This is a genomic window from Nocardia sp. NPDC056100 (assembly GCF_042266325.1).
In the GTDB taxonomy this organism is placed as follows: domain Bacteria; phylum Actinomycetota; class Actinomycetes; order Mycobacteriales; family Mycobacteriaceae; genus Nocardia.
On record NZ_JBHJVY010000008.1, the window covers coordinates 315,275 to 372,685 of the forward strand.

50 protein-coding genes (2 of these 50 only partly in view) are annotated in these 57,411 nt (G+C 67.2%); 22 read left to right on the forward strand and 28 right to left on the reverse strand.

Annotated elements, in window-relative coordinates:
- The 5 genes in view from ACFC0O_RS45310 to ACFC0O_RS45330 are tightly spaced (at most 15 nt apart) and all read left to right on the forward strand, a layout consistent with a single transcriptional unit that may run on beyond the window.
- On the forward strand, positions 1-898 hold the 3' portion of the coding sequence (locus tag ACFC0O_RS45310) for a nitrite/sulfite reductase (protein WP_375968479.1). The gene continues 893 nt to the left of window position 1, outside the view; 898 of the gene's 1,791 nt are visible here — the last part of the coding sequence; the start codon falls outside the window, past its left edge; its stop codon occupies positions 896-898.
- Between the two features lie 15 nt (positions 899-913).
- On the forward strand, positions 914-1,624 hold the full coding sequence (locus tag ACFC0O_RS45315; protein ID WP_364638566.1) for a phosphoadenylyl-sulfate reductase: 711 nt from the start codon (positions 914-916) through the stop codon (positions 1,622-1,624).
- Positions 1,603-2,529, forward strand: a complete 927-nt coding sequence (cysD, locus tag ACFC0O_RS45320; RefSeq protein ID WP_375968480.1) for a sulfate adenylyltransferase subunit CysD — start codon at positions 1,603-1,605, stop codon at positions 2,527-2,529. The genes ACFC0O_RS45315 and cysD overlap by 22 nt, the downstream gene beginning before the upstream one ends.
- Positions 2,529-3,827, forward strand: coding sequence for a sulfate adenylyltransferase subunit 1 (locus tag ACFC0O_RS45325; protein WP_375968481.1), 1,299 nt, complete (start codon positions 2,529-2,531; stop codon positions 3,825-3,827). The genes cysD and ACFC0O_RS45325 overlap by 1 nt, the downstream gene beginning before the upstream one ends.
- 1 nt (position 3,828) lies before the next feature.
- Entirely contained in the window at positions 3,829-4,815 is a 987-nt protein-coding gene (locus tag ACFC0O_RS45330; RefSeq protein ID WP_375968482.1) for a sirohydrochlorin chelatase, read from the forward strand.
- Positions 4,816-5,021: 206 nt separating this feature from the next.
- Here ACFC0O_RS45330 and ACFC0O_RS45335 read toward each other — a convergent pair whose 3' ends face one another.
- Positions 5,022-5,240, reverse strand: coding sequence for a hypothetical protein (locus ACFC0O_RS45335; RefSeq protein ID WP_364638575.1), 219 nt, complete (start codon positions 5,238-5,240; stop codon positions 5,022-5,024).
- 181 nt (positions 5,241-5,421) lie between these two features.
- On the opposite strand from ACFC0O_RS45335, the gene ACFC0O_RS45340 reads away from it, so the two are divergent.
- The 3 genes from ACFC0O_RS45340 (at position 5,422) to ACFC0O_RS45350 (ending at position 7,626) form a co-directional block, all read left to right on the forward strand.
- Positions 5,422-5,979, forward strand: coding sequence for a hypothetical protein (locus tag ACFC0O_RS45340; protein WP_375968483.1), 558 nt, complete (start codon positions 5,422-5,424; stop codon positions 5,977-5,979).
- A gap of 62 nt (positions 5,980-6,041) precedes the next feature.
- Positions 6,042-6,689 (forward strand): HAD family hydrolase, encoded by a 648-nt coding sequence (locus tag ACFC0O_RS45345; RefSeq protein ID WP_375968484.1) that lies wholly within the window; start codon positions 6,042-6,044, stop codon positions 6,687-6,689.
- A 175-nt stretch (positions 6,690-6,864) separates the two neighbouring features.
- On the forward strand, positions 6,865-7,626 hold the full coding sequence (locus ACFC0O_RS45350; RefSeq protein WP_375968485.1) for an SDR family NAD(P)-dependent oxidoreductase: 762 nt from the start codon (positions 6,865-6,867) through the stop codon (positions 7,624-7,626).
- 534 nt (positions 7,627-8,160) lie between these two features.
- On the opposite strand, the gene ACFC0O_RS45355 is transcribed toward ACFC0O_RS45350, so the two are convergent.
- From ACFC0O_RS45355 to ACFC0O_RS45395, 9 genes are all read right to left on the reverse strand, one after another.
- Entirely contained in the window at positions 8,161-10,545 is a 2,385-nt protein-coding gene (locus ACFC0O_RS45355) for an Hsp70 family protein (RefSeq protein ID WP_375968486.1), read from the reverse strand.
- 561 nt (positions 10,546-11,106) lie between these two features.
- Entirely contained in the window at positions 11,107-12,696 is a 1,590-nt protein-coding gene (locus ACFC0O_RS45360) for an FAD-dependent oxidoreductase (RefSeq protein WP_375968487.1), read from the reverse strand.
- 15 nt (positions 12,697-12,711) lie between these two features.
- Entirely contained in the window at positions 12,712-13,716 is a 1,005-nt protein-coding gene (locus ACFC0O_RS45365; RefSeq protein WP_364638592.1) for a diiron oxygenase, read from the reverse strand.
- A gap of 145 nt (positions 13,717-13,861) precedes the next feature.
- Positions 13,862-14,899, reverse strand: a complete 1,038-nt coding sequence (locus ACFC0O_RS45370; protein WP_375968488.1) for an Hsp70 family protein — start codon at positions 14,897-14,899, stop codon at positions 13,862-13,864.
- Positions 14,900-15,216: 317 nt separating this feature from the next.
- On the reverse strand, positions 15,217-17,052 hold the full coding sequence (locus ACFC0O_RS45375) for an N-acetylmuramoyl-L-alanine amidase (protein ID WP_375968489.1): 1,836 nt from the start codon (positions 17,050-17,052) through the stop codon (positions 15,217-15,219).
- 180 nt (positions 17,053-17,232) lie between these two features.
- The gene (locus ACFC0O_RS45380; protein ID WP_375968490.1) at positions 17,233-17,682 is read right to left on the reverse strand and encodes a Rieske (2Fe-2S) protein; all 450 of its coding nucleotides are present in this window, start codon (positions 17,680-17,682) and stop codon (positions 17,233-17,235) included.
- A gap of 93 nt (positions 17,683-17,775) precedes the next feature.
- Complete coding sequence (locus ACFC0O_RS45385) at positions 17,776-18,336, reverse strand: DUF6529 family protein (protein WP_375968491.1); 561 nt, start codon at positions 18,334-18,336, stop codon at positions 17,776-17,778.
- 166 nt (positions 18,337-18,502) lie between these two features.
- Positions 18,503-19,159, reverse strand: a complete 657-nt coding sequence (locus tag ACFC0O_RS45390) for a hypothetical protein (protein WP_375968492.1) — start codon at positions 19,157-19,159, stop codon at positions 18,503-18,505.
- Positions 19,160-19,174: 15 nt separating this feature from the next.
- A complete protein-coding gene (locus ACFC0O_RS45395) occupies positions 19,175-19,753 on the reverse strand; it encodes a sigma-70 family RNA polymerase sigma factor (RefSeq protein ID WP_375968493.1) in 579 nt (192 codons plus the stop codon).
- Positions 19,754-19,986: 233 nt separating this feature from the next.
- On the opposite strand from ACFC0O_RS45395, the gene ACFC0O_RS45400 reads away from it, so the two are divergent.
- Genes ACFC0O_RS45400 through ACFC0O_RS45410 form a run of 3 tightly spaced genes read left to right on the forward strand, consistent with a single transcriptional unit; the run spans position 19,987 to position 21,964 of the window.
- Positions 19,987-20,364, forward strand: a complete 378-nt coding sequence (locus tag ACFC0O_RS45400) for a hypothetical protein (RefSeq protein WP_375968494.1) — start codon at positions 19,987-19,989, stop codon at positions 20,362-20,364.
- 56 nt (positions 20,365-20,420) lie between these two features.
- On the forward strand, positions 20,421-21,170 hold the full coding sequence (locus tag ACFC0O_RS45405; RefSeq protein ID WP_375968495.1) for an SDR family oxidoreductase: 750 nt from the start codon (positions 20,421-20,423) through the stop codon (positions 21,168-21,170).
- 41 nt (positions 21,171-21,211) lie between these two features.
- Complete coding sequence (locus ACFC0O_RS45410) at positions 21,212-21,964, forward strand: alpha/beta fold hydrolase (protein WP_375968496.1); 753 nt, start codon at positions 21,212-21,214, stop codon at positions 21,962-21,964.
- Positions 21,965-21,973: 9 nt separating this feature from the next.
- Here the strand turns inward: ACFC0O_RS45410 and ACFC0O_RS45415 are convergent, their stop codons facing one another.
- Both ACFC0O_RS45415 and ACFC0O_RS45420 read right to left on the reverse strand, forming a co-directional pair.
- Entirely contained in the window at positions 21,974-23,353 is a 1,380-nt protein-coding gene (locus ACFC0O_RS45415; RefSeq protein WP_375968497.1) for a bifunctional lysylphosphatidylglycerol flippase/synthetase MprF, read from the reverse strand.
- A 110-nt stretch (positions 23,354-23,463) separates the two neighbouring features.
- Positions 23,464-24,462, reverse strand: coding sequence for a DUF5996 family protein (locus tag ACFC0O_RS45420; protein ID WP_375968498.1), 999 nt, complete (start codon positions 24,460-24,462; stop codon positions 23,464-23,466).
- Between the two features lie 187 nt (positions 24,463-24,649).
- Here ACFC0O_RS45420 and ACFC0O_RS45425 point away from each other — a divergent pair, with 187 nt between their 5' ends.
- Positions 24,650-25,030: a hypothetical protein gene (locus ACFC0O_RS45425; RefSeq protein WP_375968499.1), complete on the forward strand. Its 381-nt coding sequence runs from the start codon at positions 24,650-24,652 to the stop codon at positions 25,028-25,030.
- Between the two features lie 109 nt (positions 25,031-25,139).
- On the opposite strand, the gene ACFC0O_RS45430 is transcribed toward ACFC0O_RS45425, so the two are convergent.
- From ACFC0O_RS45430 to ACFC0O_RS45440, 3 genes are all read right to left on the reverse strand, one after another.
- Positions 25,140-26,084 (reverse strand): ARPP-1 family domain-containing protein, encoded by a 945-nt coding sequence (locus ACFC0O_RS45430; protein WP_375968500.1) that lies wholly within the window; start codon positions 26,082-26,084, stop codon positions 25,140-25,142.
- Positions 26,081-27,502, reverse strand: coding sequence for a hypothetical protein (locus tag ACFC0O_RS45435; protein WP_375968501.1), 1,422 nt, complete (start codon positions 27,500-27,502; stop codon positions 26,081-26,083). Before ACFC0O_RS45435 ends, ACFC0O_RS45430 begins: the two co-directional genes overlap by 4 nt.
- Positions 27,503-27,661: 159 nt before the next feature.
- Entirely contained in the window at positions 27,662-29,503 is a 1,842-nt protein-coding gene (locus tag ACFC0O_RS45440) for an alkyl/aryl-sulfatase (protein WP_375968621.1), read from the reverse strand.
- Positions 29,504-29,967: 464 nt separating this feature from the next.
- On the opposite strand from ACFC0O_RS45440, the gene ACFC0O_RS45445 reads away from it, so the two are divergent.
- Positions 29,968-30,588 (forward strand): TetR/AcrR family transcriptional regulator, encoded by a 621-nt coding sequence (locus ACFC0O_RS45445; protein ID WP_375968502.1) that lies wholly within the window; start codon positions 29,968-29,970, stop codon positions 30,586-30,588.
- Between the two features lie 236 nt (positions 30,589-30,824).
- Here ACFC0O_RS45445 and ACFC0O_RS45450 read toward each other — a convergent pair whose 3' ends face one another.
- Positions 30,825-31,952: an acyl-CoA dehydrogenase family protein gene (locus tag ACFC0O_RS45450; protein ID WP_375968503.1), complete on the reverse strand. Its 1,128-nt coding sequence runs from the start codon at positions 31,950-31,952 to the stop codon at positions 30,825-30,827.
- 9 nt (positions 31,953-31,961) lie between these two features.
- Complete coding sequence (locus tag ACFC0O_RS45455) at positions 31,962-33,125, reverse strand: acyl-CoA dehydrogenase family protein (protein WP_375968504.1); 1,164 nt, start codon at positions 33,123-33,125, stop codon at positions 31,962-31,964.
- Between the two features lie 101 nt (positions 33,126-33,226).
- On the opposite strand from ACFC0O_RS45455, the gene ACFC0O_RS45460 reads away from it, so the two are divergent.
- The 3 genes from ACFC0O_RS45460 to ACFC0O_RS45470 all read left to right on the forward strand — a co-directional run bounded on the left by ACFC0O_RS45460 (position 33,227) and on the right by ACFC0O_RS45470 (position 36,429).
- On the forward strand, positions 33,227-34,180 hold the full coding sequence (locus ACFC0O_RS45460; RefSeq protein WP_375968505.1) for a patatin family protein: 954 nt from the start codon (positions 33,227-33,229) through the stop codon (positions 34,178-34,180).
- A complete protein-coding gene (locus ACFC0O_RS45465; RefSeq protein WP_375968506.1) occupies positions 34,177-34,761 on the forward strand; it encodes a QsdR family transcriptional regulator in 585 nt (194 codons plus the stop codon). Before ACFC0O_RS45460 ends, ACFC0O_RS45465 begins: the two co-directional genes overlap by 4 nt.
- A 267-nt stretch (positions 34,762-35,028) precedes the next feature.
- Complete coding sequence (locus tag ACFC0O_RS45470) at positions 35,029-36,429, forward strand: DUF222 domain-containing protein (RefSeq protein WP_375968507.1); 1,401 nt, start codon at positions 35,029-35,031, stop codon at positions 36,427-36,429.
- Between the two features lie 186 nt (positions 36,430-36,615).
- Here the strand turns inward: ACFC0O_RS45470 and ACFC0O_RS45475 are convergent, their stop codons facing one another.
- The gene (locus ACFC0O_RS45475) at positions 36,616-38,778 is read right to left on the reverse strand and encodes a heavy metal translocating P-type ATPase (RefSeq protein ID WP_375968508.1); all 2,163 of its coding nucleotides are present in this window, start codon (positions 38,776-38,778) and stop codon (positions 36,616-36,618) included.
- Positions 38,779-38,851: 73 nt separating this feature from the next.
- The gene (locus tag ACFC0O_RS45480; RefSeq protein ID WP_375968509.1) at positions 38,852-40,180 is read right to left on the reverse strand and encodes a serine hydrolase domain-containing protein; all 1,329 of its coding nucleotides are present in this window, start codon (positions 40,178-40,180) and stop codon (positions 38,852-38,854) included.
- Positions 40,181-40,447: 267 nt separating this feature from the next.
- Here ACFC0O_RS45480 and ACFC0O_RS45485 point away from each other — a divergent pair, with 267 nt between their 5' ends.
- Entirely contained in the window at positions 40,448-41,101 is a 654-nt protein-coding gene (locus tag ACFC0O_RS45485; protein ID WP_364638657.1) for a zinc ribbon domain-containing protein, read from the forward strand.
- Positions 41,102-41,209: 108 nt separating this feature from the next.
- On the opposite strand, the gene ACFC0O_RS45490 is transcribed toward ACFC0O_RS45485, so the two are convergent.
- The 3 genes from ACFC0O_RS45490 to ACFC0O_RS45500 form a co-directional block, all read right to left on the reverse strand.
- A complete protein-coding gene (locus tag ACFC0O_RS45490) occupies positions 41,210-41,455 on the reverse strand; it encodes a hypothetical protein (RefSeq protein WP_364638660.1) in 246 nt (81 codons plus the stop codon).
- A 106-nt stretch (positions 41,456-41,561) separates the two neighbouring features.
- Positions 41,562-42,986 carry a DUF1254 domain-containing protein gene (locus tag ACFC0O_RS45495; RefSeq protein ID WP_375968510.1) on the reverse strand — a complete coding sequence of 475 codons (1,425 nt, stop codon included), beginning with the start codon at positions 42,984-42,986 and terminating at the stop codon, positions 41,562-41,564.
- A gap of 79 nt (positions 42,987-43,065) precedes the next feature.
- The gene (locus ACFC0O_RS45500; protein WP_375968511.1) at positions 43,066-44,586 is read right to left on the reverse strand and encodes an MFS transporter; all 1,521 of its coding nucleotides are present in this window, start codon (positions 44,584-44,586) and stop codon (positions 43,066-43,068) included.
- Positions 44,587-44,658: 72 nt separating this feature from the next.
- Between ACFC0O_RS45500 and ACFC0O_RS45505 the strand changes: the two genes are divergently transcribed.
- The gene (locus tag ACFC0O_RS45505) at positions 44,659-45,264 is read left to right on the forward strand and encodes a TetR/AcrR family transcriptional regulator (protein WP_375968512.1); all 606 of its coding nucleotides are present in this window, start codon (positions 44,659-44,661) and stop codon (positions 45,262-45,264) included.
- A gap of 1 nt (position 45,265) precedes the next feature.
- On the opposite strand, the gene ACFC0O_RS45510 is transcribed toward ACFC0O_RS45505, so the two are convergent.
- The 4 genes from ACFC0O_RS45510 to ACFC0O_RS45525 form a co-directional block, all read right to left on the reverse strand.
- Complete coding sequence (locus tag ACFC0O_RS45510; RefSeq protein ID WP_375968513.1) at positions 45,266-46,528, reverse strand: hypothetical protein; 1,263 nt, start codon at positions 46,526-46,528, stop codon at positions 45,266-45,268.
- A complete protein-coding gene (locus tag ACFC0O_RS45515) occupies positions 46,525-47,979 on the reverse strand; it encodes a tetratricopeptide repeat protein (protein WP_375968622.1) in 1,455 nt (484 codons plus the stop codon). The genes ACFC0O_RS45510 and ACFC0O_RS45515 overlap by 4 nt, the downstream gene beginning before the upstream one ends.
- Before the next feature lie 67 nt (positions 47,980-48,046).
- The gene (locus ACFC0O_RS45520; RefSeq protein WP_375968514.1) at positions 48,047-49,327 is read right to left on the reverse strand and encodes a hypothetical protein; all 1,281 of its coding nucleotides are present in this window, start codon (positions 49,325-49,327) and stop codon (positions 48,047-48,049) included.
- The gene (locus ACFC0O_RS45525) at positions 49,324-50,952 is read right to left on the reverse strand and encodes a hypothetical protein (protein ID WP_375968623.1); all 1,629 of its coding nucleotides are present in this window, start codon (positions 50,950-50,952) and stop codon (positions 49,324-49,326) included. The genes ACFC0O_RS45520 and ACFC0O_RS45525 overlap by 4 nt, the downstream gene beginning before the upstream one ends.
- A 148-nt stretch (positions 50,953-51,100) precedes the next feature.
- Between ACFC0O_RS45525 and ACFC0O_RS45530 the strand changes: the two genes are divergently transcribed.
- Together ACFC0O_RS45530 and ACFC0O_RS45535 are read left to right on the forward strand one after the other, a co-directional pair.
- Entirely contained in the window at positions 51,101-51,658 is a 558-nt protein-coding gene (locus ACFC0O_RS45530; RefSeq protein WP_375968515.1) for a lipoprotein LpqH, read from the forward strand.
- A gap of 104 nt (positions 51,659-51,762) precedes the next feature.
- The gene (locus tag ACFC0O_RS45535; RefSeq protein ID WP_375968516.1) at positions 51,763-52,551 is read left to right on the forward strand and encodes a hypothetical protein; all 789 of its coding nucleotides are present in this window, start codon (positions 51,763-51,765) and stop codon (positions 52,549-52,551) included.
- A 79-nt stretch (positions 52,552-52,630) separates the two neighbouring features.
- Here ACFC0O_RS45535 and ACFC0O_RS45540 read toward each other — a convergent pair whose 3' ends face one another.
- Positions 52,631-54,100, reverse strand: coding sequence for a DUF6882 domain-containing protein (locus ACFC0O_RS45540; protein ID WP_375968517.1), 1,470 nt, complete (start codon positions 54,098-54,100; stop codon positions 52,631-52,633).
- Between the two features lie 24 nt (positions 54,101-54,124).
- On the reverse strand, positions 54,125-55,303 hold the full coding sequence (locus ACFC0O_RS45545) for an ROK family protein (RefSeq protein WP_375968518.1): 1,179 nt from the start codon (positions 55,301-55,303) through the stop codon (positions 54,125-54,127).
- Between the two features lie 134 nt (positions 55,304-55,437).
- Here ACFC0O_RS45545 and ACFC0O_RS45550 point away from each other — a divergent pair, with 134 nt between their 5' ends.
- On the forward strand, positions 55,438-56,901 hold the full coding sequence (locus ACFC0O_RS45550; RefSeq protein ID WP_375968519.1) for an APC family permease: 1,464 nt from the start codon (positions 55,438-55,440) through the stop codon (positions 56,899-56,901).
- A gap of 9 nt (positions 56,902-56,910) precedes the next feature.
- Positions 56,911-57,411 carry the 5' portion of an ROK family protein gene (locus tag ACFC0O_RS45555; protein ID WP_375968520.1) on the forward strand. It continues 528 nt past the right edge of the window, so only the first 501 of its 1,029 coding nucleotides appear in the window; the start codon lies at positions 56,911-56,913; its stop codon lies off the right edge, out of view.

Here is a 57,411-nt window from a genome sequence, read left to right on the forward strand (position 1 = left end):
GGGCGCGTGGGTGCCGCTGGACGAGGTGCCGGATGTGTGGGAAGCGGTCGTCTCGCTGTACCGCGATTACGGCTACCGCCGCCTGCGCACCAAGGCGCGGATCAAGTTCCTGGTCAAGGACTGGGGCGTGGAGAAGTTCCGCGAGGTGCTCGAGACCGAGTATCTGAAGCGCAAGCTGATCGACGGTCCCGCGCCGAAGCAGCCGGAGCGCCCGATCGATCACATCGGTGTGCAGAAGCTGCGTAATGGCTTGAACGCCATCGGTTTCTCCCCCATCGCCGGTCGCGTCTCGGGCACCATCCTGCAGCAGGTCGCCGAAGCGGTGGAATCCATCGGTTCGGACCGGATTCGGTTCACCCCGTACCAGAAGCTGATCGTCCTGGACGTCCCCGACGACAAGGTCGAATGGCTCATCGACGAGCTGAAGCCGCTCGGCCTGCACGGGCGTCCGTCGCATTGGCGGCGAAACCTGCTGGCGTGCAGCGGTATCGAGTTCTGCAAGCTGTCCTTCACCGAGACCCGCAAGCGGTCCCAGGTGCTGGCTCCCGAGCTCGAGACCCGTCTCGCCGATATCAACGCCGACCTCGATGTGCCCATCACGGTGAACATCAACGGCTGCCCCAACTCCTGCGGTCGTTCGCAGATCGCCGATATCGGGTTCAAGGGCATGCTCGTCGACGACGGTGACGGGAATCAGATCGAAGGCTTCCAGGTTCACCTCGGAGGCAGCCTCGGACTCGACAGCGGCTTCGGCCGGAAACTGCGCCAGCACAAGGTGACCAGCACCGAGCTCGGCGATTACATCGAGCGCGTCGTACGCAACTTCGTCAAGAACCGTGATGAGGGTGAGCGTTTCGCGGTGTGGGCTGTCCGCGCCGAAGAGGCAGACCTGCGGTAGTTGGAGGAAACAGCAATGACCACAACGAAACTCGCCGAAGCAGACCTGCGCGCGCTCGCGGAGCAGGGCAATCAGGACCTGGGCCCGAACGCCACCGCGCAGGATCTGCTGCAGTGGACCGAGAAGACCTTCGGCTCCAATTACATTGTCGCGTCCAATATGCAGGACGCGGTGCTGGTGCAGCTGGCCTCGCAGGTGCGACCCGGCGTGGACGTGCTGTTCCTCGATACCGGCTACCACTTCGCCGAGACCATCGGCACGCGGGACGCGGTGGAACTGGTGTACGGCGTGAACATCGTCAATGTGCAGCCGGAAAACACTGTCGCCGAACAGGATCAGCTGCTCGGCAAGGATCTGTTCGCCCGTGACGCCGCCGAATGCTGCCGCCTGCGCAAGGTGGTGCCGCTGACCAAGTCGCTGACCCCGTACAACGCCTGGGTCACCGGCATCCGCCGGGTGGAGGCCCCCACCCGCGCCAACGCGCCCTTGATCTCCTATGACGAGGGCTTCGGCCTGGTGAAGATCAATCCGATCGCCGCCTGGTCCGACGAAGAGATGGCCGCCTACATCGAAGCCAATGGCATCCTCGTCAATCCCCTTGTGGAAGAGGGATATCCGTCCATCGGTTGCGCTCCGTGCACACGGAAGCCGGAACCGGGATCCGATCCGCGAAGCGGCCGCTGGGCCGGCCTCGCCAAGACCGAATGCGGGTTGCACGCCTCATGACTTCAACAGAGACGGAATTCGACACTCTTGCCGCGCTGGAGTCCGAGTCCATCCACATCTTCCGCGAGGTCGCGGGCGAGTTCGAACGGCCGGTGATCCTGTTCTCCGGCGGTAAGGACTCCACCGTCCTGCTGCACCTGGCGCTCAAGGCCTTCTGGCCCGCCAAGCTGCCGTTCGCGCTGCTGCACGTGGACACCGGGCACAATCTGCCCGAGGTCCTCGAATTCCGCGATCACGTGGTCGAGAAGTACGGGCTGCGTTTGCATGTCGCGTCCGTCGAGGAATACCTCGCGGACGGGCGGCTCACCGAGCGGCCGGACGGCATCCGCAATCCGCTGCAGACCGTGCCGCTGCTGGACGCCATCAACGAGAACCGTTTCGACGCGGTCTTCGGCGGCGGCCGCCGCGATGAGGAGCGTTCGCGCGCCAAGGAGCGCATCTTCTCGCTGCGCGACGCGTTCGGGCGCTGGGATCCCAAGCGACAGCGGCCCGAACTGTGGAACCTGTACAACGGCAGGCACGCTCCGGGCGAGCACGTCCGCGTGTTCCCGATCTCCAACTGGACCGAGCTGGATATCTGGCGCTATATCGCCCGCGAGAACGTGGAGCTGGCGAACATCTACTACGCGCATGAGCGCCCGGTGTACCAGCGCGACGGCATGTGGATGACGCCCGGCGTCTGGGGCGGCCCGGCCGAAGGTGAAGAGCTGTCGGTGAAGTCGGTGCGCTACCGCACCGTCGGCGACGGATCCACCACCGGCGCAATCATTTCCGATGCGGCCGACAATGCGGCGATTCTCGCCGAGGTCGCCGCCTCCCGGCTCACCGAACGCGGCGCGACCCGCGGCGACGATCGCGTCTCCGAGGCCGCCATGGAAGATCGCAAGCGAGAGGGTTACTTCTGATGTCCGACCTACTCAGACTGGCCACCGCCGGCAGTGTCGACGACGGCAAGTCCACCCTGGTCGGACGGTTGCTGTACGACACGAAATCGGTGCTGGCGGACCAGATCGACGCGGTGACCCGCGCCTCGGTCGACAAGGGGCTGGCGACGCCGGACCTGTCGCTGCTGGTGGACGGCCTGCGCGCCGAGCGCGAGCAGGGCATCACCATCGATGTGGCGTATCGCTACTTCGCCACGCCCGCACGGTCTTTCGTGCTCGCCGACACCCCCGGACATGTGCAGTACACCCGGAACACGGTGTCCGGGGCGTCGACCGCGCAGCTGGTGATTCTGCTGGTGGACGCTCGCAAGGGTGTTATCGAGCAGACTCGGCGGCATGCCGCGGTGATGGCGCTGCTGGGTGTGCCGAAGCTGGTGCTGGCCGTGAACAAGATCGACCTGGTCGATGATCCGGCCGGTGTCTTCGCGCGCATCGTCGCCGAATTCTCGGAGCTGACAGCCAAATTGGGCTGGGCGGCCGAGGATGTGGTGGAGATTCCGGTGTCCGCGCTGCACGGTGACAATGTCGCCTCGCGGTCGGACAAGACGCCGTACTACACCGGGCCCTCGCTCATCGAGCATCTGGAATCGGTGCCGGTGGACGCCGACAGCACCCGCCACGAGGTGGGTCTGCGGTTCCCAGTGCAGTACGTGATCCGGCCCCGCACAGCCGAATACCCGGATTACCGCGGTTATGCGGGTCAGGTCGCGGCGGGCACCGTGCGCAAGGGCGATGAGGTCGTGGTGTTGCCGTCCGGCACCCGCACCACCGTGGAACGCATCGACACCCCCAATGGTGAGCTCGCCTCCGCACAGCCGGGTCGCAGCGTAACCCTGGTGCTGGCCAATGATGTCGACGTCTCACGCGGTGACACCATCGTGGCCGCCAATGACGCCCCCGAGCCGATCGAGGCGTTCGACGCGACGGTCTGCTGGCTCGGCGACAAGCCGCTGCGCCCCGGCGCCCGACTGCTGCTCAAGCACGGCACCCGCACCACGCAGGCCATCGTCGGCGCGCTCATCGAGCGTTTCGACGAACAGCACCTGTCCGCGGATCCGGCCCCGGAAACGCTGGCGCTCAACGATATCGGCCGCATCTCGATCCGGGTCGCCGACCCGATCGCGGCCGACGACTACAGCGTCAACCGCTACACCGGCAGCTTCCTGCTCATCGACCCGGCGGGCGGCAACACCCTCGCCGCGGGCCTGGTCGGCGACGCCCTGACCAAGGTCGAGGTCGGCACGGAAGCCGGAGCCTGACATGAGTTCGCCCGGCAGCGGCGCGTTCTCGACCGCGCCGCTCCCGGTCCCCCTCCGCCACACCACGATTCAGCGGGGAGCAGGCCGGATCACCTCGGCCAATGCCGCCCCGCACCCCGCGACAGCGGAAACCCGCGGCGGGGCAACGCCTTCGGCGAGTACGCGGACGCTCGGCCCCGTCAGGACCACCGAAGTTCGCCCGGCCCTGATTGCGGTTGCGCACGGCAGCCGTGACCCGCGCTCGGCGGCGACCATGTACGCCGTGGTGGAACAGCTCGCTGCCGCACGCCCTGATCTCGATGTCCGCCTGGCATTTCTGGACCTGAACGCCCCTTCGGTAGATCAGGTCGTGGACGCCGTCGCAGCCGCGGGCCATTCGCACGCCGTAGTGGTCCCCCTGCTGCTGGGCAACGCCTTTCACGCTCGCGTGGACCTGCCGGGCATGCTGGCGGCCGCGCGAACGAGGCATCCCCGCCTACGCCTGACCCAGGCCGATGTCCTGGGCCCGGACCCGCGCTTGATCACCGCCCTGCGTGATCGGGTGCTCGACCAGCTCGACTCGGAGTTCCACTCGGGCACAGTGAGTCCCGTCGCACACACCAATGTGCGAAGCACGCGCACGGCATTCGATCCCGTGCCGCGCTTGGGCATTGCCGTCGCGGCCGTGGGCTCATCCTCGGCGGCGGCGAACGCGCGCACCGCCGAAGTGGCACGTCACCTCGCCGCCCTCACCGGCTGGGATACCGAAATCTGCTTCGCCACAACCGAACCCAGCATCACCGAAGCACAATCCCGCCTGCGCGCACGCGGCGCGGACCAGATCCTGGTGGCCCCGTGGTTCCTGGCCCCCGGCCTCCTCACGGACCGACTCTCCGCCGCCGCTCAGCTGCCACACGCCGAAGTCATCGGCGCCCATCCGCTCCTGATCGATATCGTCTGCGATCGCTACGCAGCGGCGGCGACAACCGCACTCACCCTCTCCGCCTGATCGGATCGTGTCGCAGAGCGGCCATCATGATCTCAGCGATAACACTCAGCCGGGCCGTCGAATCCGTGCGGATTCGCGGGGTTGCCGGATCGGCTGGCGCACAGGCGATTCAAGCGGGGCACGTAGAACCTCCGGGCGGGTAGGCGAATCCGCTCGATGTGGGCTCGGTGCGGGCCGTTCCCACGGTCGAGGGTGCCGCGGTTCTGCTACATGCAGGCGAGGAAGTGGCCTGCGGAGCCGGAGGACTTGGAGCACATGGCGTAGTCGTCGCTGGCGATCGGGGCGGGGTTGGTGGTGCCGGGGGTGACCGAGACGTCAGCCGAGGGGGCGTCGACGAGGGGGATTTCGGCGGAGGCGGTCGCGGCGGAGAGAGCGGCGGCGGCGATGCCCAGGGTGAGGACACTGGCGCGGAGGACGGGACGCATGAGCGGGCTCCTTGTGAAAAGAATTCATTTCATAACAGCAGCTCGCATGCTACCCAGACACATCCACCCGCAACAGGTATAGCGCAGATTCGGCGCGGACGTTGCCGAATGGTCATTCGGACGAGTTCGGATTTGCGCGGCGAATAGTTTAGGCTTTCCTAAGTTAGTGGAAGGTTTGGGCATGCTCGGAGAGATCGGCGCTGGGCGCGCTACCGCGCGGGGATGGGATTCCTGGCAAGCGTTCTGTGGGTACGCGGTGTTGGCCACCGGAGTGCTGGCGGGGGCGGTGTGGATCGCGGGGCATGCGCGGATCAGCCCCGAGGTGCATTTCTGGGGGTTGTCCGTTCATCTCGCTTCGTTGGTGGTGGGGTTCGGGGCGGTGTTGTTCGCGGATTCGTATGCGCTGCGCTGGGCGATCGGGCGGGTCACGCTGAGTGAGATGTTGCGGGGGATGAATCGGCTGCATGTGCCGATTTGGGCGGGGTTGGCCGGACTGGTCGGCAGCGGGTGCGTACTGGAGCCGAATCTCGCGTCGTCCATGACTCGGACCAAGCTGGTGATGGTGCTTTTGTTGACGCTCAACGGGATTCAGGCCGCCGCGCTGGCTCGAAGACTGCGGGCGCGCGGGGACGCACCGCTCACCGGGCGGCTGCTCGCGTGGGGTGTGGCGACCGGGGTGGTGTCGCAGGTGTGCTGGTGGACCGCGACCGGCATCGGGGTCGTCAACGCGCAGCGCTGAGCCCTCGGAGCCGCATCGGGTTCTCCGGCGTGGGGTGTTCGCGCGCCCGATAGGCTGGGCCGATGATCAAGGCAGTGGTGTTCGATGTGGGCGAGACGCTGATCGACGAGACCCGGATCTGGAGCCGATGGGCGGACCGGCTCGGGATTCCGCGATTCGCGCTACTCGGGGTGATCGGTGGCATGGCGGCGACGGGGCGACCGCTCACCGACGCGTTCGAACTGCTGCTGCCCGGGGTGGATCTCGATCGCGAGCAGGTCAGCTGGGCCACCGATGAGCCGGAGAGCCTGCGCAATAACTTCGACGCCGATGACCTGTACCCGGATGTGCGGCGGGCGCTCGGCGAGCTGAAGGCGCGCGGGCTGATCGTCATCATCGCGGGAAATCAACCGCCGCAGGCGAAGTCGGCGCTGGAGAAGATGAACCTGCCGGTCGACGGCATCTACACCTCGGCCGAATGGGATCTGGAGAAGCCCGATCCCAAGTTCTTCCACAAGTGCGCCGAGGTGGCGGGCGTGGAGCTCGGCGAGGTCTGCTACGTGGGCGATCGGGTCGACAACGATGTGCTGCCCGCGAACGGGGTGGGCATGATTCCGGTGCTGATCAAGCGCGGGCCGTGGGGTTATCTGCATTCGGAACTGCCGCAGACCTCGTACGGGGTCGTGGTCAACAGTCTCGACGAGTTGGCCGAATTGCTCGCTCCCGCCTGAGTTCTCGCGTTTCTCGCACCTGCCCGCCGGGTCTCGGTGATCCGATCGGGGCGGGGCTCCGTGCATTTACATGACGCATCAACTCAAGGGCCGATTCCCGCCAGCCAAGGTATGCCGTTTCTCGTTTACTAGACGTGTCAACAAAAACGGTTCTACCGCAAAAGGAATGGTCATCATGGGTGCACGCTTCGAGTCCAAGGTTGTTCTGATCACCGGCGCCACCTCCGGAATCGGCGAGGCCGTAGCCCGCCGCATCGCCTCCGAAGGCGGCGCGGTGGTGCTCGGCGCACGCGGCAAAGAGGTCGGCGATCGCATCGCCGAGGAGATCCGCGCCACCGGGGGCCGCGCCCTGTTCATCCCCACCGATGTCACCGTCGAAGCCGATGTGGCCCGCCTGACCGAGGCCGCCGTCAGCGAATTCGGCCGCCTGGACGGGGCTTTCAACAACGCGGGCGCGATCAATGCCTTCGGCGATATCCAGGACATCGACGAGGCGGGCTGGCGCGCCGATCTGGAACTCAACCTCACCTCGGTGTATTACGGTCTGCGCCACCAGGTTCCGGCGATCGCGGCGTCCGGTGGCGGCGCGATCCTCAATAACGCCTCGAATCTGGGCAAGGTCGGCATGGCCCAGGTCGCGCCCTATGTCGTCGCCAAGCACGGCGTCGTCGGCCTGACCCGCGCCGTGGCCCTAGAAGGCGCGCCCAAGCAGGTCCGGGTGAACGCACTGGCCTCCGGTGCGGTGGACACCCCCGCGTTCCGCAACTCCATGGGCGCGACCCCCGAGGGCGAGGCGGCCATCGCCGCCCTGCATCCGCTCAATCGCATCGCCCAGCCCGAGGAGATCGCCTCGTTCTGCGCGTACCTGCTCAGCGATGAGACGACGTTCATCACCGGTGCGGTGCTGTCCGTCGACGGCGGTTTCACCGCCCGCTGACACGACCGCGCCCACCACCGCGCCCTGGGCACTGACAGCGCGGCGGTGGGCCGGTCGTACTCGACGCCGCGGTGGAGCGTTCGAGGGGTTCACCCCACCCGCGTCGCCGTCTTCTATTGCGGGACTTGGTCTTCGCGGCCGCCGGAGGACAACACGGCGACCGCGATATCAAGCCCATGGAGGTGGCGGCCAACGCTCTCCGCCACCCCCGGAGCCGCGTCGAGCAGCGGCATGCGGTCGGACGGCCGGTGGCCAGCACGTCCACCCGCCGCATCATCGCCGCCGCTCGAACGGCCAGGCATCTCGATGGCACTCCAAGCCCGCGCGAATCTCTGTGCCGCACAAGCCCGATGCGCACACTCCCCGGCAAAACACTCCCGCACGGAACCGCGCCGCGACGAATCCCGCTCCGCCACCGGACGAATCGCCCCCGAACGCGAAAGCTGTGACTCAGCCGACGACCGCCACACGTGCCGCCAAGCCGCCACATCTTCCGCAGCACGGGGCAGGTCGGTTCGGTAGACGAGCAGTGGGTTAGCGATGGCCGCCACCCCCGCCGCCTCCGCCGCCACCGTGGCCGCCTCCGCCGCCTGGAGAACCGCCGCCTGCGCGACTGCCGCCGCCCGAGGGTGAACCGCCTTGTGCGCCACCGGCACCGGATCTGGAACCGGCTCCTGCGCCTGCGCTACTCGCGCCGCCACCAGCGGCTCCGGCACCAGCGCCGCCACCGGCACCAGCACCACCACCAGCTCCGGCACCCGCACCGCCGCCAGCGCCCGCACCACCACCGGCTCCAGCGCCAGCACCGCCGCCAGCTCCGGCACCACCGGCACCAGCTCCGCCACCGGCACCAGCACCGCCGCCAGCTCCGGCACCACCGGCACCAGCTCCGCCACCGGCACCAGCACCGCCACCGCCGCCTGCTCCGGCGCCGCCACCGGCTCCCGCTCCGCCTGCGCCGCCACCTGCGCCACCGGCTCCGGCCCCGCCACCGGTTCCAGCGCCTGCTCCGGCTCCCGAGCCGCCGGTTCCGGCACCGGCCCCGGCGCCACCCGTACCCGCACCGGCACCACCGCCCGAGGTGTCACCGCCGCCGGAAGTTGTTCCGCCACCGGGTGTTCCGCCGGTGCCCGCGGTGCCGCCGGGGCTTGTCGTTCCGCCGCCCGTGGTGCCGCCGGGGGTTGATCCGCTACCGGCGGGGTCGCCGGTGGTGCTGCCGCCCGGGGTGGTTTCTCCGCCCGGACCCGTGGTCGATCCGCCGGGGGTGGTCTCGCCGCCGGGGCCCGTGGTGGAGCCGCCCGGGGTGGTTTGGCCGCCATTGCCGCCGCCCGCGTTCTCGCCGGGAGAGGTTCCGCCGCCGGGGGTTTCGCTACCCGGGGTGGTTCCGCCCGGAGTCGTGCCGCCGGGGGTCGTGCTGCCCGGAGTTGTGCCGCCGGGCGCGGTTCCGCCCGGTGCGGTACCGGGGGTGCTCGCGGGGTCTCCGGTCGTCGAGCCGGGGGTCGCGGGTGCACCCGGGGTGCCGGGAGAGCCGGGAGTTGTTGCGCCGGGCGCTGTTCCGGGCGCGGCGCCGGGCGCTCCGGGCAGCGTGCGGGGCATGCTGATCGAGGGGATCTGCCCCAGCCCGAAGGGCGAGGTCAGCGATTGCGCCGCCAGGAATGGCAGCGGGTTGGTGAACTGCGCCGGATTGGCGTAGGTGAGAGAGTTTGCGGCGCTGCGGCTTTCGCAGTGCGATCCGGGACGGGTGTCGACCGGGCGGCCGCCGGACCAGGCGGGCGTGACCGTCGCCGCGGCCGGGGCGTAATTGCTGATCGCCGCGGCGGTGGTCACCATGTGCACCCGGTTGGGTGCGCCGGGGGCGGCGGTGGCGTCTTCCAGGAGCAGGACATCGGCCGCGCCGCGGGTGCCGGAATCGGTGGGTCCGGGCAGGGCTTGCAGGCCAGTGGTCCCGGCGACGGTGCCGCCCAGGACGGTGGCGGCGGACATGGCCAGCGCGGAAGCCACTGCGGCGCCGGAGAATACGGCAGCGCGCGGGGCGTAGCGGCCGATGGCCGAGCCGGTGTCGGCGGAGCGGAATGCGGCCAGGGCCGCGCCGACCGCGACGGTATGCGCCGGATCGGGAGACATGATGACGGGGCGGCCCAGATCGCCGAGCACCCGAGCCACTTCGATGGGCCGGGCCGCGCCGCCGATCAGCAGTACACGGTCGATATCGTCCATGGTGAGCCCGGTGCCGTGCACACAGGAGCGCACCACCCGTAGTGAGTTGCGAATGTGCCAGCTGCGCAATCTATTCGTATCGGCGGCGGGCACCACGGCCGAGACCGGCTGATGTTCGCCGGGCGCGATGCTGCGGGCGTAGCGGGCGAGCAGCGCGCCGAGCGGCCGTCCGCCGAATTCGGTGGAGCGTTCGGCGACACCGAGAATGCCGCGTTCCTCGCGGTCGGCCTCGGTGCGCACCACGGCCACGTCGAGACAGTTGCCGCCCAGGTCGTAGACGAGAGTTATTCCGGCACTGGAGATTCCGTATTCGGAGTCGAGCCATTCCACCGCCGCGACCGGTTCCGGCATGAGCGCCACATCCGCCGCACCGGACCAGTCCAGCGCGCGCCGCAGCCGGGTCACATGCTTCTCGGTGTAGCTGGCCGGATAGGTGGTCACCGCGGGCGCTTCGGGTGCATTGGTTTCGATCAGCCCGTTCACCACCGCTGCCACCAGATCGGCCGGCGACCAGATGCGCCCGTTGATGACGACCGGATCCGGATCGGTGGTCAGATCGGCGAAATCGGTGACCACCGGGGCGAATCGAGGAATGCCGCCGATGCGTGGCCCGCCCGCGCTGTCGAAGGTGACGGCTGTCCGGCGAACCCGTACGGCGGGCCGGTTACGTTCACCGGCGGCGGTCGCCCATACGGAGTTCACTGTGCCGATGCTCATGCCAAAGCCAACAGTCATTGCTATCCCGTCAACGCACCGTGACCACGGCCTCACAGGCGTACCAACCATGTGGACGCGGTCGTTTTCCAAACAGCGCGTTCAGGTTAGCTGGCACATGCCGGATGTGAATATCGAATCAGGAGAAAAGATTTCGCGTCCAGTAGCGAAGTTGGCGAATCTACTGGTCAGACAGATGTAGCTTCAAGATCGAATCGAACTGGACACCAAGAGAGTTGAAAAAGGGTCGTCGTGTGGCAACGACACAGCGAACGCTGAATTCATACCGACCGGTAGGCGATTAGTGTCCGGAAAAGAAAACCGCAGCGTCAGTTTGCGCGCGTGAATTGCCGATCACTGGTCGGTTGCTGTGCCCGAGTTCCCCACTCGCGCAGGCGCACCGGCCGCGATTCGACGTCGTTTCGTCTCTACTACCCGAGATGTCGTCCTGGGCAAACGCAGCATTACAACTCACACAACACAATCCGTACACAAAACAGACCGCCTCACACGACAGGGTCGTATGAGGCGGTCCGAAGTACAGCGAAACTAGCGACTGCGCACCAGCAGCGGCAGTCGCCGCCGCACCGGACGGTTCACCGCGCCACCGCGAATCGCATGCGGTTGACGTGAACCGACCAGTCGGTCGAATTCTCCTGCGCCCCGGCCGGGTTGAGCCAGCCGCCCCGCATTGAAGTCATCCACCAGCTGCCGCACCGTCTCCTGCGCGCACGACTTATTGGTACCGATGAACCCGGTCGGCCCGCGCTTGATCCAGCCGGTCACATAGGACCCCGGCACCACGTTCCCACCGGCGCTCTCCAGCACCCGCCCGTCGAGGTTCGGGATCACGCCCGCCCGCTCGTCGAACGGCAGCCCCGCGAGCGGAACGCCCCGGTAACCCACCGAGGTGAGCACCAGACCGGTCGCCAAAACCTCGGTGTCCGTGGTGGCCTCGGCCCGCAGCACGCCGTCGTCACCGGCCACCAGTTCATTGCGCACCACCGCGACGCCGGTCACCCGGTCCACGCCCTCGAACGCGGTCGGCGCGGACAGATACCGGAAGGTGATCCGCTTGCGCCCGCCCACCGGCCGATCGACCAAGCCGCGCAACAACTTCAGCTTCTGCTCGACCTTCTGCGAGGCGTCGGCGGGCGTCTCGGGAATCTCGCCCTCGACCACGATGTCCACATCCGCGCCGAGCAGTCCCACGAATTCCGGCACGGTGAAAGCGGATTCGGCCGGACCGCGCCGCCCGAGCACGACCACTTCCTCGATCTTGCTGCGCCGCAACGCCGTCAGCGCCCGCGGCGCGATATCGGTGCCCGCCAGCAGTTCCGGATCGGTGGTCAGAATGCGCGCGACGTCCAGCGCCACATTGCCGTTGCCGACGATCACCGCACGCTTTTGCGACAGATCGAAGAAGCGGCCCGCGTGATCGGGATGCCCGTTGTACCAGGCCACGAACTCGGTCGCGGAGACGCTGCCCGGCAGCCCCTCCCCCGGAATCCCGAGCTTGCGATCACTGGATGCGCCCACCGCGTAGATCACCGCGTGGTGGTGCGCCAGCAGCTCCTCATGCGAAACATGTTCTCCGACATTCACATTCAGGTACGAGCCGAACCCTTCCTGTGCGGAGATGACGTCGAACAGCTCACCGACCTGCCGGGTCTTGGTGTGATCGGGCGCGACGCCGAAGCGGGCCAGACCGTACGGCGTGGCCAGCCGGTCGAACACCGTCACCGAGACACCGGGCTGGGTCAGCAGTTCATCGGCCGCGTACATGGCCGAGGGACCGGAGCCGACGATCGCCACCCGCAACGGCTCGCGTCCCGGCTTGACCTCCGCGGCCTCGATCGGCCGGGCCAGCAGCGGCCGCGGCCGCTCCTGGCGATAGAAGTCTGCATTGATCTCGATGAAGGGCAGCTGCTCATCGGTCAGCTTCTTCGTCGAGACAATGGCGTCCACCGGGCAGGCGGTCGCGCACGCGCCGCAGTCCACGCACGCCTGCGGGTCCACGTACAGCATCTCCGCCGTCCGGAAATCCGGTTCGTCAGGCGTGGGATGGATGCAGTTGACCGGGCAGGCGTAGACGCAGGAGGCGTCGCTGCAACAGGATTGGGTGACTACGTACGGCACTGTACGTCCCTTGTCTCAGGCGGCCTTGCCGGAGCGGATGGGCTCCGAGCGGTAACGGGAGGCCGCGCCGGCGATTCCGAACATCTTCCAGACCCGCTTGGAAATCGGGTTCATCAGACCGATCTCCTTGGCGAGCGCGCGCACATCGATGAAGTAATCGCTGAACGCCTGCTTGGAATCCTCGGAGCCGTAGAACAGCTCCTTGCGCACCTTGTCGGGCACGTTGAACTCGTCGAAGAACGCCTTGGGCGGGGTCACGATGGAACGGCCCAGGATGAACATGACGATCGGCATGGCGATCGAGAGCACCAGCTTGCTGGCCGGATTCGCTTCCGGCACATGGCGCTTGAGGAATTCGTGCGCGAACGAGATGTGCCGCGCTTCCTCGGCGACGTGAATCGCCATGACGCCGCGCATGATCGGGTGCACATCCTCGCCGGAGCGCAGGATCTGCTTCTGGATGTGGTCGATCGGCTCCTCGCCGGCGAGCACGGCCATGAAGAACAGGTTGGGGAACAGCACCGCCACCGGGACGGCCACCTGGCGGAACTGCCGCACCAGCGGGCCCATACCGGGTACGTCCAGGCCGATGCGGTTGACCATCTCCTGGAACATCTGGGTGTGGTTCAGCTCTTCGGACATCTCATGGGTGCAGTACCGGAATTCCGGGTCACCGTTGGCGAGGCCGAAGGTGTGGTTCACCATGCCGCTGATCAGAATCGACTCGAACTGCAGGCCGACCTTGGCGACATTGGCCTGGCGATACTTGCCGACGGCGATCTGCTGCTCCTCGCTGAGGGCGAGGTACCAGGGGTGGCGGCCGATCGGGTCTGCCGAGGCGGGCAGAATCCAGCGCTCGGGCTTGGTGTTCGCGTCGAAGTCCGGGTTTTCCCAGTCGATGTCCTCGAACGGATCGAAGCTGCGGTTGACCGAGCCTTCGGAAAGCAGCAGCAGCTTCTGCGCGTATTCGATAGCTTCGGCAACCACGGGGTCGTCGACGTGGGTCGTGGTCGGAGACATCGTCGTCACCCTCCAGTCGGTGATTTATGTGTATCCCATGGTTACACCAAACTGGAGCAGCGTCAACACGTGCTAGCAAGATGCTTGCACGTGTTGACCCGAAACGTCCCATGATCAAGGGCAAACTGCCCGGTAACCGGCGGATCTAGAGTGCGGCCACCCTGGTGACACGCCGGAAGAGATCAGCTAGCACATGATGCCGATGACCCCCGGAATCCTGCGCGAGTACCGACTCCTTGGCCGCGATGGCCGCGCCGTCGGCGATGGTGCGCTCCGGATCGGGAGCGACCGTCACCGGGCGGGCCAGCTGTTCGGCCAGTACATCGGCGACCTCGGGCGGCCGGGCCGCACCGCCGACCACCAGCACCCGATCCACGTCGGCCATGGTGACATCGGCGATACGCAGGCAGCGGTACACCAGTTTCATCGAGGCCAGCACGTGTTCGGCGCGCAGTTCACCGGTATCGCTGTCCGAACTCACCCGGGAGATGACGGGCGCGTCCGGACTGCGCCGCAAGCGCCCCGCGACCATGCCGCCGAATGCCCGGCCGCCGAAATCGGCCGAATGCAAAGGCAATCCGACGATCGGATTGCTCGGCGCGCCCGCGCCCACCCGCACCAGCGTCACATCCAGACCGGAGCCGCCCAGGTCGTACACCAGGGCCAGGCCGGGCATGAGCGGACCGCGCTGCGCCGCCAGCCAGGCCGCCGCGGCCACCGGTTCGGGCAGCAGGCGCACATTCGTGAGCCCGATCCCGTCGAGCGCGGAACGCAGGTCGGCCACCAGATTCGCGGAGTACCCGGCCGGATGGGTCACGGTGATTCCGGTATCCCCGCTCCCCTGCTGCCCGGCCGGAGCCTTCCCCAGCACCTCCTCGAGCACGCTGTCGGCCACGGTGGCGACGAGATCCGCGGCGGAGAGCGCTCGGTGACCGACCCGCGCGACCGAGGCCCCGCGCTGGGTCAGATCGGCGAATTCGGTGATGACCCGGCCGTGCCGCGGAATACGGCCCACCCGTGCCAGCCCGGAACTGTCGAAGGTGAGGGTGGTGCGCCAGGTGGTCGGCGGCGGTGCGCCGCGGCGGGCCGCGAACGGCGTGCTCCCCCGCCGAACCGAGCGATCGGCGGCCGTGACGCACACCGTATTGACCGTGCCGATACTCAAGCCCACACCGAACGCCATCTCATCCACCTCGATCGACGAGTCGTTCTCAGCCGTCCTGACCCGACCCGGGATTCATGCAACTCCTGCGCCGGATGCTTGCCAACCACCGGACACGCGGTTGTCCGCAACTGCACCTATCCGTGAGCGCAACCGCGCCAGCCAGCGCCGGGGTGCGAAACACGCCCGGGGGCAATGACGGTCGCGAGAAGTTTGCTCGACCTGGACATTTCACAACACACGCGACAGCCGATACCGGTCGGACCGCAAGTGCGCCGGGACGACGAAAAACGCCCCCGCACCGAATGATTCGATGCGGGGGCGCTCGCGCTGTGCGGTTACTTGGCCGGAGCCGACAGAATCGTCGAGCTCAGCGCCGACACCATGCTGTACGCCAGGTTGATCAGGTCCGAGGCGACGCCGTTCTGACCCATCAGCATCTTGGCCAGCGGTCCCACCAGCTTGATGACCGACTGCACCAGTCCGCTCATCGACTCGGTGTCGAACAGTTCACCGGTCTTGGAGCTGCGATCGGTCGACGGCGACTGCGTACCCGGCGTGCCGGGGTTCGGCAGCGTACCGGGGCTGGTCCGAATGCCGGGGCTGGTTTGCGTTCCCGCACTCGGGGGTTGCGGTGCGGCGGCCGGTGGCGCCTTGGGCGCGATCGGAGCCGCGACCGGCTGCACGCCGGTCATCACATTGGCCCTGGGCAGTTCGCTCGCACCCGGAATCGTGGCGGGCAGCACCCGGCTGTCGGCCGCGGGCTGCTGATTGGGCACCACCGAATTCGGCTGTGCCACACCGGGAGCGGGAGCGGCCGGTTTCGACTGACCCGGCTGCGCCACCTGCGGCTTGAGCAGATCGCTCAGTTGCGGGAACAGCAGTTCCGGCGAGAATCCCTGCGGCGCGGGCGTACCCGGCTGCGTTTTGGGATCCACCGCGCCACCCTGGGACTGCGGTTGCGGTGCGGCGCCCGGAGCCTGCGGTGCGGGCTGGACCCCACCCGGTGCGGGCTTGGCGTCCGGCGCGGGCGCGGCCTGCGGAGCGGGCGCGGTACCCGGTGCCACCTCGGCGGGCGCGGCACCCTGCGGAGCGACCTGCGGTGCGGCCGGAACACCCTGCGGTGCAACCGGTTCGGGACCACCGGCGGCCGGACCGCTCGGTTCGGGCAGCCCACCGGGCATGGCACCCGGCGATTGCGCGCCACCCTGCGGCGAATTGGCTCCCGGTCCGCCCTGCGGAACCGCTTGCGGCTCAGCCTGAGTCCCGCCGGGTTCGGTCTGCGGTTCGGTACCCGGCGCTGCCGGAAGCTGATGCTGTGCGGGCTGCGCGGGCGGTACGTTCGCGGGCCCGACCACCTGATCGGCGCTCGGCGGCGGGACCGGCATGCCGAGCAGATACGACACCACACCGGTGGTGATGGTGACCGCGTGCCGCAGCTGGCCCTCCTGCGACTCCAGCAGCGCGGCATCCTCGGCATTGGCGCCATTGCCCATTTCGAGGAAGACGTCGGGCACCTGGGTCAGGGCCGGTCCGGCGATATCGGAGCGCGGTTGCAGACCCTCGACCGCGCCGTTGTAGGCCGCGGCCGGGAATCCGGCCTGAATGTAGGCGTCGCGCATGGCTTTACTGGCGGCCAGTCCGGCGACGGACTGCACCTCGTTGGCCTTGGCGTCCGGAATCGGCAGCTGCGGCACGATGAGGTGGAAGCCGCGGGCATCGGCGGGCGCGCTGTCGGCGTGAATGCTCACCGCGATATCGGCGCCGGATTGATTGGCGGCGCGGGCGCGTTCGTCGACGCAGCCGCCCCAGCCGGTGTCATCGGGGCGGCTCATCACGACCCGCGCGCCGAGACCTTCGAGGGAGGTGCGCACCAATTGCGCCACATCCCAGTTGATGGTGTGTTCGGGGACGCCGTGCAGGCTGGTCATGCCGGTGGTCTGGCAGGCCTTGGTGCCGCCGCGACCGTCGTCGACCTGTTTGGCGACGTCCTGACTGTGATTGGGACCCTGATGACCGGGGTCGAGGAAGATCGTCTTACCGGCGAGCCTTTGCGGCAGTTCCGGCAAAACGGGCGAAGCTAGGACGATGCCCGGGATCAGCCCGGAGACCGTCGAGAATGCCGCGGCCGTCACGGCGGTGAAGATACCGGCCTTGACCATATTCGGCTTCATAAGCTGGCGGCGCTCCCGGGATCGAGGCGCCCCTCCCTTCCCACTAGTAACACCAAACCCAGCGGTTCACTTTCGCAACACCAGTTACCTTCTGGCAAGCCTCGTGATCGAACTGTTACTAGTGGTCAGGGCTATTGGACGCTTGATCCCGCCGCTCGAGTGCGGTATTTCAGCTATCGATCAGGCCGACACGATGGAATCGCCCTCGACCCGTACCGCGCGGGTATCGAGCGCACGTGGCGCGGGACCGCCCGCGACGCTGCCGTCGAGATTGAATTTGCTGCCGTGACATGGGCATTTGATAACGCCGTCACTCACCTCACTGACCTTGCAGCCCAGATGCGTACAGGTGGACGAGAACCCCGCGAAGGCACCCGCGGTGGCCTGGGTGATGACGGTGTCGCCCTTGATGACACCGCCGCCGACGGGCACCTCGGAGGTTTTGGCGAGCTCGGTGCTGCCGTCCTGACGCTTGTCCTGAGCGCCGTTGGTCGAGGCGGCGGCCTTCTCGGTATTGCCGTAGCTACTGCACGCGACGGCGGTCAGGGCGGTGGCGGCGATGCCGGTGGCGGCGAGCGCGGTGCGGCGATCCATCCGGAATATGTCCGGGGCCGAAATCTGGTCGGTCATGATTACTCCTCGCTTGTGGCGGCCGTGGGCTGACGGCCACACCTTGTGGACGTGTTTACGGGGGTGACGGGTTCACTCGGCCGGGACCGGAAATCACGGGGCAAACCCCTGGGTGCGGAAATACCAGACCGCCGAGGTGAACCAGAGCGCCACGAAACCGGTGAACAGCACCCCGCCCATGACCGGAATCACCCAGCGGGGCAAGCCTTTTCGAGTCAGCAGCAGCATCTTCGCGACGAAGACGCCGTAGACGGCGCAGCCCAGCAGCGAATGCAGCAGCACCCGGCGGTCGGTGGCCTCGAACCCGAAGGCGTACAGGCAGTGCGCCGCAACGGGAATGCTCACCAGCACCGCCAGCCGCCCGGACCACACATGCCATACCGAGGCCCAGCGCCCGCCGCGAATCCTGGGCAGCACCCCGTACATGGCCAGCGCGCTGATGTCCTGCCCGACCGCGAGCAACACCACGACCGTGGCGAGCCACGCCTTCACCGCCCCCGGACTGGAGAATCCCGCCAGGCTCACCGCGTAACCGCGTGCGGGATGGGTGGATCCGTACACACCCAACAGCACCGACACCGCCGCCCCGGCAATCACTATCAGCGCGATCGTGAGTGCGGTGCGCTGGGGAGACGCACCGGCGGACAACGGCATCGAGTCGCCTGACACGGACTGGGAAGGGGCACCGGCCACCGGCTGTGACAAGTCATCGCGCGCGGGCTGGACGCCATCTGCGGACGGGGGTCGGGCACCCCGTGGAGGTTGGACAGCGCCTCGGATCACCGTCGGTATCGAGCGCTGGGTGTTGGGGTCGCGGGGGTCAGAAGTCGGTGTCATCGCCGTGCACCTTTCGTGCGTCCGGGGCGAGAGTCGGTGCGGGGGTGGTGGTTCCGTCGGCTTGGCGGCGGACGCCGGTGACGCTGCCGTCGGGGCGGACTATCCAGCTGTCGCGCGCGCCGTTCGAGCGGGCGTAGTAGATACCGGCCGGGGCCTGCACCAGGGGTGCGGTGAAATCCATGGCGCGGTTGGCCAGGGTCAGCGTGCCGGTCAGGACATTGTCCTTCAGGGTGGCCTGTAGTTCGGAGTCCTTGCCGCTCAGGGACATTCGACCGGCGTCGGCCGCACCGCGCAACCAGCTCTCGACCGATGCGCCATCGCAGGCGTATGCCACGGCCTGTTTGCCGGTGACGGTGATGGACAGGGTGATCGAGCGGGGCTGGGCGGGGATCACCGCGACATAGTCGGCCTGAGCCGGGAAGGCGGAGGTGGCCGAGGGAGCGGCGGGAACGTTCGCGGCGCTCGAGGGGGCGGCGCTCGGCCCTGCCCCGGCGGAAGTGGTGGCTGCTCCGGCGGATGTGGTGACCGCGGCACGATCCGCGGTGTCATCGGTGGGGTCGGTGACGATATCGGTGATCAGCAGTCCACCGCCGAGCAGAGCGGCGGCGGCGAGGGTGAGGAGGGGGCCCGCCCGTTTCATGACTGTTCTCCGTTGTCAGGCGCTGAGCGGAAGACGCCGCAGCGAGCGCAGTGCGTAGTGCACGCGGGTTTTCACGGTGCCGACCGGAACTCCGAGGTCGGCGGCGACGTCTTGATACGCGCGATCCCGCAGGATCACCTGGACGACCGCATCGCGCTGCGGTCCGGGCAGATGTGCGAGCAGTTCGTCGACCAGCAGTCCGTCGGCGAGCCCGTCGGTGAAATCGGGCCGGGCGCAATGGCCCTCGGCGACATCGCCGATCTCGTCCCAGTGCGCGTCGCCGGGCCGGGCCGAGCGCATGCGGGCGATATCGGTGAGGATATTGCGCTCGATGGTGAGCAGCCAGGTGCGCACGCTGCCCCGGCTCGGGTCATAGCTGGCGCAGGCTTTCCAGCCGCGCAGCAGGGTTTCCTGAACCGCGTGCTCGGCCAGACCGGTATCACCGAGGCGGCGCATGGCTCGCCAGTGCAGCAGTGCCTTGTCGGCGCGGAGGACGGCGGAGAGTCCGTCGTGGGTGCAGAGCCGGGCGCATTCTTCGGCGCAGGTGGAGGGGCCGGGCGAACTCGCGTCGGGGAGGGGTTGGAGTCGTCTCATGCCCTGAATATCGCGAGCGGCGACAAGAAGAGAATCGGTGATTACTACCTATTTCGGTGTTAACAGTTTTGCCCGTGATTTCCGAATCGAAACCGGTTTGTACGCAATCAATTACACGGAACAACCGAAATGGACGGTCGATTTCTGATAAACCTCCCCGGGAGATGCGGGGATCTCCACACCGGGCGGAAGCGAGGCCGCCCGGCTCACAGAGATTTCAAGGGAGGAACACTGTGCGTACAGGCGCGCTGATGATCGCGGGAGCCCTCGCTTCCGCACTGCTGACCACCACCGCGGCCATCGCCGCCGCCGATCCGGCGACCGAGATCCCGGGCGACGGCCTCTACCTGGTGAATGTCGATATCAAACCGGGCACGTACGTCTCGGACGGCACCCCCGACAATGCCACCGGCTGCTTCTGGCGGCGGCTCTGGCACGTTCAGACGCCCGCCGATTACAGCGACCCGAACTTCTACATCATCGCCAGCGATTTCACCCGCCAGCATCCGCTGCGGATTGTCATCAAGGCGACCGACGTGGCCTTCAGCAGCGAGAGCTGCGGCACCTGGCGACTGGTGCCGGACGTTCCGACGGGCTCCTTCGGCGGCTGACATTTCGGCGTTCACTGACAATTGTCAGTAACACGGGTACGGCTAGGGTGTCCGATATGACGCGGCAGAAGATTCTCATCACCGGTGCGAGCTCCGGGCTCGGCGCGGGTATGGCTCGCGAATTCGCCCGGCGCGGACGCGATCTCGCGCTCTGCGCCCGGCGCACCGAGAATCTGGAGGCGCTGCGCACCGAACTCCTGGCCGCCCACCCGGGTATCACGGTGGCCGTGCGCGGGCTCGATGTCGATGATCACGCGGCCGTACCCAAGGTCTTCGAGGACCTGCGCGCGGAATTGGGCGGGCTGGACCGGGTGATCGTCAATGCCGGGCTCGGCAAAGGCGCGCGAATCGGCACCGGGCGCGCGGATGCCAATATCGCCACGGCCACCACCAATTTCGTGAGCGCGCTGGCGCAGACCGAGGCGGCCATGAGCATCTTCCGGGAGCGGAAAGCCGGGCATCTGGTGCTCATCTCGTCCATGAGCGCGGTGCGCGGACTGCCCGGTAAGAAGGCGGCCTACGCGGCCAGCAAGGCCGGACTCACCGCGCTCGGCGAGGGCCTGGCCATCGAATTGCGCGGCACCCCGATCAAGGTCACCACGGTGCAGCCGGGCTATATCGCCACCGATATGTCCGGTCGCGCCGGTGACACCACCCTGCTCACCCCGCTGGACAAGGGCGTCGCGGCCATGGTCGCCGCCATCGAACACGAGACCGTGCGCGCCTCGGTGCCGCAGTGGCCGTGGCGGGTGTTCGGCGCGGTCATGCCGCTGCTCCCCCGCGCCGTCATGGCCCGCATCTCCTGACCCCGCCCCGGACAACGGCTTTCGCCACTAGCATCGGCCGCATGGCGAAGTTCACCAGCTGGGATGGTCTCGAGCTCAACTACCGCGTGTGGGAGGGCGAGGGCATGCCGGTCGTGCTGCAGCACGGCATCGTCGCCGATACCAATGCGAATTGGATGAGCGTCGGCGTGGTGGCGGCGCTGCACACGGCCGGGCATCACGTGATCTCGCTGGACGCGCGCGGGCACGGGCGCTCGGAGAAGCCGCATGATCCGGCGCGATACTCCTGGCACGCCATGGCCGATGACGTGCGGGCGCTCTACGACCACCTCGGACTGGATGAGGTTGCGCAGGTGGGCTATTCGATGGGCGGAATCATCTCGATCCTGGTCGCGCAGGCCGATGCGCGGGTGCGCAAACTGGCGGTCGGCGGCATCGGCTCCGGCGTGGTGGATTGCGGCGGTATCGACTGGCGGGTGATCAATGCCGAGGACATCGTCACCGCCATGCGCGGTGACGGGTCCGACACGGTGGAGCGGGCCAAGATGTTCCGCATGCTGGCCGATGTGCTGGGCGCGGACCGCGAGGCCATCGCCGCGCTGGCGGGCGGGTTGAACGAAGCCCCGGTCAAGACGGTCGCCGATATCACCGTGCCCACGCTGGTGCTGGCGGGCGACGCCGATCCGTTCGCCGCCGAACCCGAACGGCTGGCGGCCGCCTTCCCGAACGCGAAGCTGGCGGTGGTGCCGGGTGATCACCTGGTCGCCACCACCGATCCGGGCTTCTCCGCCGCGCTGGTGGAATTCCTGGCCTGAGAACAGCTCTCAGTACTCGCGGCGGTGCGGGACGAACTCCAGGGTGAGCAGTGCCGCCGCCGCGATGAGCACCTCGCGCCAGCGGATCAGCACGAATCGCTGATCCGAGAACGAATTGAACTTGCGCAGGAACCGGTACAGCGATTCCAGCCGGATGAGCGGATCACCCAGTCGCACAGCCGTATACGCCAGCTGTCCGAGCCTGCCGCGTTCCTTGTCCGCGAACATCTCCGGAAAAGCCGCGAATGCCAGCGAGATTCGGGTGATGTCGCGCGCCTTCGCGTAGTCGATCAGATCGACGATCATGCGCTCGTCCAGCCCGTTGGGCGCGTCCTTGCGCCGCCACGGCACATCCAGGCTCAGCTCCCGGCCGTTGCCGGAGACGCCGTAGCGCTGGAATCCGGCGATCTCGCCGTGCTCATCGCGGGCCAGCACGATCAGCATGCCCGGATGCCGCCCGTCCAGCAGATGGTCCAGGATCATCGAGAAGCCGCGAGTCTGCCGCCCGTGCCCCCAGTCGTCGACAATGCTCAGCAGGTTCTCGCGCTGCGGTTCGGTGAGCGCGACCTCGGGCACGATCTCGGTGGTGACGCCGAAATTGCGGGTGCGGCTGACCGCCTGCCGCAGATTCCGGAACCGCCTGCCGACCATGTCGAAATCGCCGACCTCGACCACCACGTCCCGCCCGATCGGGACCTGGCGCAGCCCGCGATGTTCGAAGGCGCGCAACTGCCACAGCTGGGTGAGTTCCGGGCTCGCGCCGAGCACCGCGACGCGCCACCCGTGTGAGCCGGCGAATTCGGAGAATTCCGAGACCAATTCGCCGAAGCGCGCCTTATCGCCGATCGGATCGCCCGCGACCACGGCGATACCGAACCGCGCCCGATAGGCGATGGCCGCCGAGGAATCGGCATTGAAGAAATAACTCTTGGACGAGTGCAGCGCGAATGGCGCGACCGGATCCAATTGTGTGCGGCGCACCAGTTCGGCCACCCGGGGTAGCTGTTCGGGCTGCGGTTTACTGCCCAGCGGGGCCATCAGCACCAGCCCGCTGGCCGCGAGGAAGACGAATCCGATGCTGGTGTGCTCGGCTCGGTAGGCGAAGTTCGCGATCACCAGCACCACGGTCGCGGCCGTGAGATGCGGGAGCGTGATGGGCCGCCGCAGGTGCAGGCCGCGGGCTATGAAGAGCCCGGCTATCGAGACCGCCACGAACCAGCCGTGGTCGGTGCCCTCGCGAGCGGAGCGTTCGGCTGCCCACACCAGCACCAGGGAGCCGAACACGAGCACACCCATGAGTGGTATCCGGGTGGTCGGTCCGGCGGTGAAAACGGTGTCGCGATACGCGGTCAGACCGGTGGTCCGCACCGCCATATTCTCGTCACGCATGCTGCTCCCTTTGCTCCACATGCGGCCCGCTCACCAAGCGTATACCCATGGTGATCCTCCCTCGGTCCCTACAAACACACTAAACGGGACATACGACGGGAGGCACTCGGTTATTCCGGCCAGCCTTTCCAGAGGCTGCCCAGGACCGGGTCGGTGATGCCTCCGGGGCAGGCCAGAGCGGGTGCGTCCCAGCCGGCGAGACGCGAGCCCGCGGCGTAGGCGGAGTGCAGGAAATCGAGGGAGGCGCCGACCGGATCGGCGCTGCGCCGGGCCGCGTCATAGGAGTAGTAGGCGGCGTGCGCGGATCCCGATGGCACCCAGCGCGCTTCGGGCGGCCGCAGCGGAAGCTCGGTCAGCCCTTCGGGTTCGGGTGCGGTGTAGGAGTAGAAGGTCGGCTCGGGGACCTTATCGTCGCCGAACCAGAACCCGGCGCTGATCTCCTCGCGCGAATATGCCTCGCGGGTCACCGGATCCACGTTCTCCGGCATGTCGATCTTGCGGTCGGAGAAGCGCTGCACCGCGAGATCGAAGGTGTGCCAGAACAGTTGGACCGGGCTGATCTTGCCGGAGTAGCTCGCGCTGAAGTCCTCGAGGATGCGGCCCACCTGACTGGTGACCCGGAAGGCGCGCTGGGCGGCGGCCGGGTCGTAGTGGTGGTGTTCCTCGTCCTCGGCGAAGGGGCGGCCGTGATCGGGCAGGTCGTACGGGGTCGGGAAGGGCAGTTCCACTTCGACGCCGAGATCGCGCAACCCGCGCATGGTTTCGGCGTAGAAGCCCGCGACGGATTGTTCGGCGAGCGGGATTTCCTCCTGGCTGCCGCGATCATTGGAAATGCGCAGCACGTGATCGAAGAAATCGAAGGCGCAGGTGAATACCGGGCCGTCGGTGGCGCTGCCGAGCGGCAGGGTGGTCCAGCCGCGCGCATTGACGCGATAGGTCATATGCCACCAGTGATTGCGGCGAATACCTTTCGCCAGTGCGACTTTGCCGACGATCTGAATGTAGCGGTGCAGGGTTTCCTTGGTCGGCCGCCAGACTCCCAGCGGCAGGGCCGGGAGCACATCGCTCGAATCCGCCGCGATGATGCCGGTAACCGAGGAATCGCCCATGCTCCTGCCCACTTTCGTTCGAGACGGTCGTGTTTCAGATCGGCATTGCGCCGACAATCCTACACACTCGCAGGCCACCTGCGAGTACAGCGAAACACGCAGTAGTGCAAGATCTTTCAAAGTAACCTGAACATTCCCCGCGCAACGCGCGAGACAGCGCCGGAACCGAGAACAGGGGTGAATCCGCATGACGGACATCAATACGGCCTACGCCGTCGTCGTCACAGCGGTCAGCGACCCGACGCAGGTGCAGGGTCTGGAGTGGGAGCGGGCGGTGGAATATCTGCCCAGCCTGGCGTCCAATGCCATGCGCAGCTGGGTGCGCGCGCAGGAGGCGGGGGACGAACCCGAGGGCGAGGAATTGCGGCACGGGGTGGTGATACCCGGGCCGCAACGACGGGTGGAGCCGCGCCAGCCCTATCGCGAGGTGTGCGTACCACCGGCGGAGTATCTGCTCTTCAGTGACGCGGTACGGCAAATTCCCCAGCGCGGTGTGGCCGCGCCGGGGAATCGCCCGGTAGGAACGGGACAGGCGGCCGGCGCGATGGCGGGTCGGCTATTCGCTTAACAGGCGAGTTTTTTCTTCATCTGGAATGAAGCTGGTTCCCGCCGTGCCCGGCTCAGTTCCCGTAGTACCTATTCAATCTCGTATTCGGTTGTGGCGCAATCCATTTAAATCAGGCCTCGAACAGGGAGGCGTACACCGGCCGGTCGTGCTCGACGACCAGCTGGCCGGTGAGGCCGCCGCCGGTCACGGTGTGCAGGCGCAGGTCCAGGTAGCGCTCCTCCTCGGTGAGCCGCACCTGCGCGGGTGCGGGCATCCAGGACAGCACCTCATCCGCCCGGCGTTCACGCGCGCGGGTGAGTTCGGCGCGCAGCGCGGCCAGGCTGTCCACCTCGAACGGCTCGGCCTCGGTGCGCTCAGGCTCGGCGTGCCAGGCGGCGACGCCGTACGCGAAACACACCAGCGGCATCCACATTTCGGCGAAGTACCGGGGATCGGGCGCGATCTCCAGGCCCGCGAACCTGCCGTCGACGAAGAACAGCGCGCCGAGTTGACCGGGCAGCAATTCCAGCCGACTGCGGAACTGGGTCAGCACCGCGCGCTTACGCGTGAGCAACTGCTCCAGATGTCCGCGCGCGGGCAGCCGGTAGCGCGCGTTCACCGCCGAAATATCCTGCCACAGCTTGGAATAGCCCGGCTTCCCGCGCAATTCCAGTGCCCGGGCACGCAATTCGAGCGGCAGTACGAAGAACCACTGATCGCGCGCCTCGAGGTAGCCGCCCTGCGCGGCCTGCACGCAGCAGGCATCGTCGAACAGCCGGGTCTGCCCCGCACCCATGAGCGCGGCCGAGCACAGCGCGTGATTCTGCGCACCCTCCTGGATGTATCCGATGTGCAGCGGCACGATGGCCACGCCCGCGGGCGCGCCATTGTGCAGCTCCACACTGCCATATCCCACCACGCGGTTGAGCTTCAATCCCGAGCGCGGCGGCACGATGCCGGGCCGCTCCGGTCCGTGGATCGGCACCATGGTGAGCGCCCCCGCCTGCTGCGGCGCACCCAACCGGTACCCGCTCAGATCGACCGGCGCGTGTACGAGCGTATCGAGTCGGTTCATGTCCTCACTCCTTCCCGCCCGTCCAGGAACGCCCGGGCCGCGGCGAGAACCCAGTCCTTCCCGGCCGGGCACCGCACGAACATCCACGGCAGCAGCGCCGCGAAATCGTCCTGATGCCAGCACCGCTGATGCGGCAGCGCGGGCGCGGGATCCCGCAGCGACAATTCGTCCCGCCCCGTGAACGTGCTCTGGCACAGCACGATCGGCGTCCGCACCCCGACCCGGGGCAGCGTCGCCACCACCCGAGCCAAATCCCCCGGCAGCCGATTCTCATACCCGTCGGTCACGATCACCACGAGATCCGGCCCACCCGCCGCCAATGCCCCGGCGTCCCGTGCCGCAACCGAGGTCGCCGCCCGTGTGGCCGTTACCGATTCGACCAAGGGCATGGACGTACCCGACTCGACGGACCGTGTAGTCGTGTCCGCGAAGGCCGCTCGGCTGGGTCGTCCGGCAAGGGCGTCGAGCAGGGCGGTGGCCAGGTCGGTCGGACCGGTCTGGGCCGCGCCCGCCTCGATGACGGTGAGGTTGTCGCAGAGCCGGGCCAGGACCAGGCGCAACGCTTCGGCCTGGGACAGCAGGGCCCATTCGCGCTCGCCGTAGCCGCGCATGGAGTCCGAGGTGTCCAGCACCAGCGCCACATTCGCGGCCAGACGCGGGAGGCCGTCCGTCGCGGCCGATACGTAACCGGCCAGGGCGGAACGCAATTCGGGACTCGCGTCGCCTCGGTACGCGTGCACCAGGGTGGCCGCGATATCGCCGCGATTGGTCACGGTGACGATCGGCTCGCGATGACGCGTCGGCTCCAATGGCGCGATGGGTTCGGCCAGCACGGGCACGCCGTGGGTGCTGGGCGCGTACAGCTGGCGCACCCGTTCGACCGCGACGGCCGGATTTGCACTGAACCGCAGCAGCTTTCGATGCGACTCCGAGCCACCGGCGATCTCGCGCACACACCCCCGCGCCGTCGCCTTGCCGAGCGCGTGCTCGAAGCAGTCGCGCAGGGCGGGACGGCGGGCGGCGATGAGGAGTTCGGCGTCCGGATGATCGAGGATGAAAGTGAGGATGGCCCGGGTGACGTGCTTATGGTTGACGCGGCGCTGCCGCAGTGCCAGCAAGACCGTGATGACGTGGTTCGGCGCGAGTGCGAAAAGCAGTGCGCGCGTTGCCTTGTCGAGGGTCACCCGGGTGTGCTGATCGATCCCGGCACGGCCGGCCGACAGCATCTGGAGCAGAACGCGGGCGCGCTGGTGCTCGTGGACGCCCGGGGTCAGGGCCAGCAACACGTAGGTCTCGGGGTCGGAATCGTATGCGGTGCGGTGGAATTCCGCGTCATCCCAGGTCAGAACACCGGCGCGGGACAGCGCCGGGGGCATGCTGTGGGTGCGGAGGTGGTCCAGCAGGGTTGCGGTGTTCACTATTCGAGGGTAGGGAACCTCACACTTGACAATCCACTGATTTTCCTTGGACCCCAGCGGGTTTGGCGGAGATGGAAACGGGGCCCTGCCGGACGGTCGGCGGCAGGGCCCCGCAATGGGATTCGCGGCACGGATGGGGGGACGCGCCGCGAATCCGGTCTATGGGGTGACGATGGCGAAGCCGGGATCCGGCTTGTCGAACAGTCCCTTCATCTGAATGAGAGCGGCGGCATTGCCGTCGATCTTGATGTCGCCCTTGGCGACCGCGTCCTGCATATTGCCGCCACCGACCATGTTCTGAATGAATCCGCCACGGGTGAGGGTGACGGTCGCGTCGGGTGCGGGCAGACCGTCGTCCGGCCAGCGGTCGTAGTGCACCAGCACGCCGTTGCGCAGTTCGGCGCGATGCACCTTGTCCTGCTGATCGCTGAACTTCCAGTCGGTGACCAGGTGGGTGTCCCAGGCTTTGGGGCCGTTGACGAACAGCGAGATGGCGTCGAACGCCTGATCCACGGTGAGCGCCGCCAGCAGGCCCTTGGAATTGGCCGCGGTGGGCGTGCCGAAGGACCCGTTGCGCAGTTCGTACGCCCCGGAGAGGTAGAAGTTGCGCCAGGTGGCGTTCTCCGAACCGTAGCCCAGCTGTTCGAATGCGCTGGCCTGCAGGTCTTTCGCCTTCTTGTTGTTCGCGTCGGCGAAGATCGCGTAGTTGAGCAACTGCACGGCCCAGCGGAAATCGGCGTCGTCATAAGCCTTTTGGGCCTTCTTCAGCACTTCGTTCGCACCGCCCATGGCATCGACGTGCCGCTTGGCGTTGTCGACGGGCGGATGCTCCCACAGGTGCGCGGGATTGCCGTCGAACCAACCCATGTACCGCTGATAGATGGCTTTCACATTGTGGCTGACCGATCCGTAGTAACCGTGTGAGTACCAGGCTTTCTCGATCGCGGGCGGCATCCGCATGGCCTCGGCGATCTCACTGCCGACCATGCCGGTGTTGAGCATTCGCAGGGTCTGGTCATTGAGGTATCCGTACAGATCCCGTTGCGCGGAAAGATATTCCACGATCTTGTCGGTGCCCCAGATCGGCCAGTGATGAGAGGAGAAGACGATATCGGACTGGCGCGCATAGAGATTGATGGATTCGGTGAGGTACTTGGACCACACGTGCGGATCACGCACCAGCGCGCCGCGCAGGGTGAGCAGGTTGTGCAGGGTGTGCGTGGCGTTCTCGGCCATGCACAGGATGCGGCGGTCGGGGAAGTAGAAGTTCATCTCCGACGGCGCTTCGGTGCCCGGTGTCATCTGGAACACCATGCGAACACCGTCGATGGTCTCCTGCTGTCCGGTCGCGGTGATGTTCACGGTCGGATCGATCAGGCTGACGGTGCCGACCGAGGTGGTCTGCCCCAGGCCCGCGCCGATCTGTCCTTTCGGCCCGCGCGGCAACGCCGCGCCGTACATGTACGCGGCGCGGCGCGACATGGCGGTGCCCGCGTAAATGTTCTCCGCGACAGCGTGTTCCAGCAAACCGGACGGCGCGACCACCGGACAGCGGCCCGCGGCCACATCCTCGCGGGTGGTGACGCCGAGCGAACCGCCGAAGTGATCGACGTGCGCGTGGGTGTAGATCAATCCGGTCACCGGCTTGTCGCCGCGATGCTTGCGATACAGCGCCAGCCCCGCGGCAGCGGTCTCATTGGAGATGAGCGGGTCGATCACGATGACGCCTGTATCGCCCTCGATGAGCGTCATATTCGACAGATCCAGGCCGCGTACCTGGTAGAAGCCGGGCGCGATCTCGTACAGACCCTGTTTGACGGTGAGCTGGGATTGCCGCCACAGGCTCGGATTGGCCGAGGACGGGCAGGTGCCCTGCAGGAAGCCGTAGGAGTCGGTATCCCAGACCACCTTGCCCTTGTCGTCCTTGATGACGCCGGGCTGCAACGCCTCGATGAACCCGTGGTCCGCGTCGGCGAAATCGGTGGTGTCGTCGAACGGCATGGTCTGGGTGACCTTCTTGTTCGCCGCCGCGATGGCATCGGTGGGCTCGGTCTGGGTGGTGGACGGATTCACCTCGTCCGAAGAGCCGCACGCGGTGAGGGCACCGCCGACGCCGACCGCGGCCAGTGCGGCCGCGCCGACGCCGAGCATGCCGCGCCGGGATACCCGGGCGGCGCCGTTGTCCTGATTACCCGCGCCCTTTGTCGGATTGCCGTCGACCACGCCGTCTCCTCGATCTTCCGTTAGCGCGCACCGCAAACCAGCCAAGCAGCCGATAGCTATGTGTTCGCCAATTTCGCCATAACGATTAGTTCACGGCATTGAGAACGCCTTCTATGGTTTCTTCAGCGTTTGCCGCGCACTGCCACCCTAACCACTATTGCAGTTAGACTGCAATAGCAATGGCCGAAATGCTCCCCCGACCCTGCGTAGGTCGACGGAAGCCCATGTGATCGGATGCAGAGATGAGCGAGGGCACCACCGAGCGCCACCCGAGCGGGGAGCGCCGCCGCAGGCGCAATCCGGAGCAGACCCGCAAGGCGATCGTGGAGGCGCTGCTCGCGGCCCTCAAGGACGGCAGTTACGCACCGACCACCAAGGACATCGCGGACCGCGCGGGCGTGTCCGAACGCAGTATCTTCGTGCATTTCCCGGGTCGCGAGGACCTCCGGGTGGCGGCCGTGGACGCACAGTCCGAACTGGTGGAATCACTGGTGGTCGCACCCGATCCGAGCCTGCCGCTGGATGAGCGGATCGCGGCGGTGGTCGAACAGAGCGCGATCGTCTTCGCACATCAGCGCACCCCACGCCTGCTCGGCCTGCTGGAGTCGCCGTCCATTACCGCTATCGATGAGCGAATGCGGCTGACCGACGGCAAGATCCGCGCCGGTCTGGCGCGGATCTTCGCTGCCGAGCTGAATCGGGACGGTACGCAGGATCGTGAACTACTCGATCTGATCGAGGCCACGGTGGGCTGGGCGTATCGGCACCAGCTGGTCGACCGGCGCGGGCTCTCCCAGCGCGCCGCCTCGCACGCCATTACGCGTGCTCTACGAACCCTGTTGTCCGGCAACGACTCCGACTGAGCGTCCGATTACATGGAACCCCAGGACTGCAACAGGTAGGTGATATTGGCGAGCACACTCGTGATGGTGCTCGCCAAATCCAGGGTGGCGGATCCGAGGTTGATGATCGGGAAATTCATTGCGGCATCCTCGCTTTCGTTCGATCACTGCGTCGCCTTCACCGTAAGGACTCGAGCAATCGTCCAGCAAGCATCCGGACACACACTGTTCCGCACCCACACCGGCCAGTCACATCGTCAGATTTCGACCATCTGGTAGTCGCCGACGTACTCGCCGAGGCGGCGCAGGTGATCGCTGGAGTCACCGAGGGTGTGCTCGATGGCGGTGAGCCGGGCGGTGTAGTGGCCGACCGGATACTCCGCCGTCATACCGATGCCGCCGTGCAGCTGAATGGCCTCCTGCCCGATATGCCGCGCGGAGCGGCCAACGCGCAATTTGGCACGCGAGGCAACCACCGGATCGGTGATGCCGTCCGCCAGCGACATGGACGCGTACATGCTCATGCCGCGCGCCAGTTCCAGCGAGACGTACATATCGGCGGCACGCTGGGTGAGGGCCTGGAATGCGCGCAGCGGAACGCCGAATTGCTTGCGGGTCTTCAGATATTCGGCGGTGAGCCGCAGCGACTCCTCCATCGCGCCGACCGCTTCGGCGCAGAGCGCGGCCTGCGCACCGGCCAGCGCGGCCTCGATGGGATCGGAGACATCGGTCACCGAACCCAGGGGTTCGGCGGTCGCACCCTCGAATTCGATTGTCGCGCCGCGCAATCCGTCATGGGTGCGGTAGGTGGTGCGTCGCACGCCCGGATCGGCGGGGTCGACCAGGAACAGCCCCATGCCACCGTCGGTGAGCGCGACGCTGACGATCAGCAGATCCGCGCAATCACCGTGCGCCACCGGATGTTTGACACCGGTGATCTGCCAGCCGTCACCGTGCTGGACGGCCTGGGTGGTGAGTTCGGCGGACGGCCAGCGCACACCCGATTCGGCGTGCGCGAAGGCGAGCCGCAGATCGCCCTCGGCGACCTTGGGCAGCAACCCTTTACGCTGTGCGTCCGAGCCGACGGCGGCGATCAGCCCGCCGGGCAGCAGTGCGCAGTCCAGCAGTGGTTCCGGGGCGAGTTTGCGGCCGATCTCGGTGAGCACCAGCATGGCCTCCAGCGGTCCGGCCCCCATACCGCCGTCCTCTTCGGCGAAGGTGAGCCCGAGCAGTCCGACCTCGGCAAAGGTCTGCCAGAGCTGCGGGTCCCAGCCGAGTTCGGTATCGGTGATCCGGGTGCGGGCTTCCGGGCTGTAGCCGCGGGCCAGGATGTCACGCACGGTGTCGCGCAGCATTTCCTGTTCGGTGGTCAGATCGAAATCCATTACGCTGCCTCACAATCCGAGGATCGTCGAGGCGATGATATTGCGCTGCACCTCGTTCGATCCCCCGTAGATCGATGTCTTGCGATAGTTCAGGTAGGTGGCGGTGCTGCGGCGCGCGGTGTCAGGGGTATCCCCTTCGCGCACAACCGAATCCGGTCCGGCGATATCGACCATCAGTTCGGTGACGGCCTGCTGTAGTTCGGTGCCGCGCAGTTTGAGAATCGAGGAGACCGGGTTGGGCTTACCGTCCGAGGGGCCGGAGGCCACCCGCAGCTGCACCAATTCCAGTGCCAGCAGCTCGTTTTCGAGTTCGGCCAGCCGGGTGGCGAAGACCGGATCGTCGAGCAGGGTGTGCGCGCCGAGCCGGGTGGCGCGGGCCTGTTCCTTGGCCAGCCACAGGCGCACCTTGGTCTGCCCGACCGCGGCGATACCGGTGCGTTCGTTGCCGAGCAGGAATTTGGCGTAGGTCCAGCCCTGATTCTCCTGTCCGACAAGGTTTTCCGCGGGCACCCGGACGTTCTCCAGGAAGACCTCGTTGACCTCGTGGGTACCGTCGATGAGCTCGATGGGCCGTACGGTCACGCCGGGGGTGTCCAGCGGGAACAGCAGCATGGAGATGCCCGCCTGCTTCTTGGGCGCGTCCGGATCGGTGCGCACCAGGCAGAAGATCCAGTCGGCGAACTGGGCCAGGGTGGTCCAGGTCTTCTGGCCGTTGACGATGTAGGAGTCACCGTCGCGCACCGCGGTGGTGCGCAGCGAGGCCAGGTCCGAACCCGCCTCGGGCTCGGAAAAGCCCTGGCACCACCAGATATCGAGGTTGGCGGTGGCCGCGAGGAAGCGTTCCTTCAGCTGTTGCGAGCCGAATTGCGCGATGACCGGGCCGATCATATTCGCGTTGAAGGTGAGCGGTTCCGGTACCGAGGCCAGCTGCATTTCCTCATGCCAGAGGTGCCGCTGCACGGGCGTCCAGTCCCGGCCGCCCCATTCGACCGGCCAGTTCGGCACCGCCAGCCCGTGCGCGTTCAGGATGCGCTGGGTGGTGACGACATCGTCCCGGCTCAGCTCCTGTCCGTGCCGGTTGCGATTGCGAATGTCGGCGGGGATTTCGCTCCGGTAGAACGCGCGCAGTTCATCACGAAAGGCGAGCTCGTCCTCGGTGAGCGCCAATTTCATGCTTGGCCTCCAATGTCTTCGGGTAGCGCCGGATATGATACACAGACTATTCAATGTCTCAAATAGCTCTCGTAGACTCGGGAGGCCACGAAAGGGGACCCATGCCGGAGCAGGACCAGACCCTCGGAGTCGGAGAGCTCATCGCCCACCGCCACCGCGCGGACAGCGCACCCGGAGCACGCACCGATGGGCATCGACTCGCCCTGGTCATCGAGGGCGGCTCCTCACGCGGCGCGTTCTCGCACGGTATGGCCATGGCCATCGAGGAGCTGGGCGTCCTGCACTGCTTCGACGCGGTCTACGGCGCGTCGGCGGGCGCGCTGAACGCGGCCTGGCTGCTGTGCGGACGCGCCCGCAATTCCGAACGGGCCTGGCATCCCGAGGTCATCAACCGGGTCATCTCCCCCGCGCGAGCGCTGCGCGGCGGACGCGTGGTGGATACCGAATATCTGGTGCACACCGTGTACGAGCGCATCGTGCCGATGGACTTCCCGGCGATCCTGGCCAATCCGGTCACCTTCCATCCGATCGCCACCGACGCCGACACCGGCGCGGCCGTCGACCTACACCCCGAACTGACAGACAGCGCCTCGGTGCAAGCCGCGCTGCGCGCCTCCACCTGCCTGCCGATCCTGGCCGGGCGGCCGGTCCGCATCGGCGCGCACCGCTACGTGGACGCCGGAATCTCCGAATCGGTGCCCATCCGAACCGCGCTGGCACAGGGCGCGACCCGGGTGCTGGTGCTGCGCACCCGCCGCGAGGACGAGAACATGAGCGCGCCTTCGGCTCTGGAGAGCAGGGTGGTCGCGCGCTACCTGGCCCGGCACGCACCCGGCACCGTCGACCCGTGGCTCGGCCGAGTACAGCAGCACCACCGCGACGAGGCCGATTTCGCCACCGATCCGGCCGTACTCCAGATCCGCCCGCCGCACACCGCACCCGCCATCGGCCGCACCAATCGCGATCCGGCGCTACTGCGCGAAGCGCTCAGCCTGGGCCGCGCGGTCACCGCCCGCACCCTGTCGCCATATCTGACACCTATGCTTTCGGCGTGACGCGCGCGGAGGGGACACGAGCACCGGGACGGCCGGCATCGGCCAGTCGAGACGATGTACTCCGGGCCGCCATCGATATGTTCCTGGCCGGAAAACGCCTGGACGTGAATGCCATTGCCGCCCAACTCGGGGTGGGCCGGGCCAGCATCTACCGCTGGTTCGGATCCCGCGACGGACTGCTCGGCGCGGCCATCGCCCGGCAGTTGGAACGCATGGTCGCGCACGCCGACAAACGCTGCCGAGCCGAGGGCGGGCAGCGCCTGAACGAGATCCTCGACCACACCATCCACTGGCTGGTCGAGGACGACTCCCTGCGCACCTACTTCGACAACGAATCCACTGCGGCACTCCGCCTGATCACCCGCAGTGACGGCGTGGTCCATCCGGCAGCGGTGGCGATCGTGGAACAGCTCATCGACAAGGCGCAGGCACAGGGCTACGAACCCCCGATCGAGCGAAACACCTTGGCATACGCGCTGGTTCGACTGTGGGAGGCATTCCTCTACAACGACGCCGTAGCCGGATTCCGCGGCGACGTGGACCGCCTGCGCCAGGTACAGGCCGCACTACTGCGCACCTGAGACCGGCACCGCTTCCTGATCCTCGAGCCCGTGAGAACGTCGATCTCGACATCACACAGACCGAAAATGAAAGGGTAAGAATTCTGAATATCCTTATATCACAACGTAATTCGACTTTCTAGGTCGGTTTTGCGGGAGTAGAATAGGGATATGAATTCAGGGGAGACAATCGCAATCACGGAGAGTGCATCAGCGCTCTCCGCTGCGATCGACACCCTGACCTCTCAGCCGCTTATTCCGGTGTCGGACAACGACATTGTCGAATTGATGCAGCAGATCGAAACCGCCACCCGCAAACTCGACGCGATGAAACTCGATTTGGTAGTGCAGACCTGCTCGCGGTCACTGCCCAAGCGCGCCGGAGCAGGCTCGGTCGCACTGTTCCTGCAACAGACACTGCGGATCTCACACGGGGACGCGCTGAACCGCTGGCACTGCGCCGAACAAGCAGCCATCTGGCCCCGCGTCGGAGACAACGCCGAAATCTCCATCCCGGCACCGATACTGCCGAACACCGCACTGGCACAAGAAGAAGGCGCGATCGGCCTCGACCACGTCCGGGTTATCCGGCAGGTCATGGACCGACTCCCCAACAAGGTCACCGCGGAAGACCGGGCGCTGGCCGAAGAGCACCTCGCGCGGCATGCTCGTGCGCTGAACCCGAACCAGCTCCCCAAGATCGGTGACCGGATCCTCGGACACCTCGACCCCGATGGCACCCTCACCGACGACACCGACCGTGCCCGTATGCGCAGTATGCGGTTGAGCCCCCAAGGGTTCGACCTGATGTCCACCATGACTGTGGTGTTGACTCCCGAAGCACGCGCCGCGATGGATGCGGTCTTGGCCAAGCTCGCCCGGCCCGGCCTGTGCAACCCGGCTGATCCCGAGAGCCCGTTCGTGGTGGATGACAAGCTCGATCCAGAGGTCGTGAAGGCCGCTGCCGCACGGGATACCCGCACGACCGTGCAGCGTCAGCACGATGCGCTGTTCGCGCTCCTGCACCCCGACTTCAACCCCGCCCACCTGGGCTCACACCGTGGGCTCCCGGTGACCACGATCCTGACCATGTCCATCGCCGATGTGGAGCGCGCCGCCGGAGTGGCGACCACCGCCACCGGTGGGACCGTGCCGGTCGCGGTCGCGTTGGAAATGGCCGCGCGCAAGAGCAAGACGTTCTCTGTCGTCACCGACGGCAACGCGATGCCCTTGCACATCGGGGAAGCCCGCCTGGCCAACCCGGCACAGCGCATGGCGCTGATCGCCACCGAGCGGGGTTGCACCCGCCCGGGCTGCACCGCACCCGCGAGCATGGCCGCCGTGCACCACGTCACCGAGTACGTCAAGGGCGGCCCCACGGATATCGATAATCTCACCCTGGCTTGCGATCACTGCCACGCTCTGGTGAACGACACCCCGACGGGGTGGACAACGATCAAGCTCGGTAAGGATTCGGCCTTCGCGGGGCGCACCGCGTGGATTGCGCCCGCGCACATCGACCCGACTCGGACACCGAAGGTGAACCACCTTCATCACCCGGACGAGTTGATGGCCACCGCCCCGCCCGCGCCACCACTGCTTGCTCGCCCCTCTCGGGCCTGTGTGCCGACGCGGATGCGTCAGCGACCCTGGGTATTGCCTCGCCCGGCTTGCCCAGCCCGGCAATAGCTTCCACCACTTGCCTCCACCGTCAGGAGCCCTCCTGCCGGTCCTACAGGCATGTCCCGCACGGCTTTTGCCAAGTCCGTACGGCTCCATGCCGGTGTCTCGAGGCCCTTCGGGCCTTCTTTTCTTCTTGTCCAGGCGTCTTTTATCTTTTGTTCTTTATTCTTTTGTTCTTCTCTTGTCTTCCGATCATCGCTGCGCCGGAAGGCGCAACCGCTTGAGCGATAGAGCATTCAAAGCCACGATGACACTGGACCCGGACATGGAAAGCGCCGCGATCTCCGGCCGAAGCGTGAACCCGAAAGCAGGCTCGAAGACGCCCGCGGCAATGGGAAGAGCGATGGTGTTGTAACCAACCGCCCAGGCAAGGTTCTGATGCATTTTCCGGAGCGTTCCACGACCGATGCGAAGCGCGGTAGGAACATCGAGCGGATCAGACCGCATCAGAACCAAATCCGCGGTCTCGATCGCCACGTCGGTCCCAGCACCGATCGCGATGCCGAGATCAGCCCGGGCAAGCGCGGGCGCGTCATTCACCCCGTCCCCCACCATGGCGACTTTCTTTCCGGTGGCCTGCAATTCGGCAATCCGGTCGGACTTGTCACCCGGCAGAACTTCGGCGATCACCGTGTCGATGCCGAGTTCGGCTGCGATGCGTTCCGCGGTGGCCTGGTTGTCACCGGTCAGCATGACCACCTCGACACCCATATCGTGCAGGTCTTGCACTGCGCGAGCAGAGGTTTCGCGCACCGCGTCCGCGATACCGATGACCGCCGCGGCCTTCCCGTCCACGGCCGCGAGTACCGCAGTCTGCCCTGCTCCCGCGACGCGATCGCGTGCGGCGGCCAGCTCGCCGAGCTCGATGCCTTCGCGCTCCAGCAGGCGACGATTGCCCACCACGACGCGACGCCCGTTCACAGTGGCGATCGCACCGTGGCCGGGAACGTTCTCGAAGTCCTGTGCGCGTTCACCATTCGCGCCGTGTCCCTCGGCATAGTTCACGACCGCCTCGGCGAGCGGATGTTCGGATTCGCGTTCCACGGCCGCCAGCAGCGGGATCAATTCCTCCGCGCTGATCACCCCGTCGGTGACGATCTCGGTGACCTCGGGTTCGCCCTTGGTGAGCGTCCCGGTCTTGTCCATGACGACCGTTTGAATGCGGGCCGCGCTCTCCAGCGCCATCGCGTTCTTGAACAGCACACCGCGTTTCGCGCCCAGTCCGGTGCCGACCATGATGGCGGTCGGCGTCGCCAGCCCGAGGGCGTCGGGGCAGGTGATGACCACGACGGTGATGGCGAAGAGCATGGCCTTGGCGAATGTCGCCCCGGCGAGCAGCCATACGCCCAAAGTCAGTGCGCCGCCGATCAATGCGACCAGCACCAGCCAGAATGCCGCGCGGTCGGCCAGTTTCTGTCCGGGGGCCTTCGAATTCTGGGCTTCCTGAACAAGATTCACGATCTGCGCGAGGGCGGTGTCGGACCCGACCTTGGTGGCTCGGACCCGCAGCACACCGTTCTTGTTGAGGGTCGCGCCGATGACCGCCGACCCGGGTTCCTTGTGCACCGGCAGGCTTTCGCCGGTGACCATGGCCTCGTCGACCTCGCTCTCACCCTCGACGACCTCACCGTCGACGGCGATCTTCGCGCCGGGCCGCACCAGCAGCAGATCTCCGACAATCACTTCGGCCGTGGGGATTTCGACTTCCCGGCCGTCGCGGATCACCACGGCCTGCGGCGGCGCGAGGTCGAGCAGGGCGCGAATGGCGTCATTGGCCCCGCCGCGCGCCCGCATCTCGAACCAGTGGCCGAGCAGTACGAAGGTGGCCAGCATGGTGGACGCCTCGTAGAACACCTCGCCGCCACCGGTGAGGGTGATGGCCAGCGAATACAGCCAGCCCGCACCGATACCGACGGCGACGAGCACCATCATGTCGAGGGTGCGCGCCTTGAGCGCGGCGACCGCCCCGGTGAAGAAGATGGTCGACGAGTAGAAGATCACCGGCAGGCTGAGGATGAGCGCCCAGATGTCCTGCCGCAGCCCGAACGGCGTCGGCAGATCCAGGCCGAACATGTCCTTGGCCATCGGCGACCAGAACATGACCAGCAGCGAGAACACCAGCGCGACCAGGAATCGATTGCGCATATCGCGCGCCATGTCATCCATGGACATGCCCGCGTGCCCGGCATGTCCCATGGCGGCGTGATCCATGCCCGAGTGATCCATGCCCGCCGCCCCGGCATGAGCCATGCCCGCGTGCTCGGCATGGCTCATTTCCGCAGTTCCGGCGTGGTTCATCGCCTCGTGCCCGGCGTGGTTCACGTCCTTGTGCGCGGCATGCTCGTCATGATCCATATCCCGACCATATACCCTCGGGGGGTACCTGGCGAGTCTGTTGTGACCGGCGAGTCATTCCAGCTGTTCGCCGCTACCGGATCCCCGGAGTCGCCGGATCGGTCCCGAAGCAGCCGACGATGTAGCAGCCGGGCGGCCAATCCGACACCGGCGGCGCGAGCGGCTTGTCCAGGCACGACAGCATCCCGCAGCCCGGATAGGCCATCGGCCCCAGTCCCAGCGCGGCGAGGGTGGCCGCCGGATTGGAGATCATCGGATCGGCCAGGCTGATATCCGGATGATCCTGATACGGCCCGGGATCGGCGAGCACCGGATCGCGGAAGGCAAAGGTGAGCGCGCGCAGCACATCGTGCGGAAAGCTCACCGAACCACCGGGCACGGTCACGCCGGTCCAGCTCACCAGCAGCCCGAGACTGGGCACAATCGTATTGTCCTGCCGCATCATTCCCGACATCTGCACGGCGTCGGCGGGCATACCGGGGAAGATGGAGCCGCAGTCGGGGCCGTTCACCACGAACAGGAAGCCGTAGCAGTCATTGGCGGCGGTGCCGGTCGTGGCCTCACGCAGGTATTCGGCCGAAATCACCTGCGTCCCAGCCCAATTCCCATGATTGGCAACCAGCAGACCGAGCTTGGCGAAATCATCCGGCGGCAGCACCAGATGCGCGTACCCGTACGTGTTCTGACTGCGATCCCGCGCCCAGTGATAGTCACCGCGCTCAATCCCCAAGGGCGTGAACAGTTTCCGCTGCGCATACGCCTGGAAGTCCTCGCGCACCGCCTGCTGCACCACGTACACCAGTAGATCCACCGCCCGCTGGCTGTACTGCCACTGCGTACCCTGCGGATGCACGATGGGCATAGCGAGCGCCTGCGCCACCACATTCGGGTCGAGTTGCACCAGCCCGGTGACACCCTCGGACGCCACCGCGACCTGCATCCCGGAGGTCTCGGTCAGCAGGCTGCGCACGGTGATGGCGCGGTGCGCCGAATCACCCAGTCCGGCAGGCAGATACGCGTCGATCGGATTGTTGATCCGAAGCAGCCCGTCATCCACGGCCGCACCGGCGACCATGGCCACCACGCTCTTGGTGCTGCTCCACAGGTTCCACGGCATACCGCCCGCGCGCTTGTTGTTCGGCCCGCCCGCGACGAGGCAGTTGTTCCGGAAGATCTGCACGGTGAATCGCGTCGGGTCCGCCGCGAAGTCGACGGCGCGCTGCAACTCCGCCGGATCCAGCCCGACCGCTTCCGGTTTCGCGGTCGGCTGGGTGCGCCCGCTGCTCACCTCGCACCGCTGCTGTGGCGCGGCCTGTGCCGGTTGCCCGACGGCCGGTTGCCCGACGAGCAGCAGGCTCGCTGTGATCGCCGCCGCGGCAGCGACTGTCCACGCTCGAAACACCCTTGTCCGAAACACCCATTCCGCCTCTCCCGAAGTCCCTGTCCGGCACATCGGCAGCGAAATTGGCCCGTTATCGATTCGTGACCCCCGACTTACCTGGACGATGCTTCTCGGGGCCATGGTTTTCGGGGCGTAAGCGATGTCCGTATTCGTCCCTCCTGTTGCGGACCTCGCACGTCATACGATAAGAACCTGACGACACGTGGTCCGGGGGGCTCCGGTCGCGTCCGTTCGTAGTCCGCTGAGCCGCAAAGGAATCACCGCGCCATGACCGCACCGGTCGTCTTCACCAGCTCGTATTCCGACAATTCCAATGACAATGGCTTCCAGTGGGAGTTCCATTGCGATCGCTGCAACACCGCGTACAAGTCGCCGTTCGAGCAGAACTACCTCTCGCGCGGACGCGGTGTGCTGCGCGTGCTGCGAGATCTGTTCGGCGACTACTCCAAGACCATCTACAAGGTCTCCAACGCCGCCGACGACTTCTCCAACACCTGGAGCGGCGGCTCGGCCTCGGCCACCAAGGACAAGGCGTTCGCCAAGGCCGTCGACCTGGTCAAGGACGATTTCCGGTCCTGCGCGGGCTGCGGTTCATGGGTCTGCGCGCGCATCTGCTGGAACGATCACGTCGGCCAGTGCACGCGCTGCTCCCCCATGGCCGCACATCAGCTGGCGCAGGCGCAGGCCGAAGCGCGCGGTTCACAGTTCCGCGACGCCGCCAACCAGCAGAACTGGACCCAGAACCAGGATATGTCGGTCCCGGCCCGGGTCACCTGCCCCACCTGCGCGGCCAGCACCACCGGCGGGCGCTTCTGCGGATCCTGCGGCACCGCACTGGATTTGCGGGTGCACTGCACCGGATGCGGACATCAGATCCAGGCGGGTACGGCGTTCTGCTCGAATTGCGGTCGCTCGCAATAGGAGTCCACACACAAAACAGCGCCCCTTCCCGAATTCGGCAGGGGCGCTGGGTTTTGGGTGTTAGGCGATCAGCCTCGGATCAGCTCCGCGTCAACACGGAGTCGAGCGTCAGAAGGAGCCGGTGCCGGGCAGCGGCGGCAGGCCGGGCCAGTTCTGGTTCCAGTCGCCGGGGTGATCGTGGTGGTGCCGCCACTCGCCGTGGTGGTCCCAGTCACCGTGATGTCCGGGACGGCTGATATCGGCGGGAGACGAGACATTGGCGTCGGCGCTGGCCGGAATCGCCAGTGCGGCAAGAGGTACTGCGGCGAAGATGCCGATCGCTGCGATTCTGGCTACTACTGCGGTACGAGTCATCCACCTATCGAACGACTCATTCCTCACAGGTCCATCGGAGTTGCCTGGCAAACGGCTGGGAGTCGGGTGCCGGGCGTCGGTGTGACGCCCGGCGATCATCGGATTGTCAGCCGACTTTCGTCAATGCCGGGGGCTGCCAGCTGCCGTCGACGGCGCTCTGGTCCGGCGCGTACAGCCGCATGGTCAGGGAGAACTTGCCGCTCGCCGGAATCGGCAGCCAGTTGCCCTGCGGTACAGCCGGACCCGGATCGGCGTTCTGCACGGTGATATCCACCGAACCGTCGGCGTTCTTCGTCACCGGGATCTGATGGCCGACCGCGTAGATATTCGCGGGATTGTCGATCAGGAAGCTGTCGGCGTCATAGGCCGTGATCGACCAGAACGCCTTGGCGGGCGGCAGCTTTCCGTCCGGGAAGTGCAGGGTGTAGCGGATCGGCGTGCCATTGTCATCGGCCGTGCTGAAGACCGTCGGGTAGAGCGCGTCCTTGGGCAGGTTCGCGCCCAGACCGCGCAGTGCGACATTGGCGCGGTTCAGGTAGTCGGTGCCGTAGGTGCCGACATTGGTGGCGAACTGCCAGCCGTTCTCATTCTTCATCTGCGGATTCTGGTAGGCCGCTATGGTTTTCGTCGCGCTCGCGACCGCACCGTTGAGCACATCCGCGGACACCTTGTCCGCCGTCGCGCCGGGCGCGACGCCGATCTTGGCGAAGCGTGCCATGGCCGGAGCGTCGGCCACGGCGGGCGGATTGGTGACCATGAGCTGATTCAGCTTGTCGAAAAAGGCGGGGCCGTCCATCTCCGCGACCTGCTTCGACGGATTCTGCGATTTGTCACCGGGAGTGCCGCCACCCGGATTGTCGTGATTACCGCTCTGCCACTGGCTCAGTGGCACCAGCTTCATCTGATCCTGGATGGCCTTCACGTTCGCGAGATCGTCCTGACCGTTGACCTGCACCCGCCCCAGCAGCCAGACGGTGTCGGTGGGCATGGGCAGCGGGGTGACGCCCTCGGGCAGCTGCCCCTTCCACGCCGGACCGGTGATCGCATAGGTGAACGGGCCCTTATCGCCCGAGCTCAGCTGCGGATCGACGCTGCCGGGATCGTGCACGGTATTGGTCCAGGCGTCCAGGAACTGCATGAGCCAGTACCGGTTCGGGTCCATCTCCGGTATCTGCACGATCATCGGCTCGTTCTTCACATCGAGCCAGGCCTGCGAATAGAGCGTGTCCAGGTTCAGTCGCACCACCTGGCGGTCGGCCGGGGTGGGCAGGGTTTCGGCGTGGTCGAAGTGGTTGGCCGAGGCCGCCGACGCGCGGGTGGCGTCCATCAGGACCAGGGGGTAGCCGAAGACGTAGGCGTCCGCCGCGATGGCCGCGGGATCGTCGGACGGTGCGGCGGTGGAGGTTGCCGAATCCTTGCTAGATGAGGAATCGCTACCGCACGCGCTCAATGCCACGGCCGCCAGCACCACGGACAGGGCGGCGGCCGCGCCGATCAGCAGTCGTCGAAAACGTACTCCGCGAGTAGTCATCGCATTACGCTCGCACGCGCGCGAACGAATTCGATTCACCCGGAATGGGCGAGTTGTCGCACCCGGCACGGTAGCCGAATCAACGCCGCACACCCGGAGCCAGCGCCGCGATGAGGACGGCGGACAGCAGTCCGGCACAGCCGAGGGCGACGCTCGCCTGCTGGAATCCGTGCAGGAAGGCCTGTTTGGCGAAATCCGCAAGGGGTGCGCCCGCCGGACCCGCGCGCTCGGCCACCTGTAGCGCGGCGGCGAGTGAATCGCCGACCGGGCCGCGCGCCGCTTCCGGCAGCCGGGGCAGAGCGGACGCGATACGACCGGAGTATCCGGCCGCGAGCACGCTGCCCGCGACGGCAATGCCGAGGGCCGCGCCGATTTCGCGGGCCGCGTCATTCACGGCGGCCGCGACCCCGTGCTTTGCCACGGGTGTGCCCGCGACGATCGCGGCGGTGGCGGGCGCACTGCACAGGCCCATACCGGTGCTCATGATCACCAGCGACCACAGCAGGCCCCAGTAGCCGCTGTCCAGATCCAGTCGGGAGATGGCGAGCAGGCCCGCGCCGACCGTCGCCAAACCGATGAGGGTCACCCAGCGCAGGCCGAAGCGGTCGGCCAGCATGGGCGCGATGAGCGAAACCAGCACCAGCGGAACGATCATCGGACCCAGCGCGAGCGAGGAGGCCAGCGGCGAATAGCCGAGGATCAGTTGCAGATACTGCACGATCAGCATGAACAGGCCGAACGAGATCAGGAACTGCACGGTGAGTGACAGTGTGCCGCTCGCGAATCCGCGATCGGCGAACAGCCGCACATCGAGCAGTGGATGCGCGGTGCGCAATTCGATCAGGGCGAAGGCCACCGCGGCGAGCAGTCCGCCGGCCAGCAGGCCGAGCACCGGTGGATCGAGCCAGCCGCGGCTCGGAACCTCCATGGCGGCGACGACTATCGCGCCGACGGCGGCGATGACGGTCACCGAACCCCACGGATCCAGGGGCGGCCGGTCGGCATCGATCGATTCCGATACGGTGCAACCCGCCGCCAGCAGTACCGCGCCGACGGCGGTCATGGCGACGAACACCGACTGCCAGGGCAGCCATTGCAACAGGATGCCGGAGCCGATAATGCCCAGTGCGCCACCGGATCCCGCGACACCCGCCCAGACGCCGACGGCCTGCCCGCGCCGCTCCTCCGGAAATCCGGCGGTGAGCAGGGAGAGCGTCGAGGGCATGACGAAGGCCGCGCCCGCACCGGCGGCCGCGCGGGCTCCGATCAGCCAGAGCGGGCCGTCGAAAATCAGCGGGAGCGCGGAAGCCACCGTGAATACGGCCATTCCGATGATCAGCACCACCCGCCTGCCCAGCCGGTCGCCGAGCGCGCCCGCGGGCAGCACCAGACAGGCCAGGGCGAGGGTGTAGCCGTCGACCACCCAGGTCAGCTGCTGCTGGGTGACACCGGTATCGGCGGCTATGCCGGGCAGCGCGGAATACAGTGCGGCCATGGCCGCGACCACGAGCGCGATGCACAGGCAGGACACCGTGAGCATCCAGCGTTGCGGGCGTGACAATCTGGTGGTGACGGCCGTGCCCTGCCCGGTGGGTACCATGGCAACTCCCGAGAAACGATACTGACAGTAGCGCTACGGTACTACCGGTAGCGCCGGAAAGGAACCGGTGCGGTGGCAGCGAATACGCCCGACGACGACATCGATCCGCGCAAGCTGCGCTCGCGGGCCCGACTGCTCGATGCCGCCACCACCCTGCTGAAAACCGGTGGGGTGCAGGCGGTCACCATCGACGCGGTGACCAAACTGTCCAAGGTCGCACGCACCACCCTCTACCGGCATTTCGACAGCTCCGCCGAACTGCTGGCGGCGACCTTCGAACGGCTGGTGCCGCAGGTGTCACCGCCGCCGGACACCGGCCCGCTGCGGGACCGGCTGGTGGAATTGATCGTGCGCCAATCCGCGCTCATCGACGACGCGCCGGTGCAACTGGCGACGCTGGCCTGGCTGGCCATGGGTAGAACCGAGACGAAAGACACTGCGTCCCAAAGCTTCACGAGTCTCCAGCACCGGGTGATCGAACAGTATCGCCAGCCCTTCGACCGACTGCTGAATACCGCCGAGGCGCGTGCCGAACTGGGCGAGTTCGACCTGAATCTCGCACTGGCACAACTGATCGGCCCGATCGTCTTCACCAAACTGACCGGGCTGCACACCTTCAGCCGGGCCGATATCAGTCAGGTGGTCGACGATTTCCTGCGAGCTCGCCGACGATCTTGAATTACCGGCCCGCGTCGACCGTGGCGAAGGCCGCCCAGACCAGGGGCGAATGTTCGACGGCGCCACTCGCGCGCCAGGCCGCGAGCCGCGCGCGCTGCCAATCATTCAGTGCGGCAACCGGATCGGGACGCTCGTGGGCGGTATCGATGGCGCACACCGCGTCCTGCAGCGGACGGCTGTCCGGGGCCGCGCCGCCGAAGCGTTGGAAGGCCAGATCCGTCGGTAGCGCCCAGCGGCCCGCGGTCACCAATTCCGCTCCGCCGGTGAGCATTGCGGCCACCAGGCCGAGCGCTTCGCCGAAACGCAGATCGCCGCCGCTCTCGCAGGCGATGAGGGCTACTCGGCTGGGAATGGGCCAGAGTTGCGGGCCGGTGCGGGGGTCCTCGGTCAGGGTGTAGGTGCCCAGCAGCAGATCCCGCGCGGATAGCGGACGGTGATCGCGCTGCGCGGGGGCGAAGCCGAGTGTTTCCGCCGTGCACGCCAAATGCATTGTGGCCGACTCGCTCTGGCCGGAGTCGGGAGCGGCCGCGGTCACGTGCCCGATATAGAGCAACCGAGACGCGCCCGCTCGCAATGCCTCTCCCAGCCATACCCGGTCCACATCGGTTCGGCGGAACGCGGCGACCGGATCACTGACCTCGGGCGTCAGCCGATCCTGTCCCGCGTACTCGGCGACGAGCTTGGTCAGCGGCGCGTCCAACTCCATTCGGCCGAGCACCGAGCCGAGGGCGGAGTCCGCGCGGAAGCCGGGGACGCGGGGGTCCAGCACCGCGACGACGGGCAGCTCTCGCGCATCGGCCCAGGAGCGCCCCACCCGCGCGGGCGCGTGCACGATGCCCGGCGGCGCGAGCAAGCTCACCTCGGCGATATCCACCAGTCGCACACCGGAATCCGGGGCGATCAACTCCCACGGAATCTGCGCCACCCGGGGCGACGGCTGGATCCGGATACGCGGGCGCACCCCCGCCACATGCAATTCGTAGAGCCGGACCGCGAGCTGATACGGCAGGAAGGTCGCCGATAGGAATCCGGCCAGCGCCTCCTCCGTGGCGACCGTGGCCAATTCGCCCGTGGTCAGCGCGGCTTGCAGCCCCGCCTCCCCCGTGGTCGGCAGCGCCGCCGCGAACCGCCGCACCGCCGCGACGACCTGTTCCTCGGGCACCACGCCGATTCCCGGTGCGCCGCCGTCGTTCTCCCATCGCCAGGAGATGAACAGATCCCCGGCATCGGCCATTCGAACGTAGGCCGTGGGTTGACCGGTCATGAGTGCACCACCCGGCTGTCACGCAGGGGGCGGCCGTAGCGCTGTTCGGCGACGGAAATCGCCGCGGCCAGCGCGATATGGCCGTCGGGGGCCACGGCTACCCGAGGCGGCAGGGCTACCGGCAGGCCCGCACGCGCAGCCACGGCGGCCAGGGCGTTACCCAGTTGCAGAGCGTCGTTGATGGGACCGGGGTTGGCGGGCAGGGGTTCCAGGGGATCGAGGGTGTCCAGGGTGGGGTGGTTCGGTTGTGCGGCGAGGCGGTCGATATCGAGGGTGGTTCCGGCGCAGGCGGTTTCGATGAGGTCGGCGATCAGAGTCGCGTCACCGGCGAGGAATCCGAAGCGGAAGGCCAGGCGCATGGCGGGATCGGCCATGCGGCGGTTCCAGTTCTCGCGCTGTGCGCCGTCGGGGAGTTCGTAGCGCACGGCGTCCAGGGCCAGTGCGGCGGGCACGGCCAGGTCGACCGCCCTGGGCAGCAGTTCGGGCGTGGCTTCGAGCAGGGGCTCGAGCAGGCCCGCATGCCAGAAGTCCACCTGCGCGCAGAGCAGGCCGAGGCCGTGTTCGGCGTAAATGGCTCGGGCGGTGGCCAATTCGGCTTCACCGTCCGGGTAGCGACCGGCGGCGAAGGCCAGGGTTGCCAGGCGGGTGCGCACATCGGCGGCGTCGACGATGACGCCGGATTCCTCGAAGTGCCGCAGTGCGCGCCGATAGTGCGCGTCCGCCAGTTCGGGCCGATCGCGGCGTTCGGCGATCAAACCCATGACCTTCCAGCCGATTCCGGCGCGATGCGCGTGACCGGAGGTCTCGAAGTACTCCTGCGCGGTGGTGAGCAGCGGTTCGGCCGCATCGTATCTGCCGGTGCGGGTGTGCATTACGGCCAGATTCTGCTGCGTCTCGGCCACGCCGTCGCCGTCACCGGCGGCGGTGAACGCGGCCAGGGCCTGCCCGGCGAAATCCTCCGCCAGCTCCCAGCGGCCGGTCTCGAAATGCGCGGCGGCCAGATTCATCAGCGAATGACCGACCTGATCGGGGGCGAAACGGGTTGCCGCGTCCAATGATTCGGTGGCGATCTCGATACTGCGCGCCCACTGCTGCCGATGCAGGGCGACCGCGCTCAATGACACCAGGCAGGCGTACCGCAACTCCAGCGGCGCGCCCTCGCCCGACAGTAACTCCCGAGCCTGCTCCAGCGCGTCCTGCGCACCGTCCAGGTCACCGAGCAACTGCAAAGCCTGCGACATATTGATCAATGCCGCCGGGCGCATGCGCGGCGCATCGGGGCCCATCTGCGCCAGCGCGTCCCGGAACAGTTCGGCCGCACCCGCGTGATCACCCAATTGATCGGTCACGCAGGCCGCGTTCACCATGGCGCACACCCGAATATCGCCGGTCTCGGTCGATACCGCGGTCTCGAATATCCGCAGCGCCTCCCCCAGCTCACCCCGCGCCATCGCCTCGGCTCCGGCCCGCAGTACCGCCGATTCCCCGGGTGTTCCACCACCGGTGGTCGCGACCACGTCAGAAGTCCGAATCGTCTGCGGCGGCGGCGATTTCGGCCAGCAGCGGCGCATCGGGGGAAACCCCGCCGAAGGTCGCACCGGGCACATCCGAGGAGACACCGAGGGGTGCGGCCGCCCGCCGCAGCCTTCCCGAAGCGAGTTCCCTTATACGACTGCGCAATTCAGACTCACCAGGCACCGACGGCGACGCGGCGTCGAGACGGGTCCCGGACGACCCTGGAAGCCGAGATGCGCTGGCTGAGCCCGCGACCGGCGATCCCACCGTCGCGGAGTATGACTCCGCACCCGGCGCGAGACCGAACCCGGGGACATAGACGTCCACACGAACTGTCGATCCCGTTGTGGCGAAAGCGATTTCACTGGACCAGCTACCACCGGACGATCGCAGCGCGACCTCGCGGACGTCTCCCCCGGTGGCCACCCGTGCCCACGGCCGCAGGTAGGCCGGGACCGCACCGGTCAACCCCGGGGCAGTTGCCACGGCGACCGCGATCGTAGTCACGCCCGCATCGCGAATCACCTGCCAGGACACCGCCTTCTCCGAGGCGTCCACCAGCCCGGGCGGACAGCAGCGCCAATCCCAGCCGCCCACGCCCCGCCCGAGCACCATCCCATTCGGGATCTCATCCCCCGCCGCCAGCGCGTAATCCGAAGCGCGCCCCAGACTCTCGACCCGGGCCTCGACCTCGGGCCCGATCGCGTCCGCGCCATCGAGCAGGGATTCACATTCCTCGGTGAGCTCGGCGATCTCCTGATCCAGCAACCGCTGATCCAGCGCCGCGATCCCATCCAGCGTGGACGCGGGCCACCACCGAGAAACCCACAGCGCGAACGCAAGCCGCCAAGCGCTCGCCGCGAGCCCGGACAAGGGTGCACCCACCGCGAACTCACCCGGCCGCGATTCCCCGGACAGGCCCGCAGCTCGGTCCCGATCGAACCCGATCGGGAAGGAAGCGTCGGCCCGCTCGGAGCTGTTCGCGTCCGGCGACGGGAGCGTGGGCCGATCCGTCCGGACCGTAGCGTCGGCCTGATCGAGGGCGAGGGCGATGGGCTCGCCGTAGATGGCCCACACCCATTCCTGGGCGAGCTCCACATCGTCGATGACGGCCGCGGGAAGTGCCGGTCCCGCAAGCACATTCCAGGTGAGGTGGCCGCCCGCGACCTCGAGCACCATGACATCCAGGCGTGGCGCGGCATCGAGCACGGTCGCGGCTCCGGCGGGCATGATGCCGCGCAGCCCGTCGCCGAGCCGCCGAATGAGCAATCCCGTCTCCGTCATCCCGCCCTCGATTCCAGCTCATCGAGTTCGGCCGCCACCGCGGTCGCCGCCAATGCCTTCTTCACCCGCATCCGATGATCCAGCATGACCGACCGCGCCACCCCGTCCAGCAGATCCCACAGCTCATCCGCCTCGTACACCGGCACCTCACGCACATCCCGCCCGTGCACCCGCGCCCATAATCGCCGCAGATACGGCCGCCATGGCACTTGAAGATCGGCCGCGATCACAGCCAGCGGCCCGGGTGTGCTTACGGCTCCCGGTGTTTCGAGACTCCCGAGCGCATCGGCACCCACGAGCGGCACCGCGCCACCCAATTCGCTGCCCGTGCCGAAACCCGTGGCACCGTTCGAAACGGCCGCGCCGTGGAGACCCGCCACGTCGTTCGAAACCACCTCGCCGATCGAACCAGTCACCGCCGACGTCGCCGCCGTCGGTGCCGCGGCGGCTGTGAGCGATGTGGGGCACACCATCATCCGGCGCGCCTGGAGCACATACGCCTCGCGCTGCCAGCGACCGTTGATCACTCGTGCGGCGACCGACGTGACACCGGTTTCCGGCCCACGCGTGCCGTGTCCGTTGGCCGGCGCGCCCGCCAGCGACGATCCGATATCGTTGGGCGCGTTGACAATCGGCCGCAGTTGCAATGCCAGATGCGCTCCCGCCGCCGCGGCCAGGCGCAGCGATTCATCCAGTAGGGCCCAGGGCGAGCAGGACCGCGCGATCTCGGCGTCCACCAACTCCGGGATGGGCGGCAGGTCCGCGCGCTCGCTCGCCGCCTGCAGGACGGTGAACACCCGCTCGTGAATGGTCCGGTCGAATGGCAGACCCAGGCTCGCCTTCGAGGCGGATGCGCCTACACGCGGCGGCTGCGGCGCGGGATAGGCGGTCAGCCCGAGGTATTGAGCGGAGGGGACCGGACCGGCGGCTACTACCGAACCCTGCCCCGCCGGAATCGCGGCCGCCGCGTCACTGCCCTGTGCGAGCCAGAGGCGGATGCCGTGGTGGGTGCCGATGGAGGCCGCGATCAGATCGTCGATGTCCACTTCGGGCTCGGGTTCGCCGAGGCGGGCGGCGGCGCAGGCGTTGAGCAGGTCGGTGAGCGGCTCGGTGTGATCGGGGGTGGTGGTGAGCGGGCGGCGTCGCCAGGCGGTCGCGATCAATTCGGCCAGGTCACCGGATTGTTCCGGATCGGCGAGGAATTCCTTGAGCGCCTGGGTGGTGCGGCCCGCGGTGAGGTTGTGGATTTCCAGCAGGGCGTCCTCCGCCGCACCGCGATCGGCGACCGCATCGGGCATACCGGACACGGTGGCGAGTTCGTAGCAGCGCTGGAAGTACAGGTCCTGGGCATTGCCCGCGGTGATGCGCAATGCCCGGCGGACCTGTTTGAGCAGCGTGAACCAGGCGGCGGTGGCCCGCAGCACGTCGGCGGCGGCATTGATGCGGGTGGTCAGCAGCACCGCGCCGTCGGCAGTGAGGATGGAGCCCGCGCATTCGGGATGCTGGACCGGCCGGATGACCAGCGGGTCCAGGATGAGTTTCACGGTGCGGCGCAGCGGCCCGCCGTGCGGCCCGCTGAGGGCTTCCACACCGTCCAGGCGGCGCCAGACCTCATCCAGCACCATGGCCCGCGGTCGTCGCATTCGCCCAGGTTAGCGGAGTTTGTCCGGAAATCGCGCGGCAAAAGTTGGTATCGGTAGGACACCGCACCCTTCCTACGGTTCTCTCATCGGCCCCGAACGCGAGCCGAACCGAGAAGAACTGGGAAACACCATGAACACCAAGTCGATTCGCCTGACCGCCGCTATCGCCGCCGCCGCGGCCGCCGCCCTGGTCGTCACCGGATGCAGTGACAACTCCAGCAGCAGCTCCCCCTCGACCAACTCCGCCACCTCGGCGGCCGCCACCTCGGCCACCCCCGGCAACACCGCCCCGGCCGGCGGCAAGTCCAGCGCCACCGTCGACGGTAAGGCCCTGGACGCCAAGTTCGACACCACCTGCGTGAAGCAGGGCGGCACCCTGGCGCTGGCGCTCACCGATACCGCCAACTCCAACTACGGCCAGCTCAGCGTGAGCGCGACGCTCACCGGCGACGACACCGTGCAGGCGGTCGGCATCGCGGGCTCCAAGGGCGGCAGCAACGGTATGCCCTACGCGGTCGGCTACGGCAACGGCGCGCCCGGCGGCTCGGCCAAGGTCGTCAAGAACGGCAATACCTACACCGTCACCGGTGAGGGTGTCGGCGCTCCGGATCTCACCAATCCCACCGCCGGGGTCAAGAACTCGAAGTTCGAGATCGTCTTCGCCTGCGCGAACATCGTCGGTTCCTGATCGAACCGAGGCGGCGCCCGACTGCTATCCCCGCTCATGCCGCGCCGGGCATGAGCGGGATAAAACCCCTTACGCAGCACCATAATTCCGATTACGAGGACATCATGAAGAATCAGATCCGCACCGCCGCAGTCATTTTCGCCGTCCTGGGGATCGGCTACTACCTCTGGCACGGTCTCACCTCCACCGACTTCCTGCCCTGGGTGGGCTGGCAGATGAGTCTGCCGATCATCGCCCTGACCATCGTCCCGATCGCGTTCGCCTTCACCGGCGACAGCGCGCTGTCGGCGCTGACCGGCAACAACAGCTCCGAATACCGCAACGGCCTGATGGGCCTGGGCACCGTGGAATCGGTGCGCAATACCGGTGTCTCGCTCAATGATCAGCCGCAGGTGCGCATCGACTTCCGGGTCGAGGGCGCGGACGGCAAGGTCTTCCCGGCGTACGCCAAGATGATCGTGCCGCTCACCGAACTGGCCCTGCTGCGCCCCGGCGTGGTGCTGCCGGTCCGCTATCTGCCCGAGCGCCCCGACCGCGTCGAGGTGGATCTGTCCGGTGATTCCTCCGCCGCGCAGAACGCCATGAACCAGGCCATGATTCGCAAGGGCATCACCACCCAGGCCAAGCTCGATATCGCCCGCAACGGTATTCCGGCGCAGGCCGTGGTGAGCGCGCTGTCGGTGCCCGGCGAGATCCGCGACGGCCACCCGCGACTGGATCTGACCCTGATCGTCACCCGCCCCGACGGCAGCACCTTCGAGGCGCGGACGGAGAAGTTCCTCCCTCCTACCCAGGTCGGGCAGGTGCAGATCGGACGGGTGGTGCGGGTGCACTATCTGCCCGGACAGGAACAGGACCTGGTCATCTCGCTTCCGGTGAACTCCGGCTCTTGAGAATCGCCGGGGGTACCGCGTACGAAAATCGGAAAACCTAGCGCCGCAGGCTTATTCAGCCCGCGGCGCTTTTGCCGTCTCACAGCCCGAGTTGCCCCTGCAAACCCCAGTAGGCCCGGGTCAGCGCGCCGTCGACGCCGAATTCGACGCGCAGCTCGTACAGGCCGAAATGGCCGATCAGCATTTGCGGTTCGCCGACGAACAGGGTCGGGATACCGAAGTGCTCGAAGTAGCCGACGATCATCTCCCGCATGGTGCGGTAGCGGTTCTCGACATCGGTGAGCGGGTTCAGCAGATTGGCGGTGACCTCGAAGATGGTGGCCGCGAAATCCGGATCGGTACCCGGCGGGGTGATGCGCGGATCGGTGATCGCCAGGCACCGGAAACCGGAGCCGTCCTCGAGCGGTACGTGCACCCAGCCGACACCGCCGCCCAGGTGCACCGCCGCGGTGGTGAGCAGATCGGCCGCATTGGCCGGTTTGAACGCCGGTCCCAGTGAGACTCGCTCGGCGGCAAGATGATTCGCACCGGCCTCGAACGCCGCGCGACGTACGGCGGCACTGCCCGGCCAGCCGTTCCCGGCCCAGATCCAGGTATCGGTGGCGAATTCGTAGTGACCGAGTTCGACTGCCGCCAAAGCCAATTCGGGAAGTTCGGCAATGCCGTAGCGGCCCGTGACCGAATCCCAGGTGGGCGTCGGGGATTCCAGTTCCCGCAAACCCGTCGCGAAATCGAGCAGACCGCGCTTGAACCCCATCGCGATGGCCGAAGCGGGCGCGAGCCGAGCCAACAGCTCATCGGGGATGAACGGCTGTCGCGGCGGGCGCGGTCTCTCGGCCGTAATCGGCTGTTGTGCAATACCTTCCGCGTTCACGACGCTGGCGTCGACGATATTGTCCCGTTCGTCGATGCGCGCGAGCAACCGGTAGCCGCCGGGCAGATCCAGTTCATTGCCGCCGGGCACCTCGCGCACGATCAGGCCGTGCCGCCGGGCGTATCCGGCGATGACTGCCCGCGCCCCGCCGCCGAGCAGCAGATCCGAGGCGATACGCAGCCAGGTGGCCACATTGCCGGGATCGGGTTGCGCCAGTGCGACACTCTCGTCATCGATGGCGAGGTAGGTGTAGGCGCGGCCACCGTGATTGAACTTGGTCATCCCGCGCGCACCGAGCACGCCCTGCGCGATCAGCGACAGATGGTCGGCGGCGAGCTTCGGATCGTGGAAACCGCCCAGATCCAGCAGTTCGGTGGTGAACTCCGGAATCCCATGTGCCGCACCGATTTCCTGTAGCCGCACCGAATGCCGGGTGCCGGGTAGTCCGGCCAGATCCGGTTTGGCCCAGGCCCACATGAAGGTCTGATCCTCGGCGAAGGTGCCCAGCTGTCCCGACCGCGCCAGCTGCCGATCACCGATCCAGGCCAGTCCGGCATCCAGATCGCAACCGGTGCGACCCGGTGCGATCTGCTCCATGAACCAGTTGTACTGCTCGATGCCACCGCCGAGATATCCCCGCGCGAAGGACAGCAACTCGCTACTGAAAGTGTCCACGGCAGGGCAGGCTACTACCCGGGGTCAGTCCTGGGTCCGGCGGTCGAAAACCTGCGGGCGGGCGATCCGCAGCGCCGTTGCGATCGCGCCGAGAAGTACTGCGTCATCGCCCAATTCACTGGAGGCCACCTGCGGGCGCAGCGGCGTGGAGCGTTGCAGCGCGGCGCGCACCTCGTCGAGGTAGAGGTCCGCGCTGTGCCCGAGGCCGCCGCCGAGCGCGATGACATCGGGGTCCAGGACGGCGGTGACCGCGGCGACGACCAGTGCGACGCGTTCCCCCTCCTGGCGAACGACATTCGCGGCGATGGGATGGCCCGCGCGGGCGGCCTCGAAAACGCCTTTGGCCGTGAGTCGTCCGGTCATACCCTGTGCGCGTGCCGCTTTGACGACGGCCTCGGCGGAGACGGCTTCCTCCAGTGCGCCGCGGCGCGGGGCCTCGGTCTCGGGTGCCCCGAAAGTGGTTGGCAGGAAGCCGACTTCACCGGCCGCACCGTGCGCCCCGGTGAAAAGTTCACCCTGGGAGACGATTCCGACGCCGAGGCCGGTGCCGATCAGCACGTAGACGAACAGTCGGCTGCCGCGTCCCGCACCGAAGACGTATTCGCCCAGCGCCGCCAGATTGGCGTCATTGTGCACCGATAGTTCCGGGCCGCCGAGTCGCTCGCGAATGGTGTCGAGCAGTCCGGCGCGGCCCCAGCCCGGCAGGTTCACCGCGAAATGCATGCGGCCGTCCTGCGGATCGAAGACCCCCGGACTGCCCAGCGCGGCGTGGATTACCTGGTCGGCGGTGATTCCGGCGGTCGCGCAGACCTGTTCGGCCGCCCGCACCGCGATATCCGCGACGGCGGCGGCGGTACGGGCCTTGTTCGGGATATCGATGCGGGCCAGCACTTTTCCGGAGAGATCGGCGACGGCCGCGCGCAGATTGGCCCGGCCGATATCCAGGCCGAGCACATATCCGGCGGTGGGGTCGGGTTCGTACAGCACTGCGGTGCGCCCGCGTTCGGGCGCGACCGTGCCCATCTCACGGACCAGCCCACTGTGCTGGAGTGCGGCAAGGGCACTGGACACGGTCGGCTTGGAAAGCCCGGTGTCCCTGGCGAGTTGGGCACGGCTCGACGGGCCCGCGTTGCGCAGCTGTTCGAGCAGCAACCACTCGTTATTGCTGCGCAGGCGCTGCCGGTTCCAGGGGACTTCTTCCATCGCCTTCCGTTTCTCGCTCGGGTCGTCGGCTCAACTCTAGGCAAACGAATCTTGATGACCTCTTGACGGCAATAGTAAAGGAATTTAACTTTACTAAACCACTCGCTCGCTCAGCTCCCACCGGAGGAAGCCCCATGTCCGGTCCCCGCCAACTGCCCCGCAGTATCGGCCCCTTCCAGGCCACCGCCATCAATATGAGTCAGATGGTCGGCATCGGCCCGTTCGTCACCATTCCGCTCATGGTCGCCGCGTTCGGCGGCCCGCACGCCGTCATCGGCTTCGTCGCCGGGGCCGTGCTGGCCCTGGCCGACGGGCTGATCTGGGCCGAACTGGGTGCCGCCATGCCCGGCACCGGCGGCACCTACGTCTATCTGAAGCAGGCTTTCCAGTACCGCACCGGACGGCTCATGCCGTTCCTGTTCGTCTGGACCGCAATGCTTTTCATTCCGCTCATCATGTCCACGGGCGTGCAGGGGCTGGTGCAGTACCTGACCTACCTGTGGCCCTCGATGAGCGATACCCAGGGCGATATCGTCGGCGTCGCGGTGGTGGCGCTGGTGATCGCGCTGCTGTGGCGGCGGGTGGCCTCGATCGGGAAGATCAGCGTCGTCATGTGGACGGTCATGATCATCTCGGTGGCGGCGGTCATTCTGGCCTCGTTCACGCATTTCCATCCGGATATGGCGTTCACCTGGCCCGAGCACGCGATCGACCTGGGCAGCAACACTTTCTGGCTGGGGTTCGCCTCCGGCCTGACCATCGGCATCTACGACTACCTCGGCTACAACACCTCGGCGTACCTCGGCGGGGAGCTGAAGAATCCGGGGCGGGTGCTGCCGCGTTCGATCATCTTCGCGATTCTCGGGGTGATGAGCATCTACCTGCTCATGCAGATCGGCGTACTGGGCGTGACCAATTGGAAGGACATGCTCGACCCGGACAATGTGGCCTCGCGATCGGTCGCCTCGGCGGTGCTGGAGACGACCATGGGCAAGGGCGCGGCGCAGGTGGTGACCGGGCTCATCCTGATCACCGCGTTCGCCTCGGTGTTTACCGGACTGCTTGGCGGGTCGCGGGTGCCGTTCGACGCCGCGCATGATCGGGTGTTCTTCAAGGCATTCGGGCGACTGCATCCCAAGTACGAGTTCCCGGTGCTCGGCCTGATCGCCATGGGCGTGGTGACCGCGGGCGGATTCCTGCTGGCACGGCATATCGGGACCTCGGCGACGCATCCGCCACTGGCGGTGCTGATTTCACTGCTCACCACCGTGATGGTGATCGTGCAGGCGCTGGCGCAGATCGCGGCGGTGATCGTATTGCGCAGGCGGCAGCCGGATCTCGTGCGGCCGTACAAGATGTTCCTGTATCCGCTGCCCGCGATCGTGGCGGCTATCGGCTGGCTGGTCATCTACGGCTACGCGGACAAGTCGAATCCCGGTGTGCATCCAATCGAATGGTCGCTGGCCTGGGTGGCGCTCGGTGGTGTCGCGTTCCTCATCTGGGCGCGAGCGGAGAAGGTATGGCCGTTCGGCCCCAAGGAGATTCGGGAGGAGTACCTGACGCCCGAACCCGAAGCCACCGAAACCGTCGCCGACTGAAGGATTTCCGTGCGGCGCGATACCGATATCGCGCCGGAGAACGATACCGAGATAGGCCGGGCCGCCACCTTCGCGGCGGCTCGGCCCGATGTGCAGCGAGGACGTCGAATGCCGCACGCAGCAAGTGAATTCGCCGTCATCGGCATTGATTTCGGCGGCACCAAGACCGAGATAGCGCTCGCCGATTCCCGCGGCGCGATCCTGGCCCGGGAACGCCTCGACACCCGAACCGATCTCGGCCCCGACCACATTCTGGGGCGCACCGCCGGCACCGTGCGGCGATTCGAACAGCTCGCGCGTGAGGGGCATGACCTGTCCGTCACCGAATGGGCGGCGGTGTGTCCCGGCATCATCCGGGCCGACGGCATCCAGTTGACCCCCAACCTGCCCGGTTGGGAGACGCTGGCGCTGTCGGCCCGGCTCGCAACGGAATTCGGGGTGCCCGCGGTGCGGGTCGCCAATGACGTGCGAGCCGCCGCGCTCGCCGAAGTCCGCTTCGGCGCGCTGCGC

Excerpts from the sequence above, each read along its gene's own strand:
- ACFC0O_RS45315 (WP_364638566.1), top strand. The coding sequence starts at position 914 with ATGACCACAACGAAACTCGCCGAAGCAGACCTGCGCGCGCTCGCGGAG.
- cysD (WP_375968480.1), top strand. The coding sequence starts at position 1,603 with ATGCGGGTTGCACGCCTCATGACTTCAACAGAGACGGAATTCGACACT.
- ACFC0O_RS45325 (WP_375968481.1), top strand. The coding sequence starts at position 2,529 with ATGTCCGACCTACTCAGACTGGCCACCGCCGGCAGTGTCGACGACGGC.
- ACFC0O_RS45330 (WP_375968482.1), top strand. The coding sequence starts at position 3,829 with ATGAGTTCGCCCGGCAGCGGCGCGTTCTCGACCGCGCCGCTCCCGGTC.
- ACFC0O_RS45335 (WP_364638575.1), bottom strand. The coding sequence starts at position 5,240 with ATGCGTCCCGTCCTCCGCGCCAGTGTCCTCACCCTGGGCATCGCCGCC.
- ACFC0O_RS45340 (WP_375968483.1), top strand. The coding sequence starts at position 5,422 with ATGCTCGGAGAGATCGGCGCTGGGCGCGCTACCGCGCGGGGATGGGAT.
- ACFC0O_RS45345 (WP_375968484.1), top strand. The coding sequence starts at position 6,042 with ATGATCAAGGCAGTGGTGTTCGATGTGGGCGAGACGCTGATCGACGAG.
- ACFC0O_RS45350 (WP_375968485.1), top strand. The coding sequence starts at position 6,865 with ATGGGTGCACGCTTCGAGTCCAAGGTTGTTCTGATCACCGGCGCCACC.
- ACFC0O_RS45365 (WP_364638592.1), bottom strand. The coding sequence starts at position 13,716 with ATGTCTCCGACCACGACCCACGTCGACGACCCCGTGGTTGCCGAAGCT.
- ACFC0O_RS45370 (WP_375968488.1), bottom strand. The coding sequence starts at position 14,899 with ATGGCGTTCGGTGTGGGCTTGAGTATCGGCACGGTCAATACGGTGTGC.
- ACFC0O_RS45375 (WP_375968489.1), bottom strand. The coding sequence starts at position 17,052 with ATGAAGCCGAATATGGTCAAGGCCGGTATCTTCACCGCCGTGACGGCC.
- ACFC0O_RS45380 (WP_375968490.1), bottom strand. The coding sequence starts at position 17,682 with ATGACCGACCAGATTTCGGCCCCGGACATATTCCGGATGGATCGCCGC.
- ACFC0O_RS45385 (WP_375968491.1), bottom strand. The coding sequence starts at position 18,336 with ATGCCGTTGTCCGCCGGTGCGTCTCCCCAGCGCACCGCACTCACGATC.
- ACFC0O_RS45390 (WP_375968492.1), bottom strand. The coding sequence starts at position 19,159 with ATGAAACGGGCGGGCCCCCTCCTCACCCTCGCCGCCGCCGCTCTGCTC.
- ACFC0O_RS45395 (WP_375968493.1), bottom strand. The coding sequence starts at position 19,753 with ATGAGACGACTCCAACCCCTCCCCGACGCGAGTTCGCCCGGCCCCTCC.
- ACFC0O_RS45405 (WP_375968495.1), top strand. The coding sequence starts at position 20,421 with ATGACGCGGCAGAAGATTCTCATCACCGGTGCGAGCTCCGGGCTCGGC.
- ACFC0O_RS45410 (WP_375968496.1), top strand. The coding sequence starts at position 21,212 with ATGGCGAAGTTCACCAGCTGGGATGGTCTCGAGCTCAACTACCGCGTG.
- ACFC0O_RS45415 (WP_375968497.1), bottom strand. The coding sequence starts at position 23,353 with ATGCGTGACGAGAATATGGCGGTGCGGACCACCGGTCTGACCGCGTAT.
- ACFC0O_RS45420 (WP_375968498.1), bottom strand. The coding sequence starts at position 24,462 with ATGGGCGATTCCTCGGTTACCGGCATCATCGCGGCGGATTCGAGCGAT.
- ACFC0O_RS45425 (WP_375968499.1), top strand. The coding sequence starts at position 24,650 with ATGACGGACATCAATACGGCCTACGCCGTCGTCGTCACAGCGGTCAGC.
- ACFC0O_RS45430 (WP_375968500.1), bottom strand. The coding sequence starts at position 26,084 with ATGAACCGACTCGATACGCTCGTACACGCGCCGGTCGATCTGAGCGGG.
- ACFC0O_RS45440 (WP_375968621.1), bottom strand. The coding sequence starts at position 29,503 with ATGCCGTTCGACGACACCACCGATTTCGCCGACGCGGACCACGGGTTC.
- ACFC0O_RS45445 (WP_375968502.1), top strand. The coding sequence starts at position 29,968 with ATGAGCGAGGGCACCACCGAGCGCCACCCGAGCGGGGAGCGCCGCCGC.
- ACFC0O_RS45450 (WP_375968503.1), bottom strand. The coding sequence starts at position 31,952 with ATGGATTTCGATCTGACCACCGAACAGGAAATGCTGCGCGACACCGTG.
- ACFC0O_RS45455 (WP_375968504.1), bottom strand. The coding sequence starts at position 33,125 with ATGAAATTGGCGCTCACCGAGGACGAGCTCGCCTTTCGTGATGAACTG.
- ACFC0O_RS45460 (WP_375968505.1), top strand. The coding sequence starts at position 33,227 with ATGCCGGAGCAGGACCAGACCCTCGGAGTCGGAGAGCTCATCGCCCAC.
- ACFC0O_RS45470 (WP_375968507.1), top strand. The coding sequence starts at position 35,029 with ATGCAGCAGATCGAAACCGCCACCCGCAAACTCGACGCGATGAAACTC.
- ACFC0O_RS45475 (WP_375968508.1), bottom strand. The coding sequence starts at position 38,778 with ATGGATCATGACGAGCATGCCGCGCACAAGGACGTGAACCACGCCGGG.
- ACFC0O_RS45485 (WP_364638657.1), top strand. The coding sequence starts at position 40,448 with ATGACCGCACCGGTCGTCTTCACCAGCTCGTATTCCGACAATTCCAAT.
- ACFC0O_RS45490 (WP_364638660.1), bottom strand. The coding sequence starts at position 41,455 with ATGACTCGTACCGCAGTAGTAGCCAGAATCGCAGCGATCGGCATCTTC.
- ACFC0O_RS45495 (WP_375968510.1), bottom strand. The coding sequence starts at position 42,986 with ATGACTACTCGCGGAGTACGTTTTCGACGACTGCTGATCGGCGCGGCC.
- ACFC0O_RS45500 (WP_375968511.1), bottom strand. The coding sequence starts at position 44,586 with ATGGTACCCACCGGGCAGGGCACGGCCGTCACCACCAGATTGTCACGC.
- ACFC0O_RS45510 (WP_375968513.1), bottom strand. The coding sequence starts at position 46,528 with ATGACCGGTCAACCCACGGCCTACGTTCGAATGGCCGATGCCGGGGAT.
- ACFC0O_RS45515 (WP_375968622.1), bottom strand. The coding sequence starts at position 47,979 with ATGGCGCGGGGTGAGCTGGGGGAGGCGCTGCGGATATTCGAGACCGCG.
- ACFC0O_RS45520 (WP_375968514.1), bottom strand. The coding sequence starts at position 49,327 with ATGACGGAGACGGGATTGCTCATTCGGCGGCTCGGCGACGGGCTGCGC.
- ACFC0O_RS45525 (WP_375968623.1), bottom strand. The coding sequence starts at position 50,952 with ATGGTGCTGGATGAGGTCTGGCGCCGCCTGGACGGTGTGGAAGCCCTC.
- ACFC0O_RS45530 (WP_375968515.1), top strand. The coding sequence starts at position 51,101 with ATGAACACCAAGTCGATTCGCCTGACCGCCGCTATCGCCGCCGCCGCG.
- ACFC0O_RS45535 (WP_375968516.1), top strand. The coding sequence starts at position 51,763 with ATGAAGAATCAGATCCGCACCGCCGCAGTCATTTTCGCCGTCCTGGGG.
- ACFC0O_RS45545 (WP_375968518.1), bottom strand. The coding sequence starts at position 55,303 with ATGGAAGAAGTCCCCTGGAACCGGCAGCGCCTGCGCAGCAATAACGAG.
- ACFC0O_RS45550 (WP_375968519.1), top strand. The coding sequence starts at position 55,438 with ATGTCCGGTCCCCGCCAACTGCCCCGCAGTATCGGCCCCTTCCAGGCC.